This window comes from Qipengyuania sp. HL-TH1 (genome assembly GCF_036365825.1).
Taxonomy (GTDB): Bacteria; Pseudomonadota; Alphaproteobacteria; order Sphingomonadales; family Sphingomonadaceae; genus Qipengyuania; species Qipengyuania profunda.
The window spans coordinates 1190993-1247753 of the sequence record NZ_CP142675.1 but is presented as its reverse complement, the minus strand read 5'-3'; the positions used below and the strand labels follow the sequence as shown (position 1 = coordinate 1247753).

54 protein-coding genes and 1 tRNA gene (2 of these 55 cut by a window edge) are annotated in these 56761 nt (G+C 64.4%); 35 read left to right on the top strand and 20 right to left on the bottom strand.

Features of this window, described 5'->3' with window-relative positions; all coding sequences use genetic code 11:
• The 18 genes from VWN43_RS06700 to VWN43_RS06615 form a co-directional block, all read left to right on the top strand.
• On the top strand, positions 1 to 600 hold the final stretch of the coding sequence (locus tag VWN43_RS06700; protein ID WP_253515505.1) for an NADH-quinone oxidoreductase subunit D. The gene continues 618 nt to the left of window position 1, outside the view; the window shows 600 of its 1218 coding nt (coding positions 619-1218); its start codon lies beyond the left edge, outside the window; it ends in the stop codon at positions 598 to 600.
• Entirely contained in the window at positions 600 to 1268 is a 669-nt protein-coding gene (locus VWN43_RS06695; RefSeq protein ID WP_320180153.1) for a complex I 24 kDa subunit family protein, read from the top strand. Before VWN43_RS06700 ends, VWN43_RS06695 begins: the two co-directional genes overlap by 1 nt.
• Positions 1268 to 1408, top strand: a complete 141-nt coding sequence (locus VWN43_RS06690; protein WP_320180154.1) for a hypothetical protein — start codon at positions 1268 to 1270, stop codon at positions 1406 to 1408. Before VWN43_RS06695 ends, VWN43_RS06690 begins: the two co-directional genes overlap by 1 nt.
• 118 nt (positions 1409 to 1526) lie before the next feature.
• Positions 1527 to 2822: an NADH-quinone oxidoreductase subunit NuoF gene (gene nuoF / locus VWN43_RS06685; RefSeq protein ID WP_320180155.1), complete on the top strand. Its 1296-nt coding sequence runs from the start codon at positions 1527 to 1529 to the stop codon at positions 2820 to 2822.
• A 14-nt stretch (positions 2823 to 2836) separates the two neighbouring features.
• Positions 2837 to 3409, top strand: coding sequence for a hypothetical protein (locus VWN43_RS06680; protein ID WP_320180156.1), 573 nt, complete (start codon positions 2837 to 2839; stop codon positions 3407 to 3409).
• Positions 3402 to 4211, top strand: coding sequence for a hypothetical protein (locus VWN43_RS06675; protein WP_320180157.1), 810 nt, complete (start codon positions 3402 to 3404; stop codon positions 4209 to 4211). Before VWN43_RS06680 ends, VWN43_RS06675 begins: the two co-directional genes overlap by 8 nt.
• Positions 4211 to 6220: an NADH-quinone oxidoreductase subunit NuoG gene (gene nuoG / locus VWN43_RS06670; RefSeq protein WP_320180158.1), complete on the top strand. Its 2010-nt coding sequence runs from the start codon at positions 4211 to 4213 to the stop codon at positions 6218 to 6220. The genes VWN43_RS06675 and nuoG overlap by 1 nt, the downstream gene beginning before the upstream one ends.
• Positions 6217 to 7263, top strand: coding sequence for an NADH-quinone oxidoreductase subunit NuoH (nuoH, locus tag VWN43_RS06665; RefSeq protein ID WP_253515515.1), 1047 nt, complete (start codon positions 6217 to 6219; stop codon positions 7261 to 7263). Before nuoG ends, nuoH begins: the two co-directional genes overlap by 4 nt.
• Entirely contained in the window at positions 7260 to 7745 is a 486-nt protein-coding gene (gene nuoI / locus VWN43_RS06660) for an NADH-quinone oxidoreductase subunit NuoI (protein WP_050601230.1), read from the top strand. The genes nuoH and nuoI overlap by 4 nt, the downstream gene beginning before the upstream one ends.
• A 145-nt stretch (positions 7746 to 7890) precedes the next feature.
• Complete coding sequence (locus VWN43_RS06655; RefSeq protein WP_320180159.1) at positions 7891 to 8514, top strand: NADH-quinone oxidoreductase subunit J; 624 nt, start codon at positions 7891 to 7893, stop codon at positions 8512 to 8514.
• Positions 8511 to 8816: an NADH-quinone oxidoreductase subunit NuoK gene (nuoK, locus tag VWN43_RS06650; RefSeq protein WP_253515517.1), complete on the top strand. Its 306-nt coding sequence runs from the start codon at positions 8511 to 8513 to the stop codon at positions 8814 to 8816. Before VWN43_RS06655 ends, nuoK begins: the two co-directional genes overlap by 4 nt.
• A 6-nt stretch (positions 8817 to 8822) precedes the next feature.
• Entirely contained in the window at positions 8823 to 10811 is a 1989-nt protein-coding gene (nuoL, locus tag VWN43_RS06645; RefSeq protein WP_320180160.1) for an NADH-quinone oxidoreductase subunit L, read from the top strand.
• A complete protein-coding gene (locus VWN43_RS06640; protein ID WP_320180161.1) occupies positions 10811 to 12367 on the top strand; it encodes an NADH-quinone oxidoreductase subunit M in 1557 nt (518 codons plus the stop codon). The genes nuoL and VWN43_RS06640 overlap by 1 nt, the downstream gene beginning before the upstream one ends.
• Positions 12367 to 13830, top strand: coding sequence for an NADH-quinone oxidoreductase subunit NuoN (gene nuoN, locus VWN43_RS06635; RefSeq protein ID WP_320180162.1), 1464 nt, complete (start codon positions 12367 to 12369; stop codon positions 13828 to 13830). The genes VWN43_RS06640 and nuoN overlap by 1 nt, the downstream gene beginning before the upstream one ends.
• Entirely contained in the window at positions 13827 to 14549 is a 723-nt protein-coding gene (locus VWN43_RS06630) for a biotin--[acetyl-CoA-carboxylase] ligase (protein ID WP_330768584.1), read from the top strand. The genes nuoN and VWN43_RS06630 overlap by 4 nt, the downstream gene beginning before the upstream one ends.
• Before the next feature lie 3 nt (positions 14550 to 14552).
• Positions 14553 to 15326, top strand: coding sequence for a type III pantothenate kinase (locus VWN43_RS06625; RefSeq protein ID WP_320180163.1), 774 nt, complete (start codon positions 14553 to 14555; stop codon positions 15324 to 15326).
• Positions 15323 to 16972, top strand: coding sequence for a ribonuclease J (locus VWN43_RS06620; RefSeq protein WP_320180164.1), 1650 nt, complete (start codon positions 15323 to 15325; stop codon positions 16970 to 16972). Before VWN43_RS06625 ends, VWN43_RS06620 begins: the two co-directional genes overlap by 4 nt.
• Before the next feature lie 11 nt (positions 16973 to 16983).
• Positions 16984 to 17256 carry a DUF1467 family protein gene (locus VWN43_RS06615; protein ID WP_320180165.1) on the top strand — a complete coding sequence of 91 codons (273 nt, stop codon included), beginning with the start codon at positions 16984 to 16986 and terminating at the stop codon, positions 17254 to 17256.
• On the opposite strand, the gene VWN43_RS06610 is transcribed toward VWN43_RS06615, so the two are convergent.
• Entirely contained in the window at positions 17257 to 19881 is a 2625-nt protein-coding gene (locus VWN43_RS06610; RefSeq protein WP_320180166.1) for a coiled-coil domain-containing protein, read from the bottom strand.
• 267 nt (positions 19882 to 20148) lie between these two features.
• Between VWN43_RS06610 and VWN43_RS06605 the strand changes: the two genes are divergently transcribed.
• Genes VWN43_RS06605 through VWN43_RS06595 form a run of 3 tightly spaced genes read left to right on the top strand, consistent with a single transcriptional unit; the run spans position 20149 to position 23728 of the window.
• On the top strand, positions 20149 to 21327 hold the full coding sequence (locus VWN43_RS06605) for a hypothetical protein (protein ID WP_320180167.1): 1179 nt from the start codon (positions 20149 to 20151) through the stop codon (positions 21325 to 21327).
• A gap of 35 nt (positions 21328 to 21362) precedes the next feature.
• Entirely contained in the window at positions 21363 to 22325 is a 963-nt protein-coding gene (locus VWN43_RS06600; RefSeq protein ID WP_320180168.1) for a hypothetical protein, read from the top strand.
• Between the two features lie 2 nt (positions 22326 to 22327).
• Positions 22328 to 23728, top strand: coding sequence for a sensor histidine kinase (locus VWN43_RS06595; protein WP_320180169.1), 1401 nt, complete (start codon positions 22328 to 22330; stop codon positions 23726 to 23728).
• Here VWN43_RS06595 and VWN43_RS06590 read toward each other — a convergent pair whose 3' ends face one another.
• Genes VWN43_RS06590 through gltX form a run of 3 tightly spaced genes read right to left on the bottom strand, consistent with a single transcriptional unit; the run spans position 23729 to position 26670 of the window.
• Positions 23729 to 23920, bottom strand: coding sequence for a hypothetical protein (locus VWN43_RS06590; RefSeq protein WP_320180170.1), 192 nt, complete (start codon positions 23918 to 23920; stop codon positions 23729 to 23731).
• Between the two features lies 1 nt (position 23921).
• Positions 23922 to 25208, bottom strand: coding sequence for a citrate synthase (locus tag VWN43_RS06585; RefSeq protein ID WP_253515533.1), 1287 nt, complete (start codon positions 25206 to 25208; stop codon positions 23922 to 23924).
• A gap of 10 nt (positions 25209 to 25218) precedes the next feature.
• Positions 25219 to 26670 carry a glutamate--tRNA ligase gene (gene gltX / locus VWN43_RS06580; protein ID WP_320180171.1) on the bottom strand — a complete coding sequence of 484 codons (1452 nt, stop codon included), beginning with the start codon at positions 26668 to 26670 and terminating at the stop codon, positions 25219 to 25221.
• Between the two features lie 28 nt (positions 26671 to 26698).
• Between gltX and VWN43_RS06575 the strand changes: the two genes are divergently transcribed.
• Positions 26699 to 28903: a ComEC/Rec2 family competence protein gene (locus VWN43_RS06575; RefSeq protein WP_320180172.1), complete on the top strand. Its 2205-nt coding sequence runs from the start codon at positions 26699 to 26701 to the stop codon at positions 28901 to 28903.
• Here VWN43_RS06575 and lexA read toward each other — a convergent pair.
• From lexA to VWN43_RS06535, 8 genes are all read right to left on the bottom strand, one after another.
• Positions 28897 to 29586, bottom strand: coding sequence for a transcriptional repressor LexA (lexA, locus tag VWN43_RS06570; RefSeq protein ID WP_253515538.1), 690 nt, complete (start codon positions 29584 to 29586; stop codon positions 28897 to 28899). The genes VWN43_RS06575 and lexA overlap by 7 nt on opposite strands.
• Positions 29587 to 29734: 148 nt before the next feature.
• Positions 29735 to 30520: an indole-3-glycerol phosphate synthase TrpC gene (gene trpC, locus VWN43_RS06565; protein ID WP_320180173.1), complete on the bottom strand. Its 786-nt coding sequence runs from the start codon at positions 30518 to 30520 to the stop codon at positions 29735 to 29737.
• 1 nt (position 30521) lies between these two features.
• On the bottom strand, positions 30522 to 31514 hold the full coding sequence (gene trpD / locus VWN43_RS06560; RefSeq protein ID WP_320180174.1) for an anthranilate phosphoribosyltransferase: 993 nt from the start codon (positions 31512 to 31514) through the stop codon (positions 30522 to 30524).
• Positions 31511 to 32125: an anthranilate synthase component II gene (locus VWN43_RS06555; RefSeq protein ID WP_320180175.1), complete on the bottom strand. Its 615-nt coding sequence runs from the start codon at positions 32123 to 32125 to the stop codon at positions 31511 to 31513. Before VWN43_RS06555 ends, trpD begins: the two co-directional genes overlap by 4 nt.
• 75 nt (positions 32126 to 32200) lie before the next feature.
• Positions 32201 to 33163 (bottom strand): prolyl aminopeptidase, encoded by a 963-nt coding sequence (gene pip, locus VWN43_RS06550; RefSeq protein ID WP_320180176.1) that lies wholly within the window; start codon positions 33161 to 33163, stop codon positions 32201 to 32203.
• Positions 33160 to 33993, bottom strand: coding sequence for a phosphodiester glycosidase family protein (locus tag VWN43_RS06545; protein WP_320180177.1), 834 nt, complete (start codon positions 33991 to 33993; stop codon positions 33160 to 33162). Before VWN43_RS06545 ends, pip begins: the two co-directional genes overlap by 4 nt.
• Positions 33990 to 35489 (bottom strand): anthranilate synthase component I, encoded by a 1500-nt coding sequence (trpE, locus tag VWN43_RS06540; protein ID WP_320180178.1) that lies wholly within the window; start codon positions 35487 to 35489, stop codon positions 33990 to 33992. The genes VWN43_RS06545 and trpE overlap by 4 nt, the downstream gene beginning before the upstream one ends.
• Positions 35490 to 35496: 7 nt before the next feature.
• Positions 35497 to 37431: a peptidylprolyl isomerase gene (locus tag VWN43_RS06535; protein WP_320180179.1), complete on the bottom strand. Its 1935-nt coding sequence runs from the start codon at positions 37429 to 37431 to the stop codon at positions 35497 to 35499.
• 194 nt (positions 37432 to 37625) lie between these two features.
• Here VWN43_RS06535 and tpiA point away from each other — a divergent pair, with 194 nt between their 5' ends.
• The 3 genes from tpiA (at position 37626) to VWN43_RS06520 (ending at position 40561) form a co-directional block, all read left to right on the top strand.
• Complete coding sequence (tpiA, locus tag VWN43_RS06530) at positions 37626 to 38387, top strand: triose-phosphate isomerase (protein WP_320180180.1); 762 nt, start codon at positions 37626 to 37628, stop codon at positions 38385 to 38387.
• A gap of 78 nt (positions 38388 to 38465) precedes the next feature.
• Positions 38466 to 38822, top strand: a complete 357-nt coding sequence (secG, locus tag VWN43_RS06525; RefSeq protein WP_253515548.1) for a preprotein translocase subunit SecG — start codon at positions 38466 to 38468, stop codon at positions 38820 to 38822.
• A 104-nt stretch (positions 38823 to 38926) separates the two neighbouring features.
• Complete coding sequence (locus VWN43_RS06520; protein ID WP_320180181.1) at positions 38927 to 40561, top strand: CTP synthase; 1635 nt, start codon at positions 38927 to 38929, stop codon at positions 40559 to 40561.
• Between the two features lie 329 nt (positions 40562 to 40890).
• On the opposite strand, the gene VWN43_RS06515 is transcribed toward VWN43_RS06520, so the two are convergent.
• Positions 40891 to 41364 (bottom strand): Hsp20 family protein, encoded by a 474-nt coding sequence (locus VWN43_RS06515; RefSeq protein ID WP_320180182.1) that lies wholly within the window; start codon positions 41362 to 41364, stop codon positions 40891 to 40893.
• 165 nt (positions 41365 to 41529) lie between these two features.
• On the opposite strand from VWN43_RS06515, the gene grxC reads away from it, so the two are divergent.
• The 4 genes from grxC to VWN43_RS06495 all read left to right on the top strand — a co-directional run bounded on the left by grxC (position 41530) and on the right by VWN43_RS06495 (position 43233).
• Positions 41530 to 41793 (top strand): glutaredoxin 3, encoded by a 264-nt coding sequence (gene grxC / locus VWN43_RS06510; RefSeq protein ID WP_320180183.1) that lies wholly within the window; start codon positions 41530 to 41532, stop codon positions 41791 to 41793.
• Entirely contained in the window at positions 41793 to 42647 is an 855-nt protein-coding gene (locus tag VWN43_RS06505; RefSeq protein ID WP_320180184.1) for a carbon-nitrogen hydrolase family protein, read from the top strand. The genes grxC and VWN43_RS06505 overlap by 1 nt, the downstream gene beginning before the upstream one ends.
• A gap of 9 nt (positions 42648 to 42656) precedes the next feature.
• Positions 42657 to 43118, top strand: a complete 462-nt coding sequence (locus VWN43_RS06500; protein ID WP_320180185.1) for a DUF1178 family protein — start codon at positions 42657 to 42659, stop codon at positions 43116 to 43118.
• A 38-nt stretch (positions 43119 to 43156) separates the two neighbouring features.
• Positions 43157 to 43233, top strand: a tRNA-Arg gene (locus VWN43_RS06495).
• 119 nt (positions 43234 to 43352) lie between these two features.
• Here VWN43_RS06495 and VWN43_RS06490 read toward each other — a convergent pair.
• From VWN43_RS06490 to hppD, 5 genes are all read right to left on the bottom strand, one after another.
• Positions 43353 to 44531 (bottom strand): MFS transporter, encoded by a 1179-nt coding sequence (locus VWN43_RS06490; protein WP_320180186.1) that lies wholly within the window; start codon positions 44529 to 44531, stop codon positions 43353 to 43355.
• A complete protein-coding gene (locus tag VWN43_RS06485; protein ID WP_320180187.1) occupies positions 44528 to 45442 on the bottom strand; it encodes a haloalkane dehalogenase in 915 nt (304 codons plus the stop codon). The genes VWN43_RS06490 and VWN43_RS06485 overlap by 4 nt, the downstream gene beginning before the upstream one ends.
• A gap of 48 nt (positions 45443 to 45490) precedes the next feature.
• Complete coding sequence (locus VWN43_RS06480) at positions 45491 to 46369, bottom strand: mechanosensitive ion channel family protein (protein WP_253515559.1); 879 nt, start codon at positions 46367 to 46369, stop codon at positions 45491 to 45493.
• A 63-nt stretch (positions 46370 to 46432) separates the two neighbouring features.
• Positions 46433 to 47005, bottom strand: a complete 573-nt coding sequence (locus VWN43_RS06475) for a VOC family protein (RefSeq protein ID WP_320180188.1) — start codon at positions 47003 to 47005, stop codon at positions 46433 to 46435.
• Entirely contained in the window at positions 47002 to 48123 is a 1122-nt protein-coding gene (gene hppD, locus VWN43_RS06470; protein WP_320180189.1) for a 4-hydroxyphenylpyruvate dioxygenase, read from the bottom strand. Before hppD ends, VWN43_RS06475 begins: the two co-directional genes overlap by 4 nt.
• Positions 48124 to 48313: 190 nt before the next feature.
• On the opposite strand from hppD, the gene VWN43_RS06465 reads away from it, so the two are divergent.
• The 5 genes from VWN43_RS06465 (at position 48314) to VWN43_RS06445 (ending at position 52373) form a co-directional block, all read left to right on the top strand.
• Positions 48314 to 48610, top strand: a complete 297-nt coding sequence (locus VWN43_RS06465) for an FtsB family cell division protein (protein ID WP_253515562.1) — start codon at positions 48314 to 48316, stop codon at positions 48608 to 48610.
• 126 nt (positions 48611 to 48736) lie between these two features.
• On the top strand, positions 48737 to 49813 hold the full coding sequence (gene pdhA / locus VWN43_RS06460; RefSeq protein ID WP_320180190.1) for a pyruvate dehydrogenase (acetyl-transferring) E1 component subunit alpha: 1077 nt from the start codon (positions 48737 to 48739) through the stop codon (positions 49811 to 49813).
• A 3-nt stretch (positions 49814 to 49816) separates the two neighbouring features.
• The gene (locus VWN43_RS06455) at positions 49817 to 51202 is read left to right on the top strand and encodes a pyruvate dehydrogenase complex E1 component subunit beta (protein ID WP_320180191.1); all 1386 of its coding nucleotides are present in this window, start codon (positions 49817 to 49819) and stop codon (positions 51200 to 51202) included.
• A 1-nt stretch (position 51203) separates the two neighbouring features.
• Positions 51204 to 51881 carry a hypothetical protein gene (locus tag VWN43_RS06450; protein ID WP_320180192.1) on the top strand — a complete coding sequence of 226 codons (678 nt, stop codon included), beginning with the start codon at positions 51204 to 51206 and terminating at the stop codon, positions 51879 to 51881.
• A 33-nt stretch (positions 51882 to 51914) separates the two neighbouring features.
• Positions 51915 to 52373: an EF-hand domain-containing protein gene (locus tag VWN43_RS06445; RefSeq protein WP_320180193.1), complete on the top strand. Its 459-nt coding sequence runs from the start codon at positions 51915 to 51917 to the stop codon at positions 52371 to 52373.
• Here the strand turns inward: VWN43_RS06445 and trmFO are convergent.
• Positions 52370 to 53737, bottom strand: a complete 1368-nt coding sequence (gene trmFO / locus VWN43_RS06440; RefSeq protein ID WP_320180194.1) for a methylenetetrahydrofolate--tRNA-(uracil(54)-C(5))-methyltransferase (FADH(2)-oxidizing) TrmFO — start codon at positions 53735 to 53737, stop codon at positions 52370 to 52372. The genes VWN43_RS06445 and trmFO overlap by 4 nt on opposite strands.
• A gap of 53 nt (positions 53738 to 53790) precedes the next feature.
• On the opposite strand from trmFO, the gene VWN43_RS06435 reads away from it, so the two are divergent.
• On the top strand, positions 53791 to 54459 hold the full coding sequence (locus VWN43_RS06435; protein WP_320180195.1) for a lysoplasmalogenase: 669 nt from the start codon (positions 53791 to 53793) through the stop codon (positions 54457 to 54459).
• A gap of 77 nt (positions 54460 to 54536) precedes the next feature.
• On the opposite strand, the gene gyrA is transcribed toward VWN43_RS06435, so the two are convergent.
• On the bottom strand, positions 54537 to 56761 hold the 3' portion of the coding sequence (gyrA, locus tag VWN43_RS06430) for a DNA gyrase subunit A (RefSeq protein ID WP_320180196.1). It continues 613 nt past the right edge of the window; only the last 2225 of its 2838 coding nucleotides appear in the window; its start codon lies beyond the right edge, outside the window — the gene reads right to left on this strand; it ends in the stop codon at positions 54537 to 54539.

The window sequence follows — 56761 nt, the reverse complement described above, 5'->3', positions numbered from 1 at the left end:
AACCGCATCTTCAAGCAGCGCAATGTCGATATTGCCGTGGTCAGCAAGGACGATGCGGTGGCCTGGGGTTTCTCCGGCCCGATGATCCGTGCTGCGGGCATTCCGTGGGACCTGCGCAAGTCGCAGCCCTATGATGTCTATGAGCGGATGGAATTCGACATTCCCGTGGGCACCAATTCGGATTGCTACGACCGCTTCGTGGTGCGCGTGAAGGAAGTCTACGAAAGCGCCAAGATCATCAAGCAATGCCTGGCGCAGATGCCGGGTGGTCCAATCGCCAGCGACGACCGCAAGGTCGCGCCGCCCAAGCGCGCCGAGATGAAGCAGTCGATGGAAGCGCTGATCCACCACTTCAAGCTCTACACCGAGGGCTTCCACGTGCCTGCGGGCGAAGTCTACGTGGCGACCGAAAGCCCCAAGGGCGAATTCGGCGTCTATCTGGTCAGCGACGGGTCGAACAAACCGTATCGCTGCAAGATCCGCCCGACCGCCTTCAGCCATTTGCAAGCCATGGATTTCATGTCGAAGGGCCACATGCTGCCTGATGCCACCGCCATTCTCGGCGCCATCGATGTCGTATTCGGGGAGTGTGACCGCTAATGGCCGACCGTTCCCCCGCACCCGACACCCCCGAACTGCGCGAGCGCTGGGGTGCTTTCGAGTTTACCGAAAGCTACCGTGAGCGTGCCGACGCCGCGATCGCGCGCTATCCCGAGGGGCGCCAGCGTTCGGCGGTGATGCCGCTGCTCGACCTTGCCCAGCGGCAGGTCGGTGAAGAAACCTCGACGCAGGGCTGGCTGCCGCTGCCGGTGATCGAATATGTCGCCGACTATCTCGACATGCCGGTGATCCGCGTGCTCGAGGTCGCGACCTTCTACTTCATGTATAATCTGAAGCCGGTGGGTAAGTACCACGTCCAGGTCTGCGGCACGACGCCTTGTATGCTGCGCGGATCGGATGGTCTGTTCGAAACCTGCAAGAAGCGCGGGATGGAAAAGGGCCACGTTTCCGCAGACGGTTTGTGGACGCTGACCGAAGTCGAATGCATGGGCAATTGCGCCACCGCGCCGATGGTCCAGATCAATGACGACAATTACGAAGATCTGACGCCCGAGCGGCTCGACACGATTCTCGACGCGCTGGCCAAGGGGGAAAGCCCCAAGACCGGCACGCAGGAGCCGGGCCGCCACACCAGCGAACCCGCGAACGCGCTGAGCACGCTGCCCGAAATGGTCGACGCCAACCACGATTACCGGAAGGATTGGTGATGAGCATCGCCACCATCCTCATCGCGCTGGTTGTCGGCTTTATCGCGTGGAAGCTGCTCGTCGGCCTCGTGAAATTCGGTGCGCTGGCGCTGATCGCAGTGGCGGCCATCTATTTCCTCTCGCAGGGAGGCTTCGCATGAGCATTTCCCTCACCCGTCATCCTGAACTCGTTTCTGGATCCATTTCCCAACCCGCATCGTCCGCTCGTGGGGCGCGATGGATGCTGAAACAAGTTCAGCATGACGAAGGGGGCAGGTCGTGAGCCTTCAAGACAAGGATCGCATCTTCACCAATCTCTACGGCTTCCAGGACTGGGGGCTGAAGGCGGCGCAGCAGCGCGGCGATTGGGACGATACCAAGGCGCTGATCGCGCGCGGGCATGACAGCATCATCGACGAGATGAAGGCTTCGGGCCTGCGCGGCCGGGGCGGGGCGGGCTTCCCCACGGGCCTCAAATGGTCGTTCATGCCGAAGGAAAGCAAGGACGGTCGTCCCAGCTTCCTCGTCATCAATGCCGACGAGAGCGAACCCGGCAGCTGCAAGGATCGCGAGATCATCCGCCACGATCCGCACAAGCTGATTGAAGGCGCGCTGGTCGCGGGCTATGCGATGCGGGCGCGGGCGGCCTATATCTACATCCGCGGCGAATATATCCGCGAGGCGGAAACGCTGCAGGCGGCAGTCGACGAGGCTTATTCCGCGGGTCTGATCGGCAGGAATGCCTCGAAGTCGGGCTATGATTTCGACGTCTTCCTGCACCGCGGCGCGGGCGCTTACATCTGCGGCGAAGAGACCGCGATGATCGAAAGCCTCGAAGGCAAGAAGGGCCAGCCGCGGCTCAAGCCGCCGTTCCCGGCGGGCGCGGGCCTCTATGGCTGCCCGACCACGGTCAACAATGTCGAAAGTATCGCGGTCGTGCCGACCATCCTGCGGCGCGGCGCGAGCTGGTTCTCCAGCTTCGGACGCGAGAACAACAAGGGCACCAAGCTGTTCCAGATCAGCGGGCATGTGAACAAGCCCTGCGTGGTCGAGGAAGCGCTGTCGATCCCGTTCAGCGAGCTGATCGAGAAGCATTGCGGCGGCATCACCGGCGGCAAGGACAACCTGCTCGCGGTGATCCCCGGCGGTTCGTCGGTTCCGCTGGTCCCGGCCGAGCAGATCTGGGACGCGCCGATGGATTTCGACGGGCTCAAGGACCTCGGCTCGGGCCTCGGCACCGCGGGCGTAATCGTGATGGACAAGTCGACCGACATCGTCCGCGCGATCAGCCGCATCAGCTATTTCTACAAGCACGAGAGCTGCGGCCAGTGCACGCCCTGCCGCGAAGGCACGGGCTGGATGTGGCGCATGATGGAACGCCTGCGCACCGGCGATGCCGCGATCGAGGAAATCGACATGCTGCAGCAGGTCACCAAGCAGGTCGAAGGCCACACGATCTGCGCGCTGGGCGATGCGGCGGCTTGGCCGATCCAGGGCCTGATCCGCCACTTCCGCCCCGAGCTCGAACGGCGGATCGAAGAACACAACGCCAAGTTTGCGGAGGCGGCAGAGTGACGTTTCGGCGGATCTTGAAGGGCGCGTTGATCGTCTGTGCATCCATGGCGATGCCCGTTGGCGCACACGCGAAGGATGACGGCGCGAGGGCGCTCGAACGGCTCGCCGCTTGTACGGCGGACCACCCGAAGTGGCGCATCAAGGTCGAGGAATTTCTCGTCCTCTCGCATTTCGACCCCGCGTATTTCCCGCTAATGAAGGAACTCGCGTTGAACGAGGAGTGCGACAAGCATTTCAATGGGATGATCCACTTTTCGCCGAGCGCCTTCCGCGATACCCTCTACACGGCGTGGGCCAAGGCTTCACCCGACACTGAGAAATTGACGGCTTCGCAGATGCAGATGTTTGCGGATTGCCTGGTGGGCAGCGAGACCGAGAGCGCGCGCGCCTTCATCGCCTCTTCGGAGGGCGATGTGGCCGAAAGCGAAGCGCTCGCGCCTTTGGCGTCCGCCATGCCCCATTGCCTTGTCGAAGGGGCGACACTTGAACTTACGAAGACTTCGCTGCGCGCGGTCCTGACCAGTACACTGGCTCTTTCGAGCGCAGCTGATCGACAGCAGGAATTGAAGGCAAACGACGATGCCTAAAGTCACCGATGATCGAAGAACACCACGCGAAGTTCGCGGAGGCAGGCGAATGAAGCCGTTTGGTCTGGCCCTGGTGTTCGCAGCACTCGCAAGCGTTCCGACTGCCGTGCAGGCGCAAACGTTTGGTGAGCAACAGGTTGGGTCGCGATTTGAACGCCCTGCGGAGCAAGCCGACGATCGCTATGCGCGAGCGTTCAAAGAGGCCTTCAAGCATTGCTACTATCGGAACTATCCCGAACGGGCTGAAAGCTTCCTGAGGCAGACCGATGCCTATTCTGTCGGTATTCCGAAAGGAACTATTGATCGCCTCAGCTTGCGACCGAACAAATGGTCGGCCCGGTGCCAATTTGACCAGCGTGCCACGGTTATCGAATCACGACTGAGCTTCGATACGCGGGCGCTGCGCTATATGATGGCCGAGGGAGCATACCTCTATCACTATGGCGACGCTGCTCCTGCCGGGATGGCGCCGGACACCGCTGCTGCCAGCCCCACATGGAACGTCGACCGTCATTATGTTTCGACGGGCGAAGACCTCGGCAAGGCGCGCTTTTTCGGCGACTTCGCCGATTGCATCGTGGCCAAGGATCCCGTCTCGGCGGATATCTTGGTCCGTACCGAAATTCAATCGCCGGAGGAGCGGCAAGCCGCAATGCAATTGGTGGACGCCTTGGGTGCCTGCCTTATCGCAGGCCACGAATTCGAGCTTACTCCTACGAATATCCGTAATTTCGCCGCCGATGGGCTTTGGCAGCGCTATGTCGCCGATCCCGGCAAGGCAGCAGTAGAGGCAGCCGAATAATGCCCAAGGTCACCGTAGACGGACAGGAAATCGACGTCCCCGAGGGCGCAACCGTGCTGCAGGCGTGCGAGCTTGCGGGCAAGGAAATCCCGCGCTTCTGCTATCACGAGCGGCTGTCGATCGCCGGCAATTGCCGCATGTGCCTGGTCGAGGTGAAGCCCGGACCGCCCAAGCCGCAGGCGAGCTGTGCTCTCCCCGCCACCGACGGGCAGGAAATCCGCACCGACAGCGAAATGGTCAAGACCGCGCGCGAAGGCGTAATGGAATTCCTGCTGATCAACCACCCGCTCGATTGCCCGATCTGCGACCAGGGCGGCGAGTGCGATTTGCAGGACCAGTCGGTCGCCTATGGCCGCGGCGCGACGCGCTATGACGAAAACAAGCGCGCGGTGACCGAGAAATACATGGGCCCGCTGATCAAGACGGTCATGACCCGCTGCATCCACTGCACCCGCTGCGTGCGCTTCTCCGAAGAGATCGCCGGCGTGGACGAAATCGGCGCGCTTGGCCGCGGCGAGGACATGCAGATCACCACCTATCTCGAGCAGGCGGCCGAGCATGAACTGTCCGCCAATGTGATCGATTTGTGCCCGGTCGGTGCGCTGACCAGCCGTCCCTACGCCTTCGAAGCGCGTCCGTGGGAGCTCAAGAAGACGCTCAGCATCGATGTGTCCGACGCGGTTGGGGCGAACATCCGTCTCGACAGCCGCGGGCGCGAAGTCATGCGCGCGCTTCCGCGCATCAATGACGACGTCAACGAGGAATGGATCTCGGACAAGGCGCGCTACCAGGTCGATGGCCTGTCGAAGCGCCGCCTCGACAAGGTCTTCATGCGCAAGCGGGGCAAATTGCAGCCGGCCAGCTGGGACGAGGCGTTCAAGGCGATCGCCAAGGCCAAGCCCGCTAGCAGCATTGCCGCCATCGCGGGCGACATGGTCGATTGCGAAACCATGTTCGCGGCCAAGACGCTGCTCAAGGCCTGCGGTTCGAGCCTGATCGAAGGCCGCCAGACCGGCATGGATTACGACGTGTCGAACCTGGCCGCGGTCAATTTCAATTCGACCTTCGCCGGGATCGAGACCGCCGATGCGATCCTGATCGTGGGCAGCCACATCCGCTGGGAAGCGCCGCTGGTCAATGTGCGGATCCGCAAGGCGGTCAAGCGCGGTGCGCAGGTGTTCGTGGTCGGATCCTTCTGGGATACGACATACCCCGCGCATTTCCTCGGTGACGAGCTTTCGGTCCTCGGCGATGTGCCGCAGGAAATCGCCGATGTGTTCGCCCAGGCCGAGTGGCCCGCGATCATCATGGGCGGCGCGGCGCTGGCCAAGGGCGCGCTGGGCGCAGGTCTTGCCTTCGCCGACCGGTTCGGACTGGTGAAGGATGGCTGGAACGGTTTCAACGTCCTTCATTTCTCGGCCGCGCGCATGGGCGGGCTTATGCTCGGCTTCGCGCAGCAGGGCGGCATGGCCGATATCGCGCAGGCGAAGCCCAAGGTCGTCATCAGCCTGGGTGCGGACGAGATGGATTTCGAACCCTACGCCGATAGCCTCAAGGTCTATATCGGCCATCACGGCGACAAGGGCGCGCATGCGGCGGATATCATCCTGCCCGGCGCCAGCTATGCCGAAAAGGATGGCACCTACGTCAACACCGAAGGCCGCGTGCAATTCGCCGAAAAGGCGGTCTTCGCACCGGGTGATGCGCGCGAGGACTGGACGATCCTGCGTGCGCTTGCCGATGCACTGAAGGTCGAGGTCGGCTTCGACAGCTTTGCCGAATTGCAGGCCGCGATGGTCCGCGAAGTCCCTGCGCTGGGCGAGGAAGGCCTGGCTGCCTATGGCGACCTGCCCAAGGCGGATGCCGATGCACAGGCGGAAGGCACGATCAGCGGCTATCCGATCCAGGACTTCTACCTCACCAATCCGATCGCCCGCGCCAGCGCGGTGATGCAGCAGTGTTCGAGTGAATTGCTCGGCGGCGGCGAACTGGCGGAGGCCGCGGAATGACCGAATTCTTCCAATCGCTTGGCATGAGTTACGAATGGGCGTGGTTCACCGCGACCTTTGCGGGCATCCTGCTGATCGCGCTGCCGCTGATGCTGGCGGTGGCAATGATCATCTATGTCGACCGCAAGGTCTGGGCAGCGATCAATCTGCGCCGCGGCCCCAATGTGGTCGGCCCCTTCGGCCTGCTGCAGAGCTTCGCCGACGGGTTGAAGGTGTTCCTCCAGGAAACCATCATCCCCTCGGCCGCGAACAAGGGCATCTTCATCCTTGCGCCGATCGTCACCTTCACCGTGGCGCTCGCCGCATGGGCGGTGGTTCCCTTCAGCGCCACGGCGGTGCTGGCGGATATCAATATCGGCCTGCTTTACATCCTCGCGATCAGCTCGCTGTCGGTGTACGGCGTGGTGATGAGCGGGTGGGCGAGTAACTCGAAATACCCGTTCTTCTCGGCCATGCGCGCCGCCGCGCAGATGATCAGCTACGAAGTCTCGATCGGCTTCATCCTGATCTGCGTCGTGCTGTTCGCAGGCACGTTCAACCTCAACGACATCGTGCGCGCGCAGGAAGGCTTCGGCCTCGGCGTCATCAACGCCTATGTCATCCACCCGCTGCTGTTCCCGATGTGGGTGATGTTCTTCATCAGCTCGCTGGCGGAAACGCAGCGCGTACCGTTCGACCTGACCGAAGCGGAAAGCGAGCTCGTCGCCGGGTACCAGACCGAATACAGCTCGATGAGCTTCGCGCTGTTCTGGCTCGGCGAATATGCCAACATCCTGCTGATGTGCATTCTCAATGCGCTGCTGTTCTGGGGTGGCTGGCTGCCGCCGTTCGACTGGGCGCCGCTCTATTACGTGCCCGGGATCGTCTGGCTGCTGCTCAAGACGTTCTTCTTCTTCTTCATGTTCAGCTGGGTGATGGCGACCGTACCGCGCTATCGCTACGACCAGCTGATGCGCCTGGGCTGGAAGGTCTTCCTTCCCATCAGCCTCGGCTTTGTCGTCGTCATTTCGGGCTATCTGATGGCCACGGGACATTACGGATGAGTATCGCGCAAACCATCAAGGCGTTCACCCTGTGGGAGTTCGTGAAGGCGCATGCCCTCACGCTGAAGTACTTCTTCAAGCCCAAGGTGACGATCAACTATCCGTTCGAGAAGAACCCGATCTCGCCCCGTTTCCGCGGCGAGCATGCGCTGCGCCGTTATCCCAATGGCGAAGAGCGCTGCATCGCCTGCAAGCTGTGCGAGGCCGTGTGCCCCGCGCAGGCGATCACGATCGAGAGCGAACCGCGCGAGGACGGCAGCCGCCGCACCACACGCTACGACATCGACATGACCAAGTGCATCTATTGCGGCTTCTGCCAGGAAGCCTGCCCGGTGGATGCCGTGGTCGAGGGGCCGAACTTCGAATATGCGACCGAAACGCGCGAGGAACTGCTCTACGACAAGGCCAAACTGCTCGCCAACGGGGACAAGTGGGAGCGCGCCATCGCCGCGAACCTTGAAGCCGATGCACCGTACCGATAGGGGCCGCGCGTGACTGGGGCATACCAAATCACCACCACCTCCGTCGTCCCCGCGCAGGCGGGGATCCATCCGACGGCAGTGGCGCCTAGTAACGTTATCTGGATCCCCGCCTTCGCGGGGATGACGAAAGAGGTTTGAGGGAAAAGTGATACAGACTCTCGCCTTCTATCTGTTCTCCGCGCTCGTCATCGCCAGCGCCGTCATGGTCATCATGGCGCGCAACCCGGTGCATTCGGTGCTGTGGCTGATCCTCGCCTTCTTCAACGCCGCGGGCCTGATGGTCCTTGTCGGCGCTGAGTTCATCGCCGCGCTGCTGGTGATCGTCTATGTCGGCGCGGTCGCGGTGTTGTTCCTGTTCGTGGTGATGATGCTCGACATCGATTTCACCGAACTGCGCGCCGGTTTCGTCAAGAATTTCCCGCTCGGCATCGCGATTGCGCTGGTGCTTGCGGCCGAGCTGATCTTCGGTATCGGCGCCTATCAGGCGGGCCGGATCGAGCTGGGCGTGGCAAGCGGGGCGGCAGCGCCGATCCTCGGTGCCTCGAACACCGCCAGCATCGGCGCGGTGCTGTATCGCGACTATTTGTTCCTGTTCGAAGCGGCGGGCCTCATCCTGCTCGTCGCCATGGTCGGCGCGATCGTGCTGACCCACCGCCAGCGCCCCGATGGCGCGCGCGGGCACCAGAACATCACCAAGCAGGTCCGCCGCAATCCCGATGAGGCGACCGTCATGAAGCAGCCCGAAGTGGGCAAGGGGATCGAGCTGTGATCGGCATCGAGCATTACATCGTCGTCAGCGCGATCCTGTTCGTGCTCGGCGTGCTGGGCATCTTCCTCAACCGCAAGAACATCATCGTCATCCTGATGGCGATCGAGCTGATCCTGCTGAGCGTGAACATCCAGCTGGTGGCCTTCAGTGCCTATCTGGGCGATCTCGTCGGACAGGTCTTCGCGATGTTCGTGCTTACCGTGGCGGCGGGCGAGGCCGCGGTCGGGCTGGCCATTCTCGTCATCTATTTCCGTGGCCGCGGTACGATCGCGGTCGACGACGTCGACCGGCTGAAGGGGTAAGCCACGGTGGAAATTCTCGTCATCGTCTTCCTGCCGCTGATCGCGGCGATTGTCGCCGGCCTGACCAACAAGGCCGCGCCGAGCGTGTTCGCCAAGTCGATCACCACCGGCGCGCTGTTCATCAGCGCGGCGCTCAGCTGGCCGATCTTCCTCGGCTTCGTCAATGGCACTGCCGAACCCACCGTGGTGCCGGTGCTGACCTGGGTCCAGTCGGGCACGCTCGCCTTCGACTGGGCACTGCGCGTCGATACGCTCACCGCGATCATGCTGGTCGTGATCAACACCGTCTCGGCGCTCGTCCACCTCTATAGCTGGGGCTATATGGACGAGGACCCGGACCAGCCGCGGTTCTTCGCCTATCTCTCGCTGTTCACCTTCGCCATGCTGATGCTGGTGACCGCCGACAATCTCGTCCAGATGTTCTTCGGATGGGAAGGGGTGGGACTGGCATCCTACCTGCTGATCGGCTTCTGGTTCCGCAAGCCGTCGGCCAATGCTGCCGCGATCAAGGCCTTCGTGGTCAACCGCGTGGGCGACCTCGGCTTCATGCTCGGCATTTTCGGCACCTATCTGGTGTTTGACACCGTCTCGATCAGCGAGATCCTCGCCGCAGCACCGGGCATGAGCGGGGCGACGATCGGATTCCTCGGTTACAGCGTGCAGACGATGGATGTGTTGTGCATCCTGCTGTTCATCGGCGCGATGGGGAAATCGGCGCAGCTCGGCCTGCACACCTGGCTGCCCGATGCGATGGAAGGCCCGACGCCGGTGTCAGCGCTGATCCATGCCGCGACCATGGTGACCGCGGGCGTGTTCATGGTCTGCCGCCTGAGCCCCATGTTCGAGACCGCACCGGTTGCGCTGGCCATGGTGACCTTCGTCGGCGCTGCCACCTGCATCTTTGCCGCCACCGTTGGCACGGTGCAGTGGGACATCAAGCGCGTGATTGCCTATTCGACCTGCTCGCAGCTCGGCTACATGTTCTTCGCCGCAGGCGTCGGTGCCTATGGCGGTGCGATGTTCCACCTGTTCACGCATGCCTTCTTCAAGGCGCTGCTGTTCCTGGGTGCGGGCTCGGTCATCCATGCGATGCACCACGAACAGGACATGCGCTATTACGGCCAGCTGCGGAAGCACATCCCGCTGACCTTCTGGGCGATGATGATGGGGACGCTGGCGATCACCGGCGTGGGCATCTACCACCTCGGCGCGGGCTTTGCCGGCTTCTGGTCGAAGGATGCGATCCTCGAAGTGGCCTATGGCCGCGGGACCGAGCTGGGCAATTTCGCCTTCTGGATGGGCACTTTCGCCGCGCTGCTGACCAGCTTCTACAGCTGGCGGCTGATGTTCCTCACCTTCTGGGGCAAGCCGCGCTGGATCGAGAGCGAGCATATCCAGCACAGCGTCCACAAGACCCCGGCGGAAGCGGGCGAGGACACCACCGGCGGTTATCACCCGCATGAAAGCCCGCTGACGATGCTGATCCCGCTCGGCGTACTGTCGATCGGGGCGGTGCTGGCAGGACAGCTGTTCGCGCCGACATTCCTCGACGATGCCGCATTCTGGGGCAGCTCGATCTTCTACAACGAGCCGCTGATCCACGCGATGCACGGCGTGCCCTATCTGGTGAAATACGCCGCTTTCATCGTGATGGTGATCGGTCTGTTCGTCGCCTGGCGGGCCTATATCAAGGACGCCAGCATTCCGGGCAAAACGGCCGAGCAACTCGGTCCGATCTACCGCTTCCTCTACAACAAGTGGTATTTCGACGAGCTCTATCACTACCTCTTCGTGGTGCCGGCCTTCTGGCTTGGCCGCCAGTTCTGGAAGCTTGGCGATGTCGGCACGATCGACCGCTTCGGCCCCAATGGTATCGCCTGGGTGGTCGAGAAGGGCGCGGTGGGTGCCCGCCGGTTCCAGACCGGATACCTCTATAGCTATGCGCTGGTGATGCTCCTCGGGCTCGTCGCCGCGATCACCTGGGTGCTGTTCTGATGGAGTTTCCCATCCTTTCGCTGATGCTCGCCGTGCCGCTGGCCGGCGCAATTGCCTGCCTATTCCTCGGGGCGCACACCGCGCGCATGGTCGCACTGGTGGCCACGCTGATCGATCTCGCGCTCGGCGTGTTGCTGTGGCTCAATTACGATATCGGCGGCGCGCAATGGCAGTTCACTGAGCGCGCGGAGATTTTCGCGGGCTTCAGCTATGCGCTGGGGATCGACGGGATCGCACTGATGCTGATCATGCTCAGCGTGTTCCTGATGCCGATTTGCATCCTCGCGAGCTGGGATTCGATCACCAAGCGCGTGGGCGAGTACATGAGCGCTTTCCTGTTCATGGAAGTGCTGATGATCGGCGTGTTTGCCGCGCAGGACATGTTCCTGTTTTACATCTTCTTCGAAGCCGGCCTGATCCCGATGTATCTGATCATCGGCGTATGGGGCGGCGATAACCGTATCTACGCGTCGTATAAGTTCTTCCTCTACACGCTGCTCGGCTCGGTGCTGATGCTGATCGCGATGATGTGGATGGTGAACGAAGCGGGCACGACCGACATCCCGACGCTGCTGAACTACGATTTCGCCCCGCAGGCGCAAACCTGGCTGTGGCTGGCCTTCTTTGCCAGCTTCGCGGTCAAGATGCCGATGTGGCCGGTGCACACCTGGCTGCCCGATGCCCACGTGCAGGCGCCGACCGCCGGGTCGGTCATCCTCGCGGGCGTGCTGCTCAAGCTCGGCGGCTACGGTTTCATCCGTTTCAGCCTGCCGATGTTCCCCGAAGCCAGCGCGCAGTTTACCTGGTTCGTCTTCGTGCTGTCGATGATCGCGGTGATCTACACCTCGCTCGTTGCGCTGGTGCAGAGCGACATGAAGAAGCTGATCGCCTATTCCTCGGTCGCGCATATGGCGATCGTGACCGCGGGCATCTTCGCGTTCAACGCGCAGGGCATCGAGGGCGCGGTGATGGTCATGCTGGGCCACGGGCTGGTCTCGGGCGCGCTGTTCCTGTGCGTCGGCGTCATCTACGACCGGCTGCATACGCGCGAGATTGCACGCTATGGCGGCCTGGCGATCAATATGCCGCGCTATGCGCTGTTCTTCCTGCTGTTCACGATGGCCTCGATCGGCCTGCCGGGCACCAGCAACTTCGTCGGCGAATTCCTCGCGCTGGCGGGCCTCTACAAGGTCTCCACGCTGGTCACGCTGGTGTGCACTACCGGGATCATCCTGGGTGCCGCCTACATGCTGTATCTCTACCGCCGCGTCGTCTTCGGGCTTCAGGTCAACGAAGACGCCGCGCGCATGCCCGACCTCAACGCCCGCGAATGGGCCATGCTCGCGCCGATCGCAGCCGCCGTGCTGTGGATGGGCGTCTATCCGGAAAGCTTCCTAGCCCCCATGCGTCAGGATATTGCCGCTCTCGAGGCGCGCGTGGCGCGCGCCGCACCCGATTTCGACGCCGATAACGTCGTCGGTACGCCGCGCGAGCACAATGCGAACTATGTCGCGGCGACCCATGGCGAAAGCCATGGTGAGGAGGGAGCGCACTGATGTCCTACGCCACCTCGCTTTATCTCACCGGCGCCGAAGTCGGCCTGTCGCTCACCGGGCTGGTCATGCTGCTGGTGGCCGCCTGGACCGGCACGCGGTCCGCGCGCCTGCTGACCATCGTCACGGTTGCCGCGCTCATCGGTGCGGCGCTCTTCAGCATGAGCCTGTTCGATCGCGCCACCGGTGAAGTCGCCGGCCGCGCCTTCGGCGATCTCTACCGCGCGGATGCCTTCGGCAGTTTCGCCAAGATCCTGATCTATCTTGCCTCGGCTGCCGTCCTGGTGGTCACCCCGCGCTTTTTCGCGCAGACGGGCAGTTACCGCGCCGAATACCCGGTGCTGATGATCTTCAACGCGGTCGGGATGGGCATGATGGTGTCCGCCACCGATCTGATGACGCTCTATATCGGTCTCGAGATGTCGAGCCTGTCGAGCTACGTGCTGGCCAGCTTCCTGCGTCAGGACGGCCGATCGAGCGAAGCGGGCCTCAAGTATTTCGTGCTCGGCGCGCTGGCTTCGGGGATCATCCTTTACGGCGTGAGCCTGGTCTACGGCTTTACCGGCTCGACCAATTACGACGGTATCCGCGCCGCGTTCGAAACCGATTTCTCGACCGGTGCGCTGTTCGGCGTGGTCTTCGTGCTCGCGGGCCTCGCCTTCAAGGTCAGCGCCGTGCCGTTCCACATGTGGACGCCCGACGTCTATGAAGGCGCGCCCACGCCGGTCACCGCCTTCTTCGCCACGGCCCCCAAGGTCGCGGCGATGGGCATGCTGGTGCGCATCGCGATGGACCCGTTTGCGGGCGAGGTCGACAGCTGGCGCCAGATCGTGATCTTCGCGGCGCTCGCCTCGGTCGTGGTCGGCGCACTTGGCGCGATCGGGCAGCAGAACCTCAAGCGTTTGCTCGCCTATTCCTCGATCAACAATGTCGGCTTCATCCTGATCGGCCTGGGCGCAGCCACCCCTGCGGGTGTGGCGAGCGTGCTGACCTATCTCGCGATCTATGTCGCGATGACCGTCGGCAGCTTTACCGCGCTGCTGATGCTGCGCGATCCCAAAGGCCAGAATCTCGAGACCTTCGCGGACATCGCCGGCCTGTCGACCATGCGTCCGGCATTGGCCTGGTCGCTGCTCGTGATGATGTTCAGTCTTGCCGGCATCCCGCCGCTGTTCGGCTTCTGGGGCAAGTTCGTGGTCTTCCAGGCAGCGGTGCAGGCCGATCTGGTCGCGCTGGCCGCAATCGGGATCGCTGCCAGCGTGATCGGGGCGTTCTACTACCTCAAGTTCATCAAGGTGATGTTCTTCGATGAGCCCACGCGCGCGGTCGAGAGCAAAAGCCCGCTGAGCCATTGGGTGGTGCTGGGACTGTGCGTGGCGATCCTCTCGCCGCTCGGCTATCTGCTGACCATTCCGCTGGGTGAATGGACCGCCCAGGCCGCCGCCTCGTTCATCGCGGCTGCGTGATCCGGTTCGTCGCCGAAACCGGCTCGACCAATTCGGACCTCGCCGCGCAAGTGCGCGCCGGCGAGGCCGTGCCGGAAGGCCACTGGCTGGTTGCCGACCGGCAGTCCGCCGGACGCGGGCGGCAGGCGCGTAACTGGTTCGACAGCACCGGAAATTTCATGGGATCGACGCTGGTGCGCATGTCACCGCGCGATCCGAGCCCGGCCACGCTTGCGCTCGTCGCAGCCGTGGCGGCCTATGAGGCGGTGGCCGCGCTGCTGGCGGAGCCCGCGAAGCTGCGACTCAAATGGCCCAACGATCTGATGCTCGATGGCGCCAAATTATCGGGCATCCTGCTCGAGCGCGAAGGCGATGCCATCATCGTCGGCATGGGCGTGAACCTGGCGGCGGCTCCCGATCTGCCCGATCGCAAGACTGCGTCGCTGGCCGATTACGGACCCGCTCCCGATCGCGATATGTTCGCCCATTCGCTGGCGGCCGCTTTCGCGCGCGAGCTCGACCGGTGGCGGACCTATGGCCTCGAACCGCTTGCGCGGCGCTGGGAAAGCGTCGCCCATCCGCTTGGTACGCCGCTGGTGGTGCAGCCGCCGGGCGAGGAGCGGATCGAAGGCGCGTTCGGCGGGCTTACACCCGACGGGGCGCTCTCGCTGCGCTTGGCGGATGGTTCGACCCGTGTCATCCATGCAGGTGACGTTATGCTCCAGAACGAGGAAAGTTGAGCCATGCTGCTCGCCGCCGATGTCGGAAACACCAATGTGGTCTTCGCCCTGATCGATGGACGCGAGATCAAGGCCCGCTGGCGGATCGCTTCGGACCCGCGCCGGACGGGCGATGAATATGCGGTCTGGCTGCTGCAACTGGCCGAGTTCCAGGGGTTCAGCAGCGGCGATATCGACCAGGTCATCATCGGTTCGGTCGTTCCGCGCGCGGTCCACAACCTCACCGTCCTGTCCGATAAGTATCTCGGCATCACGCCGCTCATCGCAGGGCAGGGCGCGGCCGACTGGGGCTTCGAGCTCGACATCGAACAGCCCAGTTCGCTCGGCGCCGACCGCGCGCTCAACACGATCGCCGCGCACCGGAAGTATGACGGCGACCTGATCGTCATCGATTTCGGCACCGCCACCACCTTCGACGCGGTGGATTTCACCGGCGCCTACAAGGGCGGGATCATCGCGCCCGGGATCAACCTCTCGCTCGACGCGCTGGTCGGGAACACCGCCAAGCTGCCGCGCATCGCGATCGAGAAGCCGGCCAGCGACAGCGTCATCGGGCGCAATACTGAAGACCAGATGCTGATCGGCGTGTTCTGGGGCTATGTCGGTCTTATCGAAGGCCTGATTGCACGGATGAAGAAGGAAATCGGGCGGCCCGTCAAAGTGGTCGCCACCGGCGGGCTGGCGATCCTGTTCGACGAACATACCGAGCTGTTCGATGCGGTCGATTCCGACCTGACTCTCGACGGACTCGCCATACTTGCGGAGCGTGCAGCGTGAAGAAGGATTTCACTCCCGAAGACGAACTGCTGTTCCTCGCGCTTGGCGGCTCGGGCGAAATCGGCATGAACGTCAACCTCTACGGTTGCCAGGGCCGGTGGCTGATGGTCGATCTGGGCATGACCTTTTCGGGGGATCAGTACCCGGGTGTCGACCTGGTCTTCGCCGATCTGGAATTTATCGAAGAACGCAGCAAGCAACTCGACGCGATCGTGCTGACCCATGCGCATGAGGATCATATCGGCGCTGTGCCCTATTTCGCGGCCGATCTGGGCGTGCCGATCTATGCCACGCCGTTCACTGCCGACCTTGTTCGCCGCAAATTGTCCGAAGCGGGACTGGTCGACGAGGTCGAACTGCATGTAATTCCGGACGACCACGGCAGTTTCGAAGTCGGCCCGTTCGAGATCACCTATCTCCCGCTCGCGCATTCGATCGCCGAGGGCAATGCGCTGCTGATCGATACGCCCCACGGGCGCATTTTCCACACCGGCGATTGGAAGCTCGACGAAGACCCGATCATCGGCGAGCCGACGACCGAGGCAGAGCTGACCGAGATCGGCGACGAGGGCGTGCTCGCGCTGGTCTGCGACAGCACCAATGTCTTCAACCCCGCGCCCAGCGGATCCGAAGGCGCGGTCCACAAGGGGCTGCTCGAAGAAGTCCAGCGGCATGCGGGCAAGCGCGTGCTGGTGACGACCTTCGCCAGCAATGTCGCGCGGCTGCAGACGCTGGGCGATGTCGCACGCGAAACCGGGCGTCAGGTATGCGTTGCGGGGCGTTCGCTCGACCGCATCATCGAGGTGGCGCAGGACAATGGCTATCTCGAGGATTTCCCTGAGCCGGTCGATTTCGATACCGCCATGGGACTGCCGCGCGGCGAGATACTCATCCTCGCTACCGGCGGGCAGGGCGAGCCCCGCGCCGCGCTGGCGCGGGTGGCGGATGAAAACCACCCGATCGAACTGGTCAGCGGCGATGTCGTGCTGTTTTCGAGCCGGCAGATCCCGGGCAATGAACTGTCCATCGGGATCGTGCAGAACAAGCTCGCGGCGCGTGGTATCACCATGGTCACCGACCGGCAGAGCATGATCCACGTATCGGGCCATCCCGGGCGCCCCGAACTCGAAGCGCTCTATGGCTGGCTACGGCCCGAAATCCTCGTCCCCGTTCATGGCGAGATGCGGCACATGCAGGAACAGGGCCGCGTCGGGAAGGCCAGCGGCATCCCCGAACAGGTCGTGCAACAGAATGGCGACCTTGTCCGCCTCGCGCCCGGCGCACCCGGCAAGATTGCCGAGGTCAAGGCGGGGCGGCTCGTCCTCGACGGCGACATCATCGTACCTGCCAATGGCGAGGCGATTGCCATGCGCCGCCGGATCATGCGCGAAGGCGTGGTGATCGTGGCGCTCGACGGCGATCTCAACCCCCGCATCGACAGTCTCGGACTGCCGCTCGACGAGGATTACGAGAGCTTCGTCGCCGAGGCGGTCAGCGATATCCGCACGGCCATCGGCAAGCTGCGCGGCGCCGACCGGCGCAATGAAGGCAGCGTGCACGAAGCGGCGCGTCTGGCTGCACGGCGCGCGGCACAGCGCTGGTCGGGCAAGCGCCCGCAGGTCCGCGTGATCGTGCCCAACCTGTAGGAGACCGGTCGATGCAATGGACCAGCATAGTCGCGATCTATTTCCTGTTCTTCGTCTTCAGCGCCTTCGTGCTGCTGCCCTTCGGCGTACGCACGCATGACGAGGCGGGGGTGGCGAAGATCCCCGGCCAGGCCGACAGCGCTCCGGTCGAATTTCGCGGGTGGCGGCTGCTCGGACGCGCGGCGATCCTCGCGGCCATCGTCACCGCCGCCTATGTGCTCAACTATATCAATGGCTGGATCACAATCGACGACCTTGCCGTCTGGGGGCCGTCCTTCGAGTGATTACTGCCGCAGGCGTTCGAGCGCCTGTGCGAGCACCACATAGAGCTTGCCCATATCGCTGCTGAGCAGCGTAACGCTGACCGCATTGCCATCGCGGGTCGACAGCATGGTCCGCAGCATCGCCTCGAAATCGTGAATATAGCGGCTGACATGCTCGCGGAAATCGTGGTCGGCGTCGTAGAGTTCGGCAATTTCGCGCGCTTCGGTATTGTCGAGCAGCCGCACCGCGCGCCGGGTGAAGATACCGCGGTCGCCGCGCAGATAGCTGGCCCAGGCGGTATCGGTGACCTCGGTCGACAGCACCTTGGCGATGTCGATGGCGTTCGAATTGAGGCTCTCGGTAATCAGCGCGACCCGGCGCGAGAAATCGTTGTCGACATCCTCGGTCGCGCGCTCGCGCGCATGCGAGATGCGGTTTTCCAGATTGCCGGTCAGCTCGTTGACCTTGGCCAGCTGGTCGCGCAGCTGGCGCATGACTTCGCGGCCGGCCTCGGCCGAGCGCTCGGTGGCCAGATCGAGCGAGCTGATCGCTTCCACGGTGTGCTCGCGTAGCGCCTCGTCAATGGCCTGGGCGCTTTGTTCGCCGACCTTGCTGGCGATATGGGCGATCCGTTCGGCCTGTTCGGTCTCGATTGCGGCGAGCGCCTCGCGCGCACTTGTTTCCAGCGCACCGATCGCATCGCGCAATTCGCCCTGTGCGCGTGCCGAGATGGCAGCGCTTTCTTCGCCCAGCTCGGCGAGGCTACCGCGCAGGCGCTCGATCCCTTCGACCTGCGAGGCGGAAGTGTCGCCGAAACGCGTATGGAAGTCCTCGACCCCGGCCATCGCCTCGCGGCTGCGCAGGTCGGCGGTGTCCATGCTCGCGGTGAGCGCTTCGCCCGCCGATTTGGCCTGGTCGAGCAGGTTTTTGACCTCTTCCGCCCGGCGTTCGATCTCGGCAAGGCGCGCCTCGCTCGCTTCCATCGCCACGGGCAAATCGTCACGGCTGTGCTTGGCGCTCGCCTGGATAAGCTCGAGCAGGCGGACGCTGGCATCGGTCAGGTCGGAGACCGCGCCATCGGTGTCGTCGAGCGCGCCGCGGCTTTCGTCGAGCTTGGCGGTCAGCGCCGCGATGCCCGCGGTAAGCTCCACGCGCGCCTCGCGGCCCTGTGCCGATATGGCCTGGAACATCGGGCCGAGCGCGGCGATCCGTTCGCCCAGCTCGTCTCCTTCGGCGGCCATCAGCGCCAGCTGTTCAGCCTGCGCCGCGCGGCGTTCTGCGATCGCTTCGTCGAGCACCGCAAGACGCTCGGTCAGCTGCGCATGCGCGGCTTCCTCCGCCTGTGACAATTCGGACTGCCGGCGGCCAGTCTCTTCGGTGAACAGGCGATTGCGCTCGATCAGGCGGGCATCGACCGTCTCGGCCTGCCCGAACAGATCGGTGAGCCGCGAATTGGCGGCGTCGAGCGCGGCATCGTCGATCCGTGTGACTTCGCCAATTGCCTCGCGCAGCCGTTCCTGCATCTCCTCGATCTGGTTGCGCCACGCTGTCAGGGCATGCGCCTCGCCGTCGCGGATCGCAGTGGCGGCTTCGGCGGTTTCCCGGCGCATGGTGTCGAGACGGTCGCGCAGGCTGTCCATCGCCGCGTCGCGTTCCTTGGCGGTGACGGCATCGGCCTCGGCCATCTCGTCACGCAGGGTTTCGAAGCGGGCGCGGATCGAGGCCAGCGCGGCAACCTCGCGGCTGTCGAGTTCGCCGCGAAAGCTTTCGCTGTTGTCGCGCAGTTCGGCAAAGCGCTGCGTGGTGATCGTGCCGAGCTGGTCGGCCTGCGCGGAGAAGGCCTCGAGCGCTTCGTCGATCCGCTTGCGCAGCGATCCGACCTGGCGTTCGCTCGCCGAACCGAATTCGTTGAGCCGTTCGAAACCCTGGACCAATTCATCGAGCTGGCTCTGCGCTTCGCGGCCGGCGCCGCCGATCTGGTTCGAAACATCTTTGGCCGAATTGGCGATGACCGGGAGGTTGTCGCGCAGTTTATCCATGTTTTCCAGCGCAGTAACGCTGACACGGGCGATCGCGTCGACCTGTTCGCCATTCTCGCCGACCAGCGCCTGCAGGCGTTCGGCATGTTCGGACAAACGCTCGGTCGCGGTGCGTCCGAGATAGTCGAGTTCCTTGGTCTGGGTCGCGAGGAATTCCCGCGCCAGGCTCAACTCGCGGTTGACGGTGACGAGGCGCGTTTCGAGTTCGGCGGATTGCGCCGACAGCGTCTGCGCAACATCGGAAAAACGCCGTGCCTCGCGGGTGGAATTGCGCATGGCAAGCAGCCAGAGCGAGACGATAAGCAGCACCGGGACTGCCCACTGCGTAACGAGGCCGGTCCAGGCGGCCGGGGCAGGGGCGGCGATAATTTCGGCCTGATGAGCCCAGCCAAAGAAACCGGTCCAGCCAAGGATCGCGAGAATGGCAAGCGCCGGGACCACCCATGCAACACTGCGTACCGGTTCGGGCTCCGCATACCATTCCTCTTCGAAGACCTCTTCAGTCTCGTTCGAAATTGGTTGGGCAACCCCCTCGGAACCTTCGGTTTCCGTGGCGGTGTCATCGGTCGTCTGGTCGACGGCCTGGATCAGCGAGCGCTTTCTCATCGCATGAAATCTACCACCAAAGGTGTTGGCCATAAACCAAAATTAACCACAACGGCGTGTGGCTGTGGCCATTGCGTATCACCTTGGACCTTTCCTTGCCGCATCGGCGAGGCGTTCGCGCGGGGAGGGGCCGGTTCGGGCGGACAGGCCTGATCCATACACACAGCGTCATTCGCGCCTGAGGGAAACCGGCATGAGCGACTTGGCGAGGAGGGGCTGTCGCCCCTAGAAGCAGGTTCGTTCCACCAGTCGCAACGGGAGTTTAGCGTGCGCGTCGCCCTGCTGTCCGTGCTCGATAGCCAAGCCGATCCGCGCCGGGTGCCGGCCCCGTTCCGGATGCTCGCCGGTGCGCGCCTCGTCGACCGGCAGCTCGACATCGCGCTGGCGGCGGGATGCGAGACCATCGCCTGCCTCGCCAATACGGTGGGGCGCGAGGTCATCGACCTTCAGCACCGTGCCGAAGCGGCGGGTGCGCGTTTCATCGCGATCCGCGAACCGCGCAAGCTCTCGGGCCTCGTCACCGCAAGCGATGAATTGTTCGTGCTGGCCCCCGGCGTCCTGCCCGATGAGGAGGCGGTGATGCGGCATCTGGCCAAGCCGTGCGTGCTGGTCTTACCCGCGGATCCGGCGGTCCAGCGCGGCTATGAGCGTATCGACCTGCATTTCGCCTGGGCGGGTGCGTTGGTGGTGCGCGGTACTGCGGTCGAGCAGCTCGCGCAGCTGCCGGGGGATGTCGATACGCCCTCCGCGTTGCTGCGGATCGCGCTGCAATCGGGCGTCCGCACGCACCCGCTCGAAACGCGCCTGCTCGACGAGCTCAGCTGGCTGCGCGATCCGACGCCCGAGGAACTCGCCACGCGCGAACGGAACTGGGTCGCGGGCCATGCCGATGTCGCTCCGTTCTCCGCACCGGGGCTCGCGATTGCCGAGCGCATGGGTGCACGCCTTGCGCAGGACACGATGGGCGGAACGCTGCCGCGCGCGCTGGCGCTGGGGTCGGCGGTCGCGGCGCTGGTCGCGTTGACGGCGGCGATGACCGGGTGGGCGGTGCCGGGATTCGGTTTCGCCGTGCTCGCCGCCTTGCTGTTCGCGATGGAAGGGGTGGTCCGCCGCGTGGCCAGTGCGGGACAGTTACGCCCGCGCGTGCCCATGCTGGTGCAGGCGCTGACCGTCCTGCTCGATCCGCTGTACCTGATCCTGATCGCCCGCGCGTCTGCCGAGGACACCGGATGGCTGCGGCTGTTCGTCCCCGCCGTTTTGTTCGGCCTGCTGCACCTGGGCGAGCGGCTGAGCGTGAGGCGTTGGCGGCGCAGCTATGCCGATCGGGTCATCCTGACGCTGGTCCTGCTCCCCGCGGTCGTTCTGGGAATTACGCTGCCGGTAGTGGCGGTGCTGGCGCTGGCGGTTCTGGTGACGCTTTTTCTCACTCTGGAACCGCGGGACTAACCGGCGCTTAACCATGTCGATGATATTCGCGATCCATGTCGATGCCTGACACTGTATCCCCCGAACCCGGCGCCGGGCAGGAGAGCCTGCGCGAGGCGCTTGCGCGGGGAAATACCACGCTTGCGCGGATCGGGCCGATCCTCTCGCATTTGCTCGCCACACCCGACCATTCGCTGTTCAGCGACGAGCTGGTCGCGCGCATTCGCGGCATGTGTCACCACCTCGCCTGGCAGGTTCTGCGTGCGCAGGCCGAAGCGGGCGGGCAGAGTGGACGCGAGGCGTTTGCCGATCGTCATGGCGAAGCGCTGGCTGAACATTTCTTCGGCAGTCCCGCGCTGCTTGCCCATTGCCATGCGTTGGCGCTCGAATGGCAACTGACCGAAAGGCTCGAGAGCCAATATGGCCTCGACCCGGTCCTGTCGCCGCTGGTGCAGGAACTGATCGCTGCCGAGGACAGCGGCCTCGCCAGCACCGCCATGGCTGCACTCACCGCGCAGGCGCGCTTTGCCCAGACCCAGCGCCGCATGGAATTGCCGCTCAGCGAATTGCCCGGCGACCTGTTCCACGACCTGCTGATGGGCTGGCGTGCGTTTAGCGGCCAGTTGCGGTCCGATGCCATGATCCGCGCCGAGACCAAGCTGCGCAATGTCTTCGACGAGGGCGCGGGCCGCATTTCGCTGTTGTCGCGCGTGGTCGTCGGCATGGGCGGCTCCGCCTTGCAGGCGCTCGAAATCGACCGTGCGGGGGCGGCGCTGTTCGTGTCCGCGCTGGCGGCGCGGTCGGGCCAGACGCGCGTTGCCGCGGTGCTGTCGACCAACCACCAGCAGACCGCACGCCTCGCGCTGGGCCTGCGGAGCACGGGGCTCGAAAGCGCCGAGGTCGAAAGGCAGGTGTTGCGCCTCGATCCGCAAGCGGTTCCGCCGCGTGAAATCTCAGCGCTCCCGTCCGAGGATGCCCGCCGGCTGCTCGCCGAATCCGGTTTGGGGGGAGCGGCCTGACCATGACCACTGTCGGAACCCGCTATATCGCCCATGCGAAGACTGATGCCGAAGCCAGGCTGGTCGAAGCCGATGATTTGCTGGCCGAGCTTCAGCAGGCCTGCGGCGGTTCGATCGGGACGCGTATCGCGATCCCCGAACTGCTCGCGCTGGTCGAAAAAGCGCAAACCTATGGCCTGCGCTTGGCGCGGCAGTTCGAAGCCGTGGACGGCGAACACCGGATCACCGCCTGGGTCGAAATCGCACCGCAGACGAATGACGAGGGCGAGGCCGAGGGCTGCGCGATCGATGTCGTCAACTGGCATACCGAGGCATTGCCGCCGGAGAACGACATCGAGGCGGCGCGGCGGCGCATGGAGATCAACCGGCACCTGGCCGACTGCACTGCGCGGCTCGATTCGCAGCAGCGGTTGCTCTCGGTCGATACCGAGGCGGCCGATCTGGCCGAATTTGCGCACAAGGCGCTGGCCCATGTCGGCAAGCCCTGGACCGATTTTGTTATCCTGCCGGGCAATACGCACCAGCAACCGCTGCACTGGCGCCTGCTCGACGGGACGACATGCGAGATCGAGGGGTCGGCGCGCCGCTGGACGGCACATCTCGAACCGCTTGGCCAACCGCAACCCGGCAGCGCGGGCTTCGTGCTCTACCTGACCGCCGAACGACCCTTGTCCAGTGCGGGCGATGAGGACGAGTCCGGCGACCGCGAGGGGCCGTCTTTCGGACGCGACCTGACCCCCGTCCTGCGTCAGCCGATCAACCGGATCATCGCCAATGCGGAAACGATCCGCACCAAACTCGCAGGGCCACTGGCGGATGAATACAGTTCCTACGCCGCAGATATCGCCACCGCAGCGCAGCATCTGCTCGCGCTCATCGACGACCTGTCCGATCTCGAAGTGGTCGAATCGGAGGATTTCGCGACCGCGCCCGACCGGATTGAGCTGGCGGACGTCGCGCGCCGTGCCTGCGGGATCCTTGGCGTGAGGGCACGCGAGAAGGGGATTGCGTTGGTCGCACCGCCCGAAGGCGAGAGCCAGCTGGCAATCGCCGAATTTCGCCGGGTGCTGCAGATCCTGCTCAACCTGGTGGGCAATGCGATCCGCTATTCGCCCGCCGACAGCCAGGTGTGGATCCGCCTCGACCGGATCGGCAACCGGGCGCTGATTACCGTCGCCGATCAGGGCCACGGGCTGGGCGAAGACCAGCAGGAACGCGTGTTCGAGAAGTTCGAGCGTCTTGGCCGCAGCGGCGACGGGGGGTCGGGTCTCGGCCTCTATATCTCGCGCCGGATCGCGCGCGCGATGGATGGCGATCTGACGGTCGAAAGTGCGCCGGGGCAGGGCGCGCGCTTCACCCTGTCGGTGCCCGCGGCGGAAGATCTGCGCGAAAAACCGCGCTGATCAGCGCCGCCGCGCGGCTCTCCAGAACAGCAGAAGCCCGATGAGAAAGGTGATGGTGCCGTAAAGTGCCCAGCGCTGCTCGGCGAGCATGAAGCTCTCCGCCGGCCACATCACCAAGCCCAGCCCTTGGAGCGCCCACAGGCCTCCGGAGAGCATCAAAGCCACTCCGAAGACCTGAAGGACGAAGCGCATATCAGCGCTGGCTAATGGAGACGTAGTCGCGTTCGGTCGGGCCGGTGTACAGCTGGCGCGGACGGCCGATGACCTGTGCGGGGTCGGAGATCATTTCGTTCCACTGCGCGACCCAGCCGACGGTGCGGGCAAGCGCGAACAGCGCGGTGAACATCGTCGTCGGGAAACCGATCGCGTTGAGGATGATGCCCGAGTAGAAGTCGACGTTCGGGAAAAGCTTCTTTTCCTTGAAGTAGTCGTCGTTGAGCGCGAGTTCCTCGAGCTTGAGCGCGGTCTCGAACACCGGGTCCTTGACGTTGAGCGCCTCGAACACTTCGCGCAGCGTCTGCTGCATCACGGTCGCGCGCGGATCGTAGTTCTTGTACACGCGGTGGCCGAAGCCCATCAGGCGGAACGGGTCGTTCTTGTCCTTGGCGCGCTCGATATAATGCGGGATGCGATCGGGCGTGCCGATTTCCTGCAGCATGTTGAGCGCGGCTTCGTTGGCGCCGCCATGCGCGGGGCCCCACAGGCAGGCGATGCCTGCCGCGATGCACGCGAACGGATTGGCACCCGACGAACCGGCAAGGCGTACGGTCGAGGTCGAGGCGTTCTGTTCGTGGTCGGCATGGAGGATGAAAATGCGATCCATCGCGCGCTCGATGGCGGGGTGGATTTCATATTCCTCGGCCGGGACGCCGAAGGTCATGCGCAGGAAATTGCCCGTGTAGCTCAGCGAGTTGTCGGGCTGCATCATCGGCTGACCGACCGAATATTTATACGCCATGGCGGCGATGGTCGGCATTTTCGCGATCAGCCGGTGGCTGGCAATCTTGCGCTGCTCGGGGTCCGAGATGTCGGTGCTGTCGTGATAGAAGGCCGACAGCGCGCCGACCACGCCGCACATGATTGCCATGGGGTGCGCGTCGCGGCGGAAACCCTGGTAGAACTGGCGCAGCTGGTCGTGCAGCATGGTGTGCCGCGTGATCGTGTAGGTGAAGTCGTCGAGCTCGCTCTGCTGCGGCAGTTCGCCGTTGAGCAACAGGTAGGAGACTTCCATGAAGGAGGAGTTTTCCGCCAGCTGGCCGATCGGATAGCCGCGGTGCAGCAGGATGCCTTCTTCGCCGTCGATATAGGTCAGCGCGCTTTCGCAGCTGGCGGTCGACTTGTAGCCCGGGTCGTAGGTGAACTTACCGGTGGTGCCGTACAGCTTGCGGATATCGACCACATCGGGGCCGACGCTGCCCTGCAGCACGGGGAATTCCTGGGTCTGACCGCCCAGATCGAGGGTTGCCTGCTTGTCGGCCACGCGTGTCTCCTCACTCGTTCTCTTCGGTGCCTGCGGGCGAGGCGGCCTGCGCATCGATACGCAAGAGCGACTCTTCCTTGCCCAACAGGACCAGCACATCGAAAATGCCGGGTGACGTTGTCGTCCCCGTCAGCGCTGCGCGCATGGGTTGCGCGAGCTTGCCGAGACCCAGTTCGAGTTGCTCGGCATAGGCCTTCGTAGTGGCTTCCAGCGCCTCGATTGTCCAGTCATTTTGCACATGCAGCATTTTGGACAATCCGGCGAGGCGCGCGCGCGCTTCGTCGTCCAGCAAGCCAGCCGCTTTCTCGGTCATATCGAGCGGGTGCTTGGCGAACAGAAATGCAGCCCCATCAACGAGTTCGTTGACGGACTTTGCACGCGTTTTGAGCACTGGCATCGCCTTGGCAAGCAGCGCTTCATCGGCCTGTTCGCCGATCCGCGCCGCCACGATTTTCGCCAGCCGGGCATCGTCCGCTTCGCGGATGTAATGGCCGTTGAGGTTCTGCAGCTTCTTGATGTCGAACCGCGCGGGCCCCTTGCCGACGCCGTCCAGGTCGAACAGCTTGATCGCTTCCTCGCGCGAGATCTCTTCGCGGTCGCCATGGCCCCAACCGAGGCGCAGGAGATAGTTGAACAGCGCTTCGGGCAGGACACCTTCTTCATCGCGATAGGCGGCAACCCCGACGGCGCCGTGGCGCTTGGACATCTTCGCGCCGTCCGGCCCGTGGATGAGCGGGACATGCGCATAGACCGGATCGGGCCAGTGGCCTTCGACCTGGTCCATCGCGCGGACCACCGGCAGCTGGCGAAAGGCGTTGTTGAGGTGATCGTCGCCGCGGATCACATGCGTTACCCCCATGTCGTGATCGTCGACCACCACCGCGAGCATGTAGGTGGGGGTCCCGTCGGCGCGCAGCAGGACATAGTCGTCGATCTCGGCATTCTTCACCGTGACCTTGCCCTGGACCTGGTCGTGGATTGTGGTTTCGCCCTCGGTCGGGACCTTGAGGCGGATCACATAGGGCGCGCCTTCGGGCGCTTCGCTTGCGTCGCGATCGCGCCACCGGCGGTCGTAGCGCATCGGCTGCTTGTTGGCGCGCTGCTCGGCGCGCATTGCCTCGAGTTCTTCGGGCGTGGCGAAGCATTTGTAGGCGTGTCCCGCGTCGAGCAGCTTGTGCGCGACCTCGGCGTGGCGTTCGGCGCGGTCGGACTGGAAGATCGGCGGTTCGTCGAAATCGAGGCCGAGCCAGTCGAGCCCCTCGATGATCTTGTCGATCGCATCCTGCGTGCTGCGCTTGCGATCGGTATCCTCGATCCGCAGCAAGGTGCGACCACCATGGTGCCTTGCGTAAAGCCAGTTGAACAGCGCCGTACGCGCGCCGCCGATATGGAGATATCCGGTGGGCGAGGGAGCGAAGCGGGTGACGACCGGAGGGGTCTCGCTGCCACTATCGCTTGCCATTGTCACTCGCTTCCTTTCAAACACTTGCATGGCGACGCAGGGGACGCCTTCGGTACCGATGGGGGAGGCGGACGAAGAGGCCCGCCCCGCAGTGCCGCGCCCTTGGCGCATGCGCGGTCTCTTGTCCAGTTTCGCCGGGCGATCCGAAGCATTTCTGGAAGGCGCGCAATTCGACCGTGGTCCGTGGCTGGCGGTCGCGTTCGCCGCGGGCATCGGGCTGTGGTTCTATCTTGGCGCGCCATGGCAATGGCTGGCGACAATCGGCGGCGCGGCAGCCGCTGCGGCCATGGCCTTCGCGCGGTGGCGCGGAAGCGACGCACGCGCTTATTTGATGCCCGCAATCGTGTCGGTCCTGATCGCCCTGGCGCTCGGCATGTCGCTGGTATGGGCGCGCTCGGCGATGGTGGGGGCGGAGCCGCTCGCCTATCCGCGCTTCGAACGGATCGACGGGCGAATTCTCGAACGCGAGGAGCAACCGGCGGAGGACCGCGTCCGGCTCGTCCTGGCCGCGCGCGATGCGGCGACCGGGCAGGCGGTGGCCTATCGCGTGAACCTGCCGCTGGCGCGGGACCGGCCTGGATTGCGCGAGGGCGCGCGGGTGCGGTTGTCGGCGCGGCTGATGCCGCCGTCCCCGCCCATCGTCCCTGGAGCGTATAATTTCGCGCGGCGAGCCTGGTTCGAGGGGCTGTCGGCTACGGGATCGGTCGTGGGCGAGGTCGAACTGGTCACGCCGCCGCCGCAGTCGCGCCTGACCGTGGCCTCGATCCAGCGGCGGCTGTCGGCGCATGTGCGCAGCCGGCTCGACGGCACGGCGGGGGCGATCGCCGCGACGCTGGCCAGCGGCGATCGCGGCGCTATTCCCGAACGCGACGAAGAGGCCATGCGCGATGCGGGGCTGACCCATCTGCTGTCGATCAGCGGGCTGCATGTCAGCGCGATCATCGCGGCGAGTTATATCGTGGTCCTGAAGCTGTTCGCACTGTGGCCATGGCTGGCCCTGCGGGTGCGGCTGCCGCTGGTCGCTGCGGGTGCAGCGGCGCTGGCGGGGATCGCCTATACGCTGCTGACGGGCGCGCAGGTGCCGACCGTGCGCAGCTGTATCGGCGCGTTGCTGGTGCTGGTTGCGCTGGCTTTGGGACGTGAACCGCTTTCGTTGCGGATGGTCGCGATTGCCGCAGGCGTCGTGCTGGCGCTGTGGCCGGAATCTTTGGTCGGGCCGAGCTTCCAGATGAGCTTTGCGGCGGTTATCGCGATCGTCTCGCTGCATAGCGTCCAGGCGGTGCGCGATTTTCTCGCGCCGCGCGAGCAGAGCGGGCTGCGTCGGTTCCTGCGGCGAACCGCGATCCTGTTCCTGACCGGACTGGTCATTGAACTCGCGCTGATGCCGATCGTGCTGTTCCACTTCCACCGCGCGGGCGTTTACGGCGCTGCGGCCAATCTGGTTGCCATTCCCTTGGTCACCTTCATCTCGATGCCGTTGGTGGCGCTGGCGTTGGCGCTCGACCTCATCGGCGCGGGCGCGCCCGTATGGTGGCTTGTCGGGCAGTCGCTCGACCTGTTGCTGGGGATTGCGCATCTGTTTGCCGAACAGCCGGGGTCGGTCAAGCTGGCCCCGCGGATCGGGATGGGCGCCATCACGCTGTATCTGGTCGGCGCGCTGTGGCTGGCGCTGTGGCAGGGCCGGGCGTGTCTGTGGGGGCTTGGGCCCGTCATGGTCGCTGCCATCCTGATGATGCAGGCGCCGGTGCCCGATATCCTGATCACGCGCGACGGGCGCGATATCGGCGTTGCGAACGAGGCCGAACGGCTGCTGGTGCTACGCGCTAGCGAGGGTGGATACGCGCAGGAGAACCTGCTCGAGCTCGCCGGGACCGATCGGCAACCGCTGGCTATCGCGGAATGGCCGCACAGCCGATGCAGCGCCGAATTCTGTTCGCTGACCGTCACGCGCGAGAGCCGTGCCTGGTCGCTCCTGATTGCACGTAGCCGGGACCTGGTGGAGGAGCGCGCGCTGGCCGCAGCCTGCCGGAACGCCGACATCGTCATCGCCGATCGTTTCCTGCCCCGCAGTTGCCGCCCACGATGGCTCAAGGCGGACCGGCGTTTCCTCGAGCGGGAGGGCGGGGTAGCGGTCTATCTGAGCGCGCGGCGTATCGATACCGTGGCGCAGGACCAGGGCGAGCATGGCTGGTGGCGCGCGCCGGAGGACAGACGCGCGCCCCGGGATCAGTGATACCGGCGCAGCAGCCCGGCCAGCTTGCCTTGCACCTGGACACGGTGCGAATCGTAGACTTGCGGTTCGTAAGAGCCGTTGGCGGGGTCGAGGATGACGCGCCCGGCGTCCTTGCGCAGGTATTTGAGCGTGGCTTCCTCATTGTCGACCAGCGCGACCACGATTTCGCCATCGCGGGCGCTGTCGGTGCGCTTCACCAAGGCAAAGTCGCCATCGAAAATGCCCGCTTCGATCATCGAATCGCCCGACACCTCGAGCGCATAATGTTCGCCCGGGCCGAGCAGGGCGGCGGGGACCGGCATGCTCGACTGGCCTTCGATCGCTTCGATCGGCGCGCCCGCGGCAATACGGCCATGCAGCGGCACATCGATGATGTCATTGGCGGGTGCGGGCGCGACCGGCTTGGGCGTGATCGCCGATACCACGGAGTCGTTCGCAGGGGCGGGCTGTGCCGCGCCCATCACTGCGTTCTCGGGTAGCTTGACCACTTCGAGCGCGCGTGCGCGGTTGGGCAGGCGGCGAATGAAGCCGCGCTCTTCAAGCGCCGAAATCAGGCGATGGACGCCCGACTTGCTCTTGAGGTCGAGCGCTTCCTTCATCTCCTCGAAACTCGGCGAAATGCCGGTCTCTTCCAGGCGCTGCTGGATAAAGCGGATCAATTCGTGCTGCTTGGCGGTCAGCATGGTGCGAACTCCCGTATCGCCTGTTCACAACAGCTGTGAACGAATACGGAACAATTAAGCAACCTGATTCGCCAAGTCAAGCAATCCCGCCATTTTCGAGTGATTTACACAGGAACACCTGTTCCCGCTTTGCCCCAAAGGTGCTGCGTCAGCGCCCGAGCAAGGCGCGGGTCGCCGCGGCAACATCCGCGTGACGCATCAGGCTTTCACCGACAAGGAAGGTGCGGACGCCCGAACGCGCCAGCCGCAGGCAATCACCGTGCGTCGCGATGCCGCTCTCGCCGACCAGCAGCGCGCCTTCGGGGGCGAGCGGGGCCAGCGTCTCGGTGGTGGCGAGGTCGGTGGTAAAACTGCGCAGATCGCGGTTGTTCACGCCGATAAGGCGCGATTTAAGGCGTGCGGCGCGCTCCATCTCGGCGCGGTCATGCACTTCGACCAGCACATCCATGCCGTGGTCCAGCGCCGCCGCTTCGATCTCGGCCATGAGGCCGTCTTCGAGCGCCGCGACAATGATCAGGATCGCATCGGCTCCGATCGCGCGCGCTTCGGCAACCTGCCACGGATCAACCATGAAATCCTTGCGCAGGGCGGGCAGATCACAGGCTGCGCGTGCGGCGACGAGGTAATCTTCATGGCCCTGGAAATAGGGCGCGTCGGTCAGCACCGAAAGGCAGGCGGCGCCGCCCGCAGCATAGGCGCGGGCATGCTCTGCGGGTTGGAAATCTTCGCGAATCAAACCCTTTGAGGGAGAAGCTTTCTTGATTTCCGCAATCAGGCCGAAGCCGTCCTGCTGTGCCCGAGCGAGGGCAGACTGGAACCCACGGGGCGCCGACTGCTCCTTCGCGCGCGCTTCGAGATCGGCGAGCGTGTGATCGCGCTTGCGTGCGGCCACCTCGTCGCGCTTGGTCGCGCAGATTTCTTCCAGCTTGTTCATGTCAGGCGGTCATTGCGATCCAGTTTTCGAGCAGCGCCTTGGCCTTGCCCGAGTCCAGTGCTTCGGCAGCGATCTCCGCGCCCTCGGTCCAGTCGTCGGTACGACCGGCGATAATCAGCGTCGCTGCCGCGTTGAACAGCACCGCATCACGGTAGGCGCCCGGGCTCCCGCCGAGCAATGCCTCGAGCGCGCGGGCATTATACGCCGGATCGCCGCCGCGGATCGCCTCGACCGGGGAATGCGGCAGGTTGGCTTCCACCGCGACTACGCGGCGCATTTCGAAATCATTGCCCTGCACATCGGCCAGTTCGTTGCCGCCCGCGAGGCTCAGTTCGTCGAGCCCTTCGTCACCCGAGGCAATGAAGGTGCGCTCGGTTCCCAGCTTGGCCGTGGCTGCGGCATAGATGGGCACATAGGCGGGCCGGGCGATGCCGATCAACTGGCGTCTGACACCGGCGGGGTTCGACAAAGGCCCCATCAGATTGAAGATGGTACGCACGCCGAGCTTTTGCCGGATCGGCTGAATGCGCCCCATTGCAGGATGGTGGTTCTTGGCGAAGAGGAAGCAAATTCCCAATTCGGCCAGAGTCTTCTCCGCGCTTCTTCCCGCGGCTTCCATGTCGAGACCGAGCGCTTCGAGCGTGTCGGCGGCGCCCGCCTTGCTGCTGGCCGCGCGGTTGCCATGCTTGGCCACGGGCACACCGCAGGCGGCGACCACCAGGCTCACCGCGGTGGAGACATTGAGCGTGTGATGCCCATCGCCGCCCGTGCCGCAGCAATCGACCGTCCCCGCTGGCGCAGCGATCGGGATCAGCCGTGCCCGCAGCGCGCGCGCCGCGCCGGCAATTTCGTCGGAAGTTTCGCTGCGCGCCGACATGTCGACCAGGAAACGCGCGATATCCTCGTCGCCGGTCTCGCCATCGAGGATCCAGCCGAAGACCTCTTCGGCCTCGGCCTCTCCAAGGTGTTGCCTGGCGTCGGGAAGCGTCTTCATGCGGGGACCTTGGCGGCGATACCGCAGAGGGCGAGGAAATTGGCCAGCAAGGCATGGCCATGTTCGGTCGCGATGCTTTCGGGATGGAACTGGACGCCGTGGATCGGGAGGTCGCGGTGGCGGAAGCCCATCACGCTGGTGCCGTCGAGCCCGGGGGTTTCGCTGGTGGCGTTGACCGCGAGACAGTCCGGATTGTCCTCGACCACCAGCGAGTGATAGCGGGTCGCGGTGAAGGGCGAGGGCAGCTCGGCGAACACGCCGCTGGAATCGTGGGTAACCGGCGAGGTCTTGCCATGCATCAGCCCGCCGCGCACCACGCGGCCACCGAAATGCTGGCCGATCGCCTGGTGACCGAGGCACACGCCGAGCAGCGGCGCGCCGGCATCGGCACAGGCTGCCACGAGGTCGAGGCTGACGCCTGCCTCGTTGGGGGTACAGGGGCCGGGCGATATGAGATAGCCCGCATGGCCCGCCGCCAGCGCCTCGCTTGCCGAGATGGCGTCGTTACGCACCACCTCCACGCCTGCACCCAGTTCCATCAGGTAATGGACCAGGTTGAAGGTGAAGCTGTCGTAATTGTCGATTACGAGGATGGAGCTGCTGTCGGTCATTCGTGGCGTCAATGGCGGGGTAGCGCGGTGCTTTCAAGCAAGGAAAGCTGCGAGACCCGAAACGTCAGCGTGACGTCACACCGCTTTGCCCGCGAGCCTGTCGGTCGCGCGGACGAGCCCGTCGACGATCCCCGGTTCGCTGGCGCTGTGACCGGCATCGTGGACGATCCATAGCTCGGCCTCGGGCCAGGCCTTCTTGAGCGCCCATGCCGCGCCCGGCGGGGTGCAGATGTCGTGACGTCCCTGGACGATGATCCCGGGAATGCCCGCCAGTTTGTCGACATTGGCCAGCAGCTCGTTCTCGTCGAGGAAGAAGTCCTCGAGAAAGAACTTGGCGCATATTCGCGCGAAGGGCACCGCCTTGGCCGGATCGCCGAAGCTTTCGAGCAGGTCCTCGTTCGGCAGCAGCGTGGCGACATGGCCCTCCCACAGCGACCATTCGCGCGCCGCGGCAAGCCGCGTGGCTTCGTCGTCGCTCGTCAGCCGTTCGTAATAGGCGCGAACGAGATCGCCCCGTTCGGCTTGGGGAATAAGGCCGGTGAACTGGTCCCATTGCTCGGCCATGATCTCGCTGGCTCCATAGCCGTAGAGCCACGACTTTTCCTGCTGCCGCGCGAGGAAGGCACCGCGCAGCACCAATGCGCTCACCCGGTGGGGATATTTCTGCGCGTAGGCCAGCGCGAGGGTGGAGCCCCAGCTGCCGCCGAAGGCCTGCCATTTCTCGTGGCCGCACATTTGGCGCAGCCGCTCGATATCCTCGACGATGCGCCAGGTGTCGTTGTGCTCGATCTCGGCGAAGGGCAGCGACTGTCCGCATCCGCGCTGGTCGAACAGCAGCACGTCGTAGAGTTCGGGGTCCCACTGACGCCGGTGGTCGGGCGCGATGCCCCCGCCGGGTCCGCCATGAAGGAAAACCGCGGGCTTGGCGCCCGGGGTCCCGACGCGCTCCCAATAGAGCGAATGGCCTTCGCCGACATCGAGCATGCCGGTCTCATAGGGTTCGATCTCGGGATAAAGCTGGCGGCGGGTTTCGGTCATTCGGAGGCTTTCTTGCTGACGACGACAATCGGGCCGATCGGCGCGCCGGTATCGAGCCGCTCCGTCACCGGGTTCCACAGCAGCGAAACGGTATCGTCGAGGAACAATGCGTTCTTCACTTCGAGCTCGTCCTTGTAGAAGCGGGCGAGCTTGCCGAAGGATATCGGCGCATTGGAAATCACGAAATGCGCGCGGCCTTCGTCATCGACGCCCACCGCATTGCGGATCAAGCGCGAGGGGCCGTCTTGCGTGATCTGCGGGTGGATGCGGCCATCGCTCACCAGCATCGGGCCCGATTGCGTGCCGAATTGCGGCCGTTCGGAGACATTGGCGAGGAACCAGGCACTGTCGCGCACCATCCATTCGCCGCCGCTGCCGTAGAACACGCCATTGGGCTTCATGTAGAAATTGCCCGAGCCCGTCCCGGTGTCGAGTTCCTGCAATCGCTGCGAACGCTGGACGAAATAGCCGACGGGCGTGCCGTCGCCGTCGAAGATGCCGGCGTTCATCGCAAAAGCGATGGTCTCGCTATCGCTGGCAGCGGCGAAGTCCTTGAGGCTGCGATACCGTTTGTCGCCGTTGCCCAGCGCCATTGCAATCGTGTGGCGCGCGGGGACCGCGAGACAGTGGGTCAGCGGGGTGTCTTCGAAAATGATCGAGCGGCACGCGCTTTCGACCTGGCTAGCCAGTGTTTCGCTCGGGCTGGGCGTCGACGTGGGGGCGGCCTGCGCCTTGCCGTCGATCCGTGCGCGGGCGACGGGCTCTCCTTCGGGCTGGGCTTCGCAGGCTGTCAGCGCGAGCAAGGCCAGCGCGGCAAGTATATGTCTCATTGACCGAACCCGGGCTCCTTAGCGAGGCGCACGGCTTCCCTGGCCGCAGCGAGCAGCGCGCTCGCCTTCGCTTCGCATTCTCTTTGTTCATAAGCGGGATCGCTGTCCGCGACTATCCCCGCGCCTGCCTGGACGTGCATGGTGCCGTCCTTCACCACCGCGGTGCGCAGGACGATACAGCTGTCGACCGACCCGTCGGGCGCGAAATAGCCCACACCGCCGGCATAGGGACCACGCGTGGCAGGCTCGAGCTCGGCAATAATTTCGCAGGCCCGCACCTTGGGCGCGCCGCTGACCGTCCCGGCGGGGAAGCCCGCAAACAGCGCATCGATCGCGTCCTTCGAGCTATCGAGCTGGCCGGTAACGTTGCTGACGATATGCATGACGTGGCTGTAGCGTTCGACGGTAAAGCTCTCGGTCACGGTGACGCTGCCCGATTGCGCGACCCGGCCGACATCGTTGCGCCCGAGATCGAGCAGCATCAGATGCTCGGCGCGTTCCTTGGGATCGGCGAGCAAGGTCTGTTCGGCAAGCCGGTCCTCCGCCGCGGTCGCGCCGCGCGGCCGGGTCCCTGCGATGGGCCGGATCGTCACCTCGCCATCGCGCACCCGGACGAGGATCTCGGGGCTCGATCCGACGATGGCAAAACCGGGCATGTCGAGGAAATAAAGGAAGGGCGAGGGGTTCACCCGCCGCAGTGCGCGATAAAGCGCCATCGGGGGCAGCGTGAAGGGCGAAGTGAAGCGCTGCGACAGCACCACCTGGAAGATGTCGCCCGCCTCGATATATTCCTTGGCGCGCAGCACCATGGCTTCGTAGTCCGCGGCGGGCATGGTCGGTGCCAGTGCGGGCTCGGGGTGCTGGTCGGCCGAATAGCGTGCGCTGCCTGCCGAATGCGACAGTTTGCGGAGAACTTCGTCGATCCGTTCCTCGGCCTGCGCGATCGATCCGTCCTGCCAGACCGGCGCGATGCAGAACAGGGCATCGCTGAGCCGATCGAGCACCAGCAGCACGGTGGGCCGCACGAAGAGCATGTCGGGGAGGCCGAGTTCGCCCTCGGGCGGGCGCGGCAGTTTTTCGACCAGGCCGATGGTCTCATAGCCGAAATGACCGACGAGGCAGGCGAGGGCGGGCGGCAGTTCCGCAGGCACTTCGCAGCGGCAGGATTCGACCAGCGCACGCAGGCTGGCGAGCGTGCCGTCCTCGCAGGGTTCGAAGGCGCTGCGCGAATGCTGCCATTGCGCGTTGATCTCTGCGCAGTCGCCCGTGGCGCGGAACACCAGATCGGGGTCCAGCCCGATCAGGCTGTAGCGTCCGCGAACCTCGCCGCCTTCGACCGATTCGAGCAGGAAGTCGCCGCGGCCTTCCTCGAACAGCTTGATGGCGGCGCCAACCGGCGTTTCAGTATCGGCGACCACTTCGCGCCACACCAGCGCGGGCCGTCCCTGCGCCAGCGCCGTGCGTGCCCGGTCGGTGCCTTTCAGCGCGGTGCCCAACTGCGCCTCAGCTACCGGTAAGCTGCGTGCGCACGGCCTCGATCGCCGAAGGATTGCGCGATACGCCCAGTTCTTCGCGCATCGCACGGCGGAACTGGTCGGCATATTCTTCGCCCAGCAGCGGACCCATCTGGCGCTGTGCCTGCGCGATCAGCGGATCGTCGGCGGCGATATCGTCCATCGCGATATCGTTGACCCGGACCACGAAGAAACCGGCATTGCCGCCCGCTTCGAGCTTCTTGGCCGTGCCTTCGGCCATGCTGAAGAGCAGCGCGAGCGGCGGCGGGATGCGGCGCTCGCGCTGACGGGCGAGATCTTCGCGGGTCATGTCGACCGACTGGGCCGGGGGGACGCGGCGCTCTTCGGCAGCCAATGCCTGCGCGATCGACTGGCCATCGCGCAGACGCGCCATGACGCGGTCGGCGGCCGCCTGCGCAGCTTTCATGCCTTCGGTCGCGCGCCAGCGGGCTTCGACCATGTCCTCGATCTCGGCAAAGGGCGCAGCGGCAGCGGTGATGATATTGCCGACTTCGTAGACGAGGTAGGTCTGCCCGCTTTCGACCGGTGCGATCTCGGGCTCTTCTTCATCCATCTGGAAGGCGGTGGCCAGCGCGGGACGCAGGACATCGGGCAGCGTACGCTGCGGCGTATCGTACAGGCGGCCATCGGCGAGCGCCGGGCCGACCGTGCTGAGGTCGAGGCCGAGGTCTTCGGCGACTTCGGCGAGCGTGGCGCCATCCTCGAGCTGTTCCTCGATCTCGCTGGCGAGGTCGGCCATGCCGCGCACGCGTTTTTCCTCGCGCAGCGTATCGGTCAGTTCACTGCGGACCTGCGCGAGCGTGCGTGCGGGGGTGGTGTCGATCGCATCGATACGCGCGACGTGCCAGCCGAGCGGGCTGCGCGCAGGTGTAGTCATCGCTCCGCGCGCTGCGGAGAAATAGGCCGAAGCAACCGCGGGCGATGCCTGCGCGGACAGGCCTTCACGCAGGACATCGACGACCGGCGATGCGCGCAAGCCGGCTTCACGGGCAACCGTTTCGAACGAGGCGCCGCCGGCAACGCGGTCGCGGATCGATTTGGCTGCGGCTTCGGTGGGCACGATCAGCTGAGTGACATCGCGGGTTTCGCTGGCGGCATATTGCGCGGCGTCGCGTTCATAGCGCGCGGCGATTTCGGCATCGGTCGGCTCGATACGGTCGCCGAGCGCACTCGAATCGAAAGTCGCATACCGGATCGTCCGGCGTTCGGGGCGGACGAAGACATCGCGGTTGTTGTCGTAATAGGCGCGCAGCACCTTGGGGTCGGCCTTGCCGCTGGGGGCATAGGTTGCCGCGGGCAGGAGAGCAATCGAACCGCGGCGACGTTCCTTGAACAATTGCGCATAGCGATAGGCGAGCTTGTCGGGCACGCTTGCGCCGAAGCCGGCCGGGATCAGCAATTGCTGCGACAGCAGGCCGGTCCCGAGGTCTTCGCGGACCTGTGCATCGGTCACCCGCTGCTGGGCCAGCGCCTGGCGATAAGTGTCCTCGCTGAAATTGCCATCGGGCCCGCGGAAGGCGGGGATCATGCGGATCTCGCTGTTGATGAGATTGTCGCCCGCGCGGATGCCGTGCTTCTGCGCGAAGCCCATGATGGCCGCGCGGTTGATCAGCGCTTCGAGCGATCCGTCCAGCCCGCCTTCGCGCAGGAATGCCTGCATCGTCGCCGTCGGCTGGTCCTGGCGGAACGAGTCGAGCCCGTTATTGGTGGCGCGGACGAGATCGGATGTGGAAATTTTCTCGTCGCCGACCACTGCCACGCGGTCTCCGCCGGCTATTCCCCCGAAAGTTCCGGTGCTCGAAACATCCGCGCTGGCGAAGGCGAGAGCGATCAGGCCGAGGAACGCCAGCGAGATGGCCAGACCGAGCTTGGTCTTGAAGAAGTTACGAAAAAACTGGAACATGGCGTGCGGGCAATCCCGTTAATGGCTGCGATCTTCCGGGGTCACCCGGATGGGTTGGGGCGCTTTATCCCCCATGCGACCGCGCGGCAACAGGTTGCAAAGGGTTTTGACGCGCGAAGAAACCTTCTCTAGCGGAGCGCATCCCAAGCCCCATATAGCGGGCCACCCATTCAGACAATTCGCAGGACCTACCCATGGCCGAACGGCCCTACATCGTCGGAAACTGGAAAATGAACGGCACGCGGGCAATGCTTTCCGAAGCACGCGCCATCGACCGTGCCGCGCAGCGTTACATGAAGGTCGAGGTCGCCGTTGCACCTCCCTACACGCTGATCCATGCGGTCCATAAGGAAGCCGAGCAGATCGGGGTCGGCGCGCAGGATTGCCACCCGGGTGCCGAAGGCGCGCACACGGGCGACATCAACGCCTCGATGATTGCCGATGCGGGGGCGAAGTTCGTGATCCTCGGCCATAGCGAGCGGCGCCAGGACCATAGCGAGACCAAGGACCTGATCAACGCCAAGATCGAATCGGCGCTCGAAGCCGGGCTGCGGGTGATCCTGTGCTGCGGCGAACCGCTCGAGACGCGCGATGCCGGGAAGGCGGAACGCTATGTTCTCGACCAGCTCAAGGCCGCCCTGCCATTGTTCGAGGACCCCGCCGAGCGTCTGACCATCGCCTATGAGCCGATCTGGGCGATCGGAACCGGACGCACTGCGACCAGCGAGGACATCGCGGCAATGCACTCTGCGATCCGCGCGCTGCTCAACGAGACCTACGGCGAAGAGGCATCGTCGCTGGTGCGCATTCTCTATGGCGGTTCGGTCAAGCCCGACAATGCCCGCGACATCCTCGCCACGCCCGAAGTGGGCGGGGCGCTGGTTGGCGGGGCCAGCCTCTCGGCCGAAAGCTTCCTCGGCATCGTGGTCGGTGCGTCGGAGGCCGAAGAGGCCTGATCCCGGCGCGCTTGCCGTTTGCCCTGCGCGCGCCTAGATGCGCGTGAGCCCAGCAATACCAGTTCCAAGAGTATCCGCATGTTCCTGTTTCTCACTGTCGTCCAGGCGATCGTCGCAGCCGCGCTTGTCGGCGTCATCCTGATGCAGCGCTCCGAAGGGGGCGGCCTCGGCATCGGCGGCAGCCCGTCGGGCATGCTGAGCGCGCGCGGGGCAGCGGACTTCCTCACCCGGTCGACCAAATGGCTGGCGGTCTTGTTCGTCGTCCTGTCGATCGCGCTGGCCGCGGTCGCGGTCGAGACGACCGGCAGCGATGCCATCGAATCGACGCTCGACCGCTCGGTTACCCCGGCAGCGCCCGCCGATCCGCTCGGTCCGGCAACCACCGGCGAAGCCGCGCCAGCCAGCACCGATCCGCTCGGCGACGCGACCGAATAACGAACGTTACATCGCAGGACTGTGGATTGCGCCGTGCCAGCGGCGCGATTTGCACGTGTTTGCGCTTGCCCCGACTCACCCCCTCAGCTTAAGGCCCGACACCCATGGCGCGGTATATATTTATCACCGGCGGCGTGGTCTCCTCGCTTGGCAAAGGTCTCATGGCAGCATCGCTTGCCGGCCTGCTCCAGGCGCGTGGCTACAAGGTCCGTATCCGGAAATTCGACCCCTATCTCAACGTCGATCCGGGGACGATGTCCCCTTATCAGCACGGCGAGGTCTATGTGACCGATGACGGGGCCGAAACCGACCTCGACCTCGGCCATTACGAACGCTTCACCGGCGTGTCGGCGCACCAGGGCGACAACATCACCTCGGGCCGGATCTACCAGGACATCATCGCCAAGGAGCGTCGCGGCGATTATCTGGGCGCTACGGTGCAGGTCGTTCCGCACGTCACCGACGAGATCAAGGACTTCGCGCTCGCGGGGCAGGACGATCACGATTTCATCCTGTGCGAAATCGGCGGCACGGTGGGCGATATCGAGGGCCTGCCGTTCATGGAGGCGATCCGCCAGCTGCGCAACGAGCTCGAGCCGTGGCAGACGCTCAGCGTCCATGTGACGTTGGTGCCCTATATCGCCGCTGCCGGCGAGCTGAAGACCAAGCCGACCCAGCATTCGGTGCGCGAGCTCGCCAGCCTCGGGATCAAGCCCGACGTGCTGCTGTGCCGCGCCGAGCATCCGATCCCCGAATCCGACCGGCGCAAGATCGCGCAGTTCTGCAACGTGCGGCAGGAGGCGGTCATTCCCGCGCTCGATGCGCCGTCGATCTATGCCGTGCCGCTGCAGTATCACGGCGAGGGGCTCGATACCGAAGTCCTGCGCGCCTTCGGTATCACCGATGCACCCGATCCAGACCTGTCGCGCTGGTACGATGTGGTCGACCGCCATTCGAACCCCGATGGCGAAGTCACCATCGGCGTGATCGGCAAGTATGTCGGCCTGCAGGACGCCTATAAGTCGCTCAACGAAGCACTGGTGCACGGCGGCATGGCGCACCGGGTCAAGGTCAACATCAAGTGGATCGATGCCGAAGTGTTCGAGGGCGACGATGCGGACATCGCCGCGCGGCTCGAGCCGATGCACGCGATCCTGGTCCCCGGCGGTTTCGGCGAACGCGGAAGCGAGGGCAAGATCGCCGCGGTGCGCTTTGCGCGCGAACGCAAGGTGCCCTTCTTCGGGATTTGCCTCGGCATGCAGATGGCCTGCATCGAAGCGGCCCGCACGGCAGGACACAGCGCTGCATCATCGACCGAATTCGGGGAAACCGACGAGCCGGTGGTGGGGATCATCACCGAATGGATGAGCGAAGAGGGCCTGCAGACGCGCGAAGCGGGCGGGGACCTTGGCGGGACCATGCGGCTTGGTGCCTATGAGGCCAAGCTGGCGGCCAACAGCCATGTGTCGAAAATCTATGGCGGTGCGACGAGCATCTCCGAACGGCATCGTCACCGCTACGAGGTCAATGGCGCCTATATCGAGCCGCTGGAGAAGCAGGGTCTTATCTTCTCGGGCATGTCGCCCGATGGCCTGCTGCCCGAAATCGTCGAACGGCCCGATCATCCGTGGTTCGTCGGGGTCCAGTTCCACCCGGAATTGAAGTCCCGGCCATTCGATCCGCACCCGCTGTTTGCCGGTTTTGTCGGTGCGGCGCTCGAGCAGGCGCGCCTCGTCTGAATTACCCAAAACGGGGGTTTCGGGGCAAGTCTCTGAATTCCTTGAACTATGATTTTCAAGCGCTTGTAAAAACGCGACAAAATCATTTCGCCTCCGCGAGGCGGGTTTATCTTTTGATATATTTGCTGCAGAATAACGGTCTTCCGCGCCCTTGGGTGCGGCTCTTCGAGATATGCGCTTCGCTAGCAGGCGATGGGGCTTGCCTCGATGACGGCTGTCTTCTGCGACCCGGACGGTCGATTTCGAGGTAGGGCGGCGTTTACGTCGCGGGGGCGGAACCCAAGTTCCGCCCCCTATACCTCTGCTATACTTTTTGCCCGATCACGGGATCAGGCGGCCCTGCTGTCGCCGTCCTCGTCATCCTTGACCACTTCGAGCGGCTTCTGCGCGCCGATCGCGATCTTCTTGGGCTTCATCGCATCGGGCACTTCACGCACGAGGTCGATTACCAGCAGGCCATCGGCCAGGTCGGCATTGTCGACACGCACGTAGTCGGCCAGTTCGAAACGCCGTTCGAAGCCGCGGTTGGCGATGCCGAGATGCAGCATCTCGCCCTCGTTCAGCTCGTCGCGCTTCTTGCCGGTCACGACCAGCAGGTTCTGCTGTGCGACGATGTCGAGATCGCCCGAGCGGAAGCCGGCCACGGCCAGCGTGATGCGGTATTCATCGTCACCGCGGCGCTCGATATTGAAGGGCGGGTAATTGTCGCCGCCGGCATTGCGGGCCTGGCGTTCCATCAGGTCGAACACGCGGTCGAAGCCGACGGTGGAGCGACGGAAGGGAGTAAGGTCCATACGGTTCATCGAAACAAATCCTCTGTTGAGCGATTCTATGATGGCGGGGCCCGCATTCGGCACCCCGTCGCCGCCCCGGACATCGTGGCGGCACATTCGAGATAGGCACGCCGATTTGGCTTTCAAGTCTCCCCGGTGCGCGCTAGTTTCGACGCTGAAAACAAGAGGATTTCCATGACCCAGCCGCAAGTCGACATCTATACCAAATTCGGGTGCGGATATTGCTACCGGGCCAAGCGCCTGCTCGATGAAAAGGGCGTGGACTATGCCGAGCACGACATCACCATGGGCGGGCCCAAGCGCGACGAAATGCGCGCGCGGGCGCCCAGCGCGATGACCGTGCCGCAGATTTTCATCGGCGATACGCATGTCGGCGGCTCCGACGAGCTTGCCGCGCTTGAACGCCAGGGCAAGCTCGACGCGCTGCTGGAAGGCTGATGCCGCGGATCGCTGTCCTCCAGATGACCTCGGGGATCGATCCGTGGTCCAACTTCGAGACGATCCGGGATGCCGCCTATGAGGCGAAGAAGGGTGGTGCTGAGGTCCTCTTCACGCCTGAGATGTCGCTATTGCTGGATCGTGACCGAAAACGGGCGGCAGAGCATATCGTCGAGCAGCACGCCTCGCGTTATGTGAAAATGCTCAGCAACCTCGCCGAGGAATGCAATCTTTGGATTGCGCTAGGATCTATGGCTGTAGCCCTCCCGGAGGGACGTTGGGCAAATCGCTCGATGCTCTTCCCGCACAGTGGCGAGCAACCTGTTTGTTACGACAAGATGCACATGTTTGATGTGAACCTGGCCGATGGCGAAAACTGGAGAGAATCCAACGCCTATCGTCCCGGCGACAAACCTGTGGCTAAGGACATCTTGCTTCTTCGTATGACCGATGCCGGAGAAGAAGAAGAAGAGGATTTCAAACTCGGCCTCACCGTATGCTACGACATCCGCTTTCCGGCTCTTTTTGATGCGCTTGGTCGCGAAGGATGCGACGTCATCTCCATCCCCGCCGCCTTTACCGTCCCTACCGGCACCGCGCATTGGCATGTCCTCCAGCGTGCCCGGGCGATCGAAGCAAGCGCCTTCGTGGTCGCGGCGGCACAGGTCGGCGAACATGCCGATGGGCGCAGGACCTATGGCCACAGCCTGGTGGTCGATCCCTGGGGCGAGGTGCTGCTCGATATGGGCGGCGAGGAGCCGGGACTGGGCTTTGCCCACATCGATCTCGCCCGGATCGCCGAGGTCCGCGCGCAGGTTCCAAGCCTTGCCAACCGCCGTGAAATCGCCAATTAGGCCGCCATCATGATCGTTTTCGACCTTTCCTGCGGCGAAGGCCACCGGTTCGAAGGCTGGTTCGGCTCATCGGATGACTACGCCGCACAGCTGGCCGAGGGGCTGCTCACCTGCCCCCAATGCGGGAGCGAAGAGATCGGCAAGGCCCCGATGGCGCCCTCGGTGCCGGCAAAGTCCAGCATGCGCGAAGCGGGCGGGGACACCGGCACGCAACTGGCCAAGGGCGACATGCCGGTGGAGGTCAAGAAGGCCTTCGAAACGCTTGCGCGGGCGCAGAGCAAGGCGCTCGAAAGCAGCACCTGGGTGGGCGACAAATTCGCCGAGAAGGCCCGCGAGATGCACTATGGCGAGACCGACGAGGCGCCGATCCACGGCCGTGCCACGCGCGACGAGGCCGAAGACATGGTCGCCGAGGGTATTTCGGTGGCACCGCTGCTGGTCCCGGTCGCGCCGCCCGACGAACTCAACTGATTGCACCGCGAGTCCGAGCCGCTATACGGGGCCTGGCCGCGCCCGTAGCTCAGTCGGATAGAGCATCAGATTCCTAATCTGGGGGCCACAGGTTCGAATCCTGTCGGGCGCACCACATGAGGCGGTCCGGTGACGGGCCGCCTCATGTGGTTCGGCGCATCGGGAGCGAGCCTTGTCCGGAGTCGGAGCGCAGCGGAGACGGCGCCCCAGGCGCCTATCCTGTCGGGCGCACCACTACCTGCCGTAGCGGCGGGTCAGCATTGTCAAACCGGTCAGCGCGACCGAGCACAGCCCGAGCAAGGCACAAGTTCCAGCCCAGCCATAGGCGTCATAGGCAACGGTCCCGGCATAGCTGCCCAATCCGCCGCCGATGAACATGATGACGACATAGATCGTGGTCAGCCGCGTGCGGATCGCCGGGTCGAGCGCGAGGAAGGTCATCCTGCCCGTCACGTCGATCCCGGGGCCGACGAGATTGGTGACGAACAGCGGCACGAGCAGGCCCCACAAGGTCCCGCCAAGCGGCCACAGCAGCGCGATCCCGCCAAGCTGGATGATGGCGAAGATCGTGCGCGCCTTGCGCGGGCCGACCGCGTCCGACCAGCGCCCCAGCCGCGGGGTTGAAAAGATGCTCACCGCGGCAAGTCCGGCAAGATAGCCGACCGTATCGGTTCCATAGCCCATCGCGGGCGAGGTCAGGTACAGTGCAAGGCCCAGCCAGAGCGCGATGAACTGCGCGAAATTGAGCCCCTGAATCGCGCCGGCGAGCAGGATTTCGCGATGTTTGCCGATCAGCGGGAAAACCGAAACGAGCAGGCTGGGGTAGGATTGGCGGGAACTGGCAGAGCGTTCGCCGCCCTCCATCAGGCGCGGCAGAGCGACCGTGATGGCCAGCATCAGCCCGGTGGCGATCCAGTAGACTGCGCGCCAGCCGAAATGTTCGGCGATCACTCCCGCACCGACCCGCGCCACGAGAATGCCGAGGATGACCCCCGCGGTCAGCTTGGCGGTTACCTGTCCGAGCCGCTCGGGCGCTACGCGCTTGGAGGCGTAAGCGGGCAGCAGATAGGGCGCGATGGTGAAATAGCCGAGCAGGGTCGACCCGATGACGAACAGGGTGAAATCCTGCGCCAGCGTCATGATCGCCAGACATACGGTTTGCCCTGTTGCGAAGGCGATGGTCAGCCGGCGGTTGGAGATCCGGTCGCCCAAGGGCAGCAGCATGAAGATGCCCACCGCGAGTGCCAGCTGGTTGAGCGCGGGTACGAGCCCGATCCGCGCATGGCTCACACCGAAATGATCGGCGACCAGCGCAATGATCGGATGGATATAATAGGCGTTCGCCGTTACCACCGCTGCCACAATGGCGAGCGAGGTTTCCTGGGCGCCGGTCAGTCGCGCGGTTTGGTTCAAGCGAGGTGACCCGCCTTGCGTGCCATGTCGATGACCCCTTGTGCCAGTAACTCGGGCTGGTCTTCCTGGCAGAAATGGCCGCAGGTCGAAAGCGTGCGGTGGGGCTGGTCCTGCGCGCCCGCAATCCGCTCGATCAGGAACTGCTCGCTGCCCCTGGTGATCGGATCGTCTTCGCCGAACAGGGTCAGGAACGGCTTGTCGTAAGCGGCAAGGGCAGGCCAGGCGCGCTTGTTGTCCTCGACCCCGGGCATGCCGTCGGCGACCGGGACCAGCGCGGGAAAGGCGCGTGCGCCTGCTTTGGAGGGTTCGTCGGGGAAGGGCGCGTCATAGGCGGCGATTTCGGCTTCGCTGCGCGTGGTCGCCGTGGCCCGGTCGAGCAGGGCGCCGATGCGGAAATCGGGCGAGCTGCGGGCGAATTCGCGCCATGCAAGGAAGGCCTCGCTGGCTGTACCGCCCGCGGGAAGGAAAGTGTTGCTGGCGACGACGCAGGCGAACAGGTCGGGGTCGTGCGCAACCATGCGCAGGCCCAGCAGGCCGCCCCAGTCCTGGCAGAACAGCGCCGCCGGGCGCGGTTCGACAGCAGCGCGCCACTGTTTCAGCCAATCGACATGGCGCGCATAGGTGTAGAAGTCGATATCGTCGGGCTTGTCGCTCTTGCCGAAGCCGATGAGGTCGGGCGCGAGCACGCGAAATCCCGCATCGACGAGGATCGGGATCATCTTGCGATAGAGGAACGACCAGCTCGGTTCGCCATGGAACAGCAGCACCGGCGGGGCATCGCGCGGCCCTTCGTCGACATAATGCTGGCGCGCAGTCAGCCCGTCGCCGAGATCGACCTCGAACCAATGTTCGGCGAAGGGATAATCGGGAATGTCGGCAAAGCGTTCGGCGGGCGTACGCAGGATCTGCATCGGTCTCTCCTCCAGAGGCGACCGACAACCCGGTCTTGATTCGAAACCTTAAGGCGTCTTGCGGCGGGTGTCACCCAAGTGGCTCACCGGCACGGTTTCCTTGAAGGTATGCGTGACATAGGGGAAGGGGATCTCGATCCCCGCTTCATCCAGCGCAGCCTTGATTGCGCGCACGACCTTGTCCTTGCTTTCCCAGCCATCGCGCGGGGTCGAACCCGCCCACCAGCGCACGAGGAAATCGACCGAGCTGGAATTGAATTCCTGCGCGAAGATGTCGACGCCCTTGCTCGCCAGCACGTCCTCGAGCCCCTCGACCGCGCGGCGGATCACATTTGCGGCATGGTCGAGCTGCGTATCGTAGGAAACGCCGACCACGACCTCGTGCCGGCGCTCGTCGCGGTCGGTTATGATTTCCACCGGGTTCTTGAACAGGATCGAGTTGGGAACGACGGTCAGTTCGCCCGACAGCTTGCGGATATGCGTTTCGCGCAGGGTGATATGCTCGACCTTGCCGGTGATGTCCTCGCATTCGATGACATCGCCGATGCGCATTTTCTCGCGCACCATGATGAGCACGCCGGCAAGGAAATTCTCGAAGATGTCCTGGAAGGCGAACCCGATCGCCACCGCGCCGATCCCCAGCCCGGCGAGCAGGCTGGCGAAGGTCAGGTCGGGCATCACCACGATCGCGGCGATGAACAGGCCGATGATCCAGATGGCGAGCTTGACCAGCGTGTCGATCAGCGTCTTGAGGCTGGTGCGCAATTCGGTGCGCCCCACGATCACATCGGAAATGCGCGCAGCGAAGCGCGCGATGATCCAGGTGAGAAAGACGATGAAAACCGCGATCGCGAGGGTGGGGAGGGCTTCGACGAAACCCTGACCCATTTCCTGCAGCTGTTCGCGCAGCGTAGCGATGTAATTCACGAAAGCGGAACTCCCTTTGCGCTGCAACGCAACACAAAGGGTGAGGTTCCGGTCTGGAAAGGGTCAGCCGACCCCGTGTTCCTTGCGGGCAAGCTCGTGCAACCAGTCGGCGTGGCGCGGTGCTTTCTTGGTTTCGCTCCACTCGTCGAGCATCATCGGCGCAACGCGCTTGAGCTCGGCATATTGCTCGTCCGTACCGATATCGGTGGCGAGCTCGACGCGGTGCCCGTTCGGGTCGAAGAAATAGATCGACTTGAAGATCCCGTGATGCGTCGGCCCGAGCACTTCGATACCGAGGCTCTCGACATGGGCCTTGGCGGCGAGCAGTTCGGCTTCGCTCCCTACCTTGAACGCAAGGTGCTGGACCCAGGCGGGGGTGTTCTCGTCGCGGCCCATGTCCTGCTGGTTGGGCAGTTCGAAGAAGGCGAGGATGTTGCCGTTACCCGCGTCGAGGAACACATGCATGTAAGGGTCGTATTCGCCGGTCGAGGGGACGTGGTCTTCGGCAAAGGCGGTGGTGTAGTCCATGCCGAGGACCTTGCCGTACCACTCGACGGTCTCTTTGGCGTCCTTGCAGCGATAGGCGGCGTGATGGACGCCGCCCAGCTTGACGGGGTGTTCGGTGACTTCGCTCATTCGGCCGGCTCCGTCTCGGCGGTCTGCGCCTCGTCCACGCTCAGCACGCCGCGCTTGATCTGGTCGCGCTCCATGCTTTCGAAGAGCGCCTTGAAATTGCCTTCGCCAAAGCCTTCGTCGCCCTTGCGCTGGATAAATTCGAAGAACACCGGGCCGACCTGCGCTTCAGCAAAGATCTGCAGCAGCAGGCGCGGCTGGCCGTCCTCGGTGGTGCCGTCGAGCAGGATGCCGCGCATCTTGAGCGCATCGACGTCCTCGCCATGATCGGGCAGGCGCTCGGCGAGCATGTCGTAATAGGTTTCGGGCGGCGCGGTCATGAAGGGTACGCCGAGGTCTTTCAGATTGTCCCAGCAGGCGAGCAGATCGTCGCAGATCAGCGCGATATGCTGGATGCCTTCGCCGTTGAACTCGCGCAGAAACTCCTCGATCTGGCCCTTGCCGCCTTCGCCTTCCTCGTTGAGCGGAATGCGGATCTTGCCATCGGGCGCGGTCAGCGCCTTCGAGGTCAGGCCGGTATATTCGCCCTTGATGTCGAAAAAGCGGATTTCGCGAAAGTTGAACAGCGTCTCGTAATAGTCCGCCCAATATTTCATGCGGCCGTTGTAGACGTTGTGCGTCAGGTGATCGATCACGTTGAAGCCGGCCCCGACCGGGTGGCGATCGACGCCCTCGAGATAGTCGAAGTCGATGTCGTAGATCGACAGCCCTTCGCCATGCTCGTCTTCGTAGCGGTCGATCAGATAGACGATCGCGCCGCCGATCCCGCGGATCGCAGGGATGCGCAGTTCCATCGCGCCGGTTTCGACCGCGACCGGCTCCGCGCCGCGCGCCAGCAATTCGTCATAGGCCTTCTTTGCGTCGCGGACGCGGAAGCCCATGCCGCAGGCGGAGGGGCCATGCTCGCGGGCAAAGAACCACGCCGCGCTACGCGGTTCGTAATTGAGGATGAGGTTGATCCGGCCCTGGCGCCACAGGTGCACATCCTTGGCGCGGTGCGTGGCGACATGGGTAAAGCCCATCGCCTTGAAAACCGGTTCCACCACGCCCTTTTCAGGGGCGCAGAATTCGACGAATTCGAAGCCGTCGAGGCCGATGGGGTTTTCGAAGAGATCGGGCATTGCAATCCTCTGCATTTGCGTTTGGTTTCAATGGAAACTAGTTACGCCTCGATGCGGGTTGAGTCAAGGAACGAACCCGCCTGTGCCACGCACAGTTTCGTAGGTGCGACGAGCGGTTCGCGCCCATGCGAATTGGCTTGCGCGCGGCAGTTAACTGTGATTCTGTGAAATTATGCGACGTATGAGCTCCATGGCAGCGATTCAGAAGGCGAAGGTCACGCAGCATGCTGCGCTGGCGGCGCTGCTGGTCATGGGCGGCCTCGCGATTGCCGGTCCGTCGGGCCTGCTGGCGTGGAGCGAAAACCTGCGCCTGCTCGACAAGCGGGAAGCCCAACTGGCGACCCTGCAGGCAGAGCGCACGGCACTCGAGAATCGTGTTGCATTGCTGCATCCCGACCATGCCGATCCGGACATGGTCGGCGAATTGCTGCGCAGCCAGCTGAACGTCGTCCACCCCGATGAGGTGGTGATCAAGCTCGACGACTGAGCGAGCGGAAACGCTTGCATTCCGTAAGGGCTACGTATGCATACGCGCTGCCCCGTTGCGCGGGTCGCATGCCTGTGCCTATAGGCGCAACGATATTCCTCCCCGGAAGAACAAGGATCCGAAGTCTTGGCAAAAGCCCCCCGGAGCAAGAAGACCGCTACCAAGTCGCCCGCAGAGGATGACGACTTCATTCTCCATTCGCTGCAGGAAGCGCTTGAGGAGAACAAGCATTTCGCGGCGAGCAAGGAGCAGATGCTCCACTTCTACGAGCAGATGCTGCTGATCCGCCGTTTCGAGGAGCGCGCGGGGCAGCTCTATGGCCTCGGCCTCATCGGCGGGTTCTGTCATCTCTACATCGGCCAGGAAGCGGTCGCGATCGGTCTCCAGTCGGCGCTCGACGGCGACAAGGACAGCGTGATCACCGGCTACCGCGACCATGGGCACATGCTCGCCTACGGCCTCGACCCCAAAGTCATCATGGCCGAACTGACCGGCCGCGAAGCGGGCATTTCCAAGGGCAAGGGCGGGTCGATGCACATGTTCTCGACCGAGCATAAATTCTACGGCGGCCACGGCATCGTCGGCGCCCAGGTGGCGCTTGGCGGCGGGTTGGCGCTTGCGCATCAGTACAATGCCGATGGCGGCCTGTGTCTCGCCTATTTCGGCGACGGCGCGGCCAACCAGGGCCAGGTCTACGAGACGATGAACATGGCGGCGCTGTGGAAACTGCCGATCGTCTTCGTGGTCGAGAACAACCAATACGCGATGGGTACGGCGGTCGGGCGCAGCTCGGCCGAGACCGAGTTCCACCGCCGCGGTACCGCCTTCCGCATTCCCGGCATGGAAGTGAACGGCATGGATGTGCTCGAAGTGCGCCAGGCGGCCGAGATCGCCTTCCAGCATGTGCGCGAGGGCAAGGGCCCGGTGCTTATGGAATGCAACACCTATCGCTATCGCGGGCATTCGATGTCCGACCCGGCGAAATATCGCACGCGCGAGGAAGTACAGGACGTGCGCGAACACAAGGACCCGATCGAGGGGATCAAGAAGCTGCTGCTCGAAAACGGTTCGACCGAGGACGAGCTCAAGGCGATCGACAAGGATATCCGCAAGACCGTGACCCAGGCCGCCGATTTTGCTGAAAGCTCGCCCGAACCCGAAGCAGGCGAACTCTACACCGATGTTCTGGTGGGGGAGTATTGAGCCATGGCGATCGAACTCAAAATGCCCGCACTGTCGCCCACGATGGAAGAAGGCACGCTGGCCAAATGGCTCAAGGCCGAAGGTGACGAAATCGTCGCCGGCGACATCATTGCCGAGATCGAAACCGACAAGGCGACGATGGAATTCGAAGCGGTCGATGAAGGTACGCTCGGCAAGATCCTCATCGAAGAAGGCACCGAAGGCGTGAAGGTCGGCGCGGTCATCGCCATGCTGGCCGTCGAGGGTGAGGACGCAGCCGATGTCGAAGCGCCCGCCGCCACCGCACCGGTCGAGGATGAGCCGGGCGAAGGCAAGGACGTCGGCCGCGAGCCGAGCGAGGCCGAGATCACCAAGCCCGTCCGCAAGGCCGATGTGAAGGATCCCGAGGTTCCCGAGGGTACCGGCTTTACCTCGACCACCGTGCGCGAAGCGCTGCGCGATGGCATGGCCGAGGAAATGCGCGCGGACGAGCGCGTCTTCGTGATGGGCGAGGAAGTTGCCGAGTATCAGGGGGCCTACAAGGTCACCCAGGGCCTGCTTGACGAATTCGGCCCCAAGCGCGTGATCGACACGCCGATCACCGAATATGGTTTTGCCGGCATCGGGACGGGCGCGGCCATGGGCGGCCTGCGCCCGATCGTCGAGTTCATGACCTTCAACTTCGCCATGCAGGCGATCGACCACATCATCAATTCGGCGGCCAAGACCAATTATATGTCGGGCGGACAGATGCGCTGCCCGGTGGTCTTCCGCGGCCCCAATGGCGCGGCCAGCCGCGTCGGCGCGCAGCACAGTCAGAACTTCGGCCCGTGGTATGCCAGCGTACCCGGCCTGATCGTGATCGCGCCCTATGATGCCGCCGATGCCAAGGGGCTGATGAAGGCGGCGATCCGCTGCGAAGACCCGGTTGTCTTCCTCGAGAACGAGCTCGTCTACGGGCGCAGCTTCGACGTGCCCGACCTAGACGATTACGTCCTGCCGATCGGCAAAGCACGGATCATGCGCGAGGGCGCGGATGTCACCATCGTCGCCTATTCGATCGCGGTTGGCCTCGCGCTTGAAGCGGCCGAGGAGCTCGCCGGGGAGGGTATCGACGCCGAGGTCATCGACCTGCGTACGCTCCGCCCGCTCGACAAGGAGGCGGTGCTCGCCTCGCTGGCCAAGACCAATCGCCTGGTCATCGCCGAGGAAGGCTGGCCGACCTGTTCGATCGCATCCGAAGTGATCGCGATCTGCATGGACGAGGGCTTCGACCATCTCGATGCCCCCGTCACCCGTGTGTGCAACGAAGACGTCCCGCTGCCCTATGCGGCCAATCTCGAGAAGCTGGCGCTGATCGATACGCCGCGGATCGTTCAGGCGGTGAAGAGGGTCTGCTATCGCGACTGACGTGAGCAGGCGCTCCCCCGGGATGGACGATCTGCAGGAAGAACTGCCGGAGGTGTCGCGGATCGCTTTTGCCAGCACCGGCAGGAACCGCGATCCGTGGCTTGCCGCGCTGGCTCTCGACGGGCGGATCGGGCGCATGGTGCTCGGCGCGAGCGAACCGATGCTCGGGCAGGTCCGGCTCGCGTGGTGGCGTGACCAATTGGGCAAACCGATCGGCGATCGGCCACGCGGTGACCCGCTGCTCGACCTGATCGGGCAGTGCTGGCATGGCCGCGAGGCGGCGTTGCTCGCGCTGGTCGATGGCTGGGAAGCGCTGCTTGGCGACCGGCCGCTCGCACAAGCCGATATGATGCGCTTCGTCGAGGGGCGGGGCGCGCTGGCGAAGGGGCTGGCCCACCTGCTTACGCATCCGGACCACGCGCCGGAGGCCGAGCGGGCGGGAAAGCTCTGGGCCTTGGCGGACCTCGCCATCCATGCACAGGCGGAAGAAGAGCGCTCCTCTGCGCTCGAGCAGGGCGTGCCCCATGCCCGCCAGTCGCTCCAGCTGCCCCGCACCATGCGACCGCTCGCCTTGATCGGCGGCTTGGCACAGCGATCGCTGCGCAGCGGCGGCGCCGCGATGCTGGGAGATCGCTTCAGCCCCTTGGTAGCCTTGCGGTTGGGCATGGTTGGACGCTAGGCAGAGGCCAGCGGTCGAAGGAGGTGCGTTTCCATGAGCCGGATGGTCCTCGGAGCCCTGGCGGCGCTGGCCCTTGTCGGGCTGGGCGCGTTCTGGTGGCAGGGTAGGGCGCAGGTCGAACGCGGGGCACCGCCGCCGCAGCCGGTGGAGACATCGGAACCGCTACCCGAGGTCCCGGCATCCGATCCCGGCGATTTGGTGGGGCCCGCACCACCGGAGTCGACCGAACTGACCAAGGAACAGCGCCGCTTCTTCCGCTACGACCGCAATCGCGACTGGCGGATCACGCGGACCGAAATGCTGTCGAGCCGAACCGACGGGTTCCGCAAGCTCGATACCGACGGCAACAACTTGCTCGACTTCGAGGAATGGGCAGTGGCAACGGTGACCAAGTTCGAGGGGGCAGATGCCGATGGCGACAACCAGCTGACCCCGGGCGAGTTTGCCACCACCGCACCGAAGCCGACCAAGACACGCCGCTGCGCCTGCTAGGCAGGCACGGTTTCCATCGCGCCGAGCCACTGCCCGAAGTCTTCCTTCGCCCGGTTGGTATAGGCTTCCTTGCGGACCTTCTTGCCGACATCGTGCAGCGGCGGGAACAACCCGAAATTGACATTCATGGGCTGGAAGGTGGCAGCCTCGGCATCACCGGTGATATGCGACAGTAGCGCGCCGAATGCCGAAGTTCGCGGCGGGGCGGTCCAGTCACGGCCCGCCAGTTCGGCCGCGGCCATCAATCCCGCCATCAGTCCAACCGCCGAACTTTCGACATAGCCTTCGCAGCCGGTGATCTGCCCGGCGAAGCGGATGTGCTCGCCGCCCTTCAGCCGCAGTTGGCGATCGAGCACCAGCGGCGAATTGATGAAGGTGTTGCGGTGCAGCCCGCCCAGCCGCGCAAACTCGGCATTCTCGAGCCCCGGGATGGTACGGAACAGCTCGACCTGCGCGCCGTATTTGAGCTTGGTCTGGAAGCCGACCATGTTCCACAGCGTGCCGAGCTTGTTGTCCTGCCGCAGTTGCACCACCGCATAGGGCCAGCGTCCCTGCGGGTGTTCCTCGCTGGTGTCGTAGGGATTGTCGAGCCCGACGCCCTTCATCGGGCCATAGCGCAGCGTTTCGACACCGCGCGCGGCCATCACCTCGATCGGCATGCAGCCATCGAAATAGGGCGTGTCGGCTTCCCATTGCTTGAATTCGGTCTTGTCGCCGTCGATCAGGCCCTGGTGGAAGGCGAGATACTGCTCCCTGGTCATCGGGCAGTTGATGTAATCGCCGTCCTCATTGCTGGCCGCCGTGCGCTTGTTCCAGCGCGACTGGATCCAGCATTTGCTCATGTCGATGCTGTCGCGGTGAATGATCGGCGCGATAGCATCGAAAAAGGCGAGGCGGTCCTGGCCGGTTGCGCCAACAATACTTTCTGCCAGCGTCTGCGCGGTCAGCGGCCCTGTGGCGACAATCGTCGGCCCCTCGGCAGGCAGCGCGTCGACCCTTTCGCGCACCACGGTGACATTGGGGTGTTCTTCCAGCGTGCGCTGAACCTCGGCCGAAAAGACATCGCGGTCCACTGCCATCGCCGAACCCGCAGGCACGCGCGCGACTTCGCCCGCCCGCATGACCAAGCTGTCGAGCCGGCGCATCTCGTGATGCAGCAGGCCGACGGCGTTCTTGGTATCGTCGTCCGAGCGGAAGCTGTTCGAGCAGACGAGTTCGGCGAGGCCGTCGGTCTGGTGCGCGGGCGTCATCTCGCCGCTGCCGCGCATTTCGGACAGGCGGACGCGGTAGCCACGACGTGCGAGCTGCCATGCAGCTTCGCTCCCCGCGAGGCCGCCGCCGATTATGTGGATATCATGGGTCATCGCGCGCGCCCTAATGCTTGCATGGGCGGTTCGACAAGGCCTAGCGTCGCGCCATGCCGCACCGTGCCCTCGTCGATCATCGCCCCTGGTTACTTATCAGCCTGATCGCCGGGATCAGCTATTTCTTCGTGAGCGACGCGCCGATCGGCGGCATCTGGTTGATGCTGTGGAAGGGGGCGGGGGTTGCTTTCCTCGCCGTCTATGCCGCCTTTCGCGGGCGCGGGTCCGACGGGGCGCTGATCGCTGCGGCCCTGGCGTTTGGTGCGATGGGAGACATCGCGCTGGAAACCAGTTTCCTGATCGGCGGCGCACTGTTCGCGATCGGGCATGCCATCGCGATCACGCTCTATCTGCGCAACCGGCGCGCCAAGGCCAGTCCGAGCCAGGCGCTTGCGGGGCTGAGCCTGCTGGTGCTGACGCCGCTGATCGCGGCGCTGATGACCTACCCCATCGAGAACTGGCTGGTGGCGACGGGCTATTCGGCGATTGTCGGCGCGATGGCAGCGGCGGCGTGGACCAGCCGCTTTCCGCGCTATCGGGTGGGCCTGGGCGCAGTCATGTTCGTCGTCAGCGACTTGCTGATCTTCGCCCGCGAGGCCGCAGTGCTACCCGATCTGGTCACCGGCTGGCTGATCTGGCCGCTCTATTATGGTGCCCAGTTCCTCATCGCGGTGGGTGTGGTCCAGACGCTCCGCAAGGATCATGACCGCGCAATAGGCTGACCGGCCGAAGCAAGCAGCCCGCGCACGGCGCTGGGCCGGACGCGGGCTGGAAGGTGGATCGACACAGGGGCGTGCGACTAGCCGCCCGGTTCCTCGTCGATGTTCTTGTCCGAATGCACAGTGGTGTAAGGCTCGGTCTTGTCGAGCCCGCCGCGGTCGGCGATTTCGTCCGCCACCGCCTCTTCCGCCTCGTTCTCGGGTTCCTCGGTCTCGTCGATGCGTGCGGCGCCGACGATCTGCTCGCCCTTGGCGACATTAAAGATACGCACGCCCGACGATCCGCGTCCCGAGATCGAATAGCCTTCATGCGTCTCGAAACCGTCTTCGAGCATGTGGCGGAACTGCAGCGGCAGGCGGATCAGTTTCGCCCGGTCGGTCACCAGCATCAACTGCATGCCGTGGCGTACGGGGAAGCTGGCGACGACCGGACCATTGCGATCCGGATTGCTCGTTGGTTCGCCGATATTGGTCAGGCCCTGACCGCCGCGCCCGGTGGTGCGATATTCGTACGCGGTCGAGATCTTGCCATAGCCATTGGCGGTCAGCGTCAGGATGAATTCCTCCGCCTCGGCCATCTCGGCAACCTTCGCCTCGTCGAGCGTCGGGGTGTTCTCGTTGTTCTTCCAGTCGGCGGCGCGGAGATAGGCATCGCGCACATCGGTGTCGCGTTCGCCGGTTTCGAGCACTGCCATCGAGACGACCTTCTGGCCATCCTTGAGCTTCATGCCGCGGACGCCGATCCCGGTCCGGCTCTTGGTTTCGCGTGCATCGGTGGCGGAGAACCGGATTGCCTTGCCGGCATCCGACGCAAGGAAGATTTCCTGGTCTTCCTTGAGCAACCGCACGCCGATGAGCCGGTCACCGCTGCCTTCGACGAAGCCCATGGCGTATTTGCCATTGCTGGGCACGTTGGTGAAGGCATCCATCGAATTGCGCCGGACCATCCCCTGTTCGGTGGCGAAAACGATGTTGAGCGTGCTCCACTCGCTTTCGTCCTCGGGCAGGGGGAGGACGTTGGTAACGCGTTCCTCGTCGCCCAGCGGAAGCAGATTGACCATCGGACGGCCCTTGGTCTGCGGTCCGCCTTCGGGCAGCTTCCACACCTTCATGCGATAGACGCGGCCGGTATTGGTGAAGAAAAGCACGGGGTTATGCGTCGAAGTGACGAACATTTCGACGACCGCGTCTTCTTCCTTGGTGGCCATCCCGCTGCGACCCTTGCCGCCGCGCGCCTGGGCGCGGAACGCGTCGAGCGGGGTGCGCTTGATATAGCCGCCATGCGTGACCGTAACGACCATCTCCTCGCGCTCGATCAGGTCTTCGTCCTCGATCCCGTCCCACGCGGGGGCGATTTCGCTGATCCGAGGCGTGGCATAGGTGTTGCGGATCTCTTCGAGCTCTTCGCGCAGCACGGCGTAGAGCTTCACCCGGTCGGCGAGGATCGAGAGATATTCCTCGATCGCCAGACTGAGTTCCTTGAGTTCGTCACCGATCTCGTCGCGGCCCAGTGCGGTCAGGCGGTGTAGCCGCAGATCGAGAATCGCCTTCACCTGGCGTTCGGACAGGCGGTAGGTCCCGCCCGATTGTTCATCGGTCGGTTCGATCGCTTCGACGAGCGCGATATATTGCGCGATATCGCCGATCGGCCATTCCTTGACGAGCAGCTTAGCGCGCGCCTCCGCCGGATTGGGCGAACTGCGGATCATCGCCACGACCTCGTCGAGGTTGGACACGGCGACGACCAGGCCAAGCAAGATGTGCGCGCGTTCGCGGGCCTTGTTCAGTTCGAACTTGGTCCGCCGCGTGATGACCTCTTCGCGGAAGCTGATGAAGGCCTGGATGAAGTCGCGCAGCGTCAGCACTTCGGGGCGGCCGCCGCGGATCGCCAGCATGTTGGCGGGGAAGCTCGCCTGCGCCGGAGTATAGCGCCAGATCTGGTTGAGCACGACTTCGGGCGAGGCATCGCGCTTGAGGTCGACGACCATCCGCACGCCTTCGCGGCTCGATTCGTCGCGGATGTCGGAGACACCTTCGATCCGCTTCTCCTTCGCGGCTTCGGCGATCTTCTCGACCAACGCGTTCTTGCCGACCTGATAGGGGATCGACGTCAGCACGATCGACTGGCGGTTGCCCTTGGTTTCGATCTCGTGGCGGGCACGCTGGAGGATCGACCCGCGACCGGTGGTATAGGCCGAGCGTGCGCCCGATTTGCCGAGGATAAGCGGCGCAGTGGGGAAATCCGGCCCCGGAATGATCTCGAACAGTTCTTCGGAGGTAATCGCGGGGTTCTCGATAAAGGCGA

Bases quoted from the DNA above. Each gene is read 5' to 3' on its own strand.
- VWN43_RS06610 (WP_320180166.1), bottom strand. From the start codon at position 19,881: ATGAGAAAGCGCTCGCTGATCCAGGCCGTCGACCAGACGACCGATGAC.
- VWN43_RS06520 (WP_320180181.1), top strand. From the start codon at position 38,927: ATGGCGCGGTATATATTTATCACCGGCGGCGTGGTCTCCTCGCTTGGC.
- VWN43_RS06485 (WP_320180187.1), bottom strand. From the start codon at position 45,442: ATGCAGATCCTGCGTACGCCCGCCGAACGCTTTGCCGACATTCCCGAT.
- lexA (WP_253515538.1), bottom strand. From the start codon at position 29,586: ATGCTGACCGCCAAGCAGCACGAATTGATCCGCTTTATCCAGCAGCGC.
- pip (WP_320180176.1), bottom strand. From the start codon at position 33,163: ATGACCGAAACCCGCCGCCAGCTTTATCCCGAGATCGAACCCTATGAG.
- VWN43_RS06515 (WP_320180182.1), bottom strand. From the start codon at position 41,364: ATGAACCGTATGGACCTTACTCCCTTCCGTCGCTCCACCGTCGGCTTC.
- VWN43_RS06575 (WP_320180172.1), top strand. From the start codon at position 26,699: ATGGCGACGCAGGGGACGCCTTCGGTACCGATGGGGGAGGCGGACGAA.
- VWN43_RS06615 (WP_320180165.1), top strand. From the start codon at position 16,984: ATGCAATGGACCAGCATAGTCGCGATCTATTTCCTGTTCTTCGTCTTC.
- VWN43_RS06675 (WP_320180157.1), top strand. From the start codon at position 3,402: ATGCCTAAAGTCACCGATGATCGAAGAACACCACGCGAAGTTCGCGGA.
- VWN43_RS06505 (WP_320180184.1), top strand. From the start codon at position 41,793: ATGCCGCGGATCGCTGTCCTCCAGATGACCTCGGGGATCGATCCGTGG.
- grxC (WP_320180183.1), top strand. From the start codon at position 41,530: ATGACCCAGCCGCAAGTCGACATCTATACCAAATTCGGGTGCGGATAT.
- VWN43_RS06640 (WP_320180161.1), top strand. From the start codon at position 10,811: ATGGAGTTTCCCATCCTTTCGCTGATGCTCGCCGTGCCGCTGGCCGGC.
- VWN43_RS06545 (WP_320180177.1), bottom strand. From the start codon at position 33,993: ATGAGACATATACTTGCCGCGCTGGCCTTGCTCGCGCTGACAGCCTGC.
- VWN43_RS06535 (WP_320180179.1), bottom strand. From the start codon at position 37,431: ATGTTCCAGTTTTTTCGTAACTTCTTCAAGACCAAGCTCGGTCTGGCC.
- VWN43_RS06500 (WP_320180185.1), top strand. From the start codon at position 42,657: ATGATCGTTTTCGACCTTTCCTGCGGCGAAGGCCACCGGTTCGAAGGC.
- trpC (WP_320180173.1), bottom strand. From the start codon at position 30,520: ATGAACAAGCTGGAAGAAATCTGCGCGACCAAGCGCGACGAGGTGGCC.
- VWN43_RS06475 (WP_320180188.1), bottom strand. From the start codon at position 47,005: ATGAGCGAAGTCACCGAACACCCCGTCAAGCTGGGCGGCGTCCATCAC.
- VWN43_RS06435 (WP_320180195.1), top strand. From the start codon at position 53,791: ATGCCGCACCGTGCCCTCGTCGATCATCGCCCCTGGTTACTTATCAGC.
- VWN43_RS06695 (WP_320180153.1), top strand. From the start codon at position 600: ATGGCCGACCGTTCCCCCGCACCCGACACCCCCGAACTGCGCGAGCGC.
- VWN43_RS06595 (WP_320180169.1), top strand. From the start codon at position 22,328: ATGACCACTGTCGGAACCCGCTATATCGCCCATGCGAAGACTGATGCC.
- VWN43_RS06445 (WP_320180193.1), top strand. From the start codon at position 51,915: ATGAGCCGGATGGTCCTCGGAGCCCTGGCGGCGCTGGCCCTTGTCGGG.
- VWN43_RS06465 (WP_253515562.1), top strand. From the start codon at position 48,314: ATGGCAGCGATTCAGAAGGCGAAGGTCACGCAGCATGCTGCGCTGGCG.
- nuoG (WP_320180158.1), top strand. From the start codon at position 4,211: ATGCCCAAGGTCACCGTAGACGGACAGGAAATCGACGTCCCCGAGGGC.
- VWN43_RS06555 (WP_320180175.1), bottom strand. From the start codon at position 32,125: ATGACCGACAGCAGCTCCATCCTCGTAATCGACAATTACGACAGCTTC.
- trmFO (WP_320180194.1), bottom strand. From the start codon at position 53,737: ATGACCCATGATATCCACATAATCGGCGGCGGCCTCGCGGGGAGCGAA.
- VWN43_RS06590 (WP_320180170.1), bottom strand. From the start codon at position 23,920: ATGCGCTTCGTCCTTCAGGTCTTCGGAGTGGCTTTGATGCTCTCCGGA.
- VWN43_RS06625 (WP_320180163.1), top strand. From the start codon at position 14,553: ATGCTGCTCGCCGCCGATGTCGGAAACACCAATGTGGTCTTCGCCCTG.
- VWN43_RS06690 (WP_320180154.1), top strand. From the start codon at position 1,268: ATGAGCATCGCCACCATCCTCATCGCGCTGGTTGTCGGCTTTATCGCG.
- VWN43_RS06455 (WP_320180191.1), top strand. From the start codon at position 49,817: ATGGCGATCGAACTCAAAATGCCCGCACTGTCGCCCACGATGGAAGAA.
- trpD (WP_320180174.1), bottom strand. From the start codon at position 31,514: ATGAAGACGCTTCCCGACGCCAGGCAACACCTTGGAGAGGCCGAGGCC.
- nuoI (WP_050601230.1), top strand. From the start codon at position 7,260: ATGAGTATCGCGCAAACCATCAAGGCGTTCACCCTGTGGGAGTTCGTG.
- hppD (WP_320180189.1), bottom strand. From the start codon at position 48,123: ATGCCCGATCTCTTCGAAAACCCCATCGGCCTCGACGGCTTCGAATTC.
- gltX (WP_320180171.1), bottom strand. From the start codon at position 26,670: ATGGCAAGCGATAGTGGCAGCGAGACCCCTCCGGTCGTCACCCGCTTC.
- nuoN (WP_320180162.1), top strand. From the start codon at position 12,367: ATGTCCTACGCCACCTCGCTTTATCTCACCGGCGCCGAAGTCGGCCTG.
- tpiA (WP_320180180.1), top strand. From the start codon at position 37,626: ATGGCCGAACGGCCCTACATCGTCGGAAACTGGAAAATGAACGGCACG.
- secG (WP_253515548.1), top strand. From the start codon at position 38,466: ATGTTCCTGTTTCTCACTGTCGTCCAGGCGATCGTCGCAGCCGCGCTT.
- nuoH (WP_253515515.1), top strand. From the start codon at position 6,217: ATGACCGAATTCTTCCAATCGCTTGGCATGAGTTACGAATGGGCGTGG.
- VWN43_RS06600 (WP_320180168.1), top strand. From the start codon at position 21,363: ATGTCGATGCCTGACACTGTATCCCCCGAACCCGGCGCCGGGCAGGAG.